The organism is Pseudoalteromonas sp. NSLLW24 (assembly GCF_015864725.1).
Taxonomy (GTDB): Bacteria; Pseudomonadota; Gammaproteobacteria; order Enterobacterales; family Alteromonadaceae; genus Pseudoalteromonas; species Pseudoalteromonas arctica.
In genome coordinates this window covers 115343-173013 of sequence record NZ_JADYWQ010000005.1, presented here as the reverse complement: position 1 = coordinate 173013, position 57671 = coordinate 115343, and the positions used below count along the sequence as shown (strand labels likewise).

The window sequence follows — 57671 nt, the reverse complement described above, 5'->3', positions numbered from 1 at the left end:
CACTTCAATACCCTGTGCAGTATATTCGCTGTTTCGAGTAATAATAATATTACGACGCCCAGGTAAAGGACGGCCTATTGACTCAAAAGTTTTACGACCCATGATCACAGGTTTACCCGTAGTTATTTTTTTAAAATGCTGAAGATCCGCAGGTAAATGCCATGGCATTTTATTATCTAGGCCAATTACACGGTTATTTGCCATTGCTGCAATCATTGAAATTATCATAATAAACACCTAGTACTTTATTCTTAAACAAAGAAAAAGGAGCATAAGCTCCTTTTTAATAAATTCTATTTAATTAACGCTCGTAGACAACTTCTACGTCGTAATCATCTTCATCCCAGTCGTCCCAATCATCATCATTGCCTTTACCTTTAGTGGCTTTTTCATGATAGGTATCCCACTTGAATTCAACTTCTTCATCTTCAACTTGTACAAACTTCTCTTTAGGCATGCTATCAAGTAGTGTCATTATGTTGTGGATTAAAGGTTGAGTATTAAGTTTATTAATTGCTGAAATGTGATAAATATTTTCAGTTTCGCCCAGCTCTTCTGCAATCGCTTCGCATAGCGCTTTTGCTTCATCTTCTGGTAATAAATCTATTTTATTAAACACTAACCAGCGTGGTTTTTCAGCTAATTTAGGACTGTATTGGTGTAGCTCGTTAATAATCGAGAATGCATTATCAACAGGGTTTGAACCATCTACCGGCATTACATCAATAATGTGCAATAACACACGACAACGCTCTAAATGCTTCAAGAAGCGAATACCTAGGCCTGCACCATCAGATGCACCTTCAATTAGACCCGGAATATCGGCTATAACAAATGATTTATTTGCTTCTGGACGTACCACACCTAAATTAGGAATAAGCGTCGTGAATGGGTAATCAGCTACTTTTGGTCTTGCTGCAGATACACTGCGGATAAACGTAGATTTACCTGCATTTGGTAATCCTAGTAAGCCTACATCAGCTAATAATAGTAACTCTAACTTTAAGTTACGTACTTCACCGGGTGTGCCCAATGTTTTTTGACGAGGTGCTCGGTTAGTACTTGATTTAAAACGTGCATTCCCCAAGCCGTGGAAACCACCTTTTGCAACCAAAATTCGTTGACCATCTTGAGTTAAGTCGCCAAGTCCCTCTTGGGTATCAACATCCATGATGCGCGTGCCTACAGGCACCATAACAAATAAGTCATCGGCTTTTCGGCCTGTACAGTTACGGCTACGACCGTTAGTACCACGTTCAGCTCTATGAAAGCGCTCAAACTGATAATCAATTAGGGTATTTAAGTTTTCATCAGCTTGTAGATAAACACTACCACCGTCTCCACCGTCACCGCCGTCTGGTCCACCATCTGGAACATATTTTTCACGACGGAAAGACACGATGCCGCTGCCACCGTCTCCAGCTTCTGCGCGAATTTCTACTTCATCTACAAACTTCATGATTACTCACTTTAGGGATTGGCTTGTTTAATAACTCTATTATATACCCAAGCCAACACAAATGCAGGCTTGGGTATATATTTTGACTGACTACAAAACAAAAAACCCCGCAAAGGCGGGGTTTTTAACTACCTTACTGATTACTCAGTTACGATAGTTACGTATTTACGGTTTAAAGGACCTTTTTGTTCAAACTGAACTTTACCATCTGCTTTTGCGAAGATAGTGTGGTCTTTACCGATACCTACGTTAGTACCAGGGTGGAAACGAGTTCCACGCTGACGAACAATGATGCTACCCGCTAGAACTGATTCGCCACCAAAACGCTTAACACCTAGGCGTTTGCTTTCTGAATCGCGACCGTTACGAGTACTACCAGCTGCTTTTTTATGTGCCATTTCTAAGTACCTCTAATTAAGCGCTAATGCTAGTGATTTTAACTTCAGTGAACCATTGACGATGGCCCATTTGCTTACGAGAATGCTTACGGCGTCTAAATTTAACAACCTTAATCTTCTCACCGCGACCATGTGAAACAACCTCAGCTGTTATCTTGCCACCGTTTACGAACGGTACACCGATCTCGATTTTCTCACCATCAGCAACTAAAAGTACTGAATCAAATTCTACTGCCGCACCAGTTTCAACGTCTAATTTTTCAAGACGAATCGTTTGACCTTCAGTCACACGATGCTGTTTACCACCACTTTGGAAAACCGCGTACATAATTAACTCCGTCTGTGCACCCTCAAATCGGCGCAACTAAAATATTCTTCGATAGGGCGCGAAGTTTACGCTAACGCGAAATAACTAGCAAGCCTATTTTGTAATTAAAATGAATAAAAAGTAGCTGCTTTGAGAGCAATTCAATATTTACCCCATTTTATATTAATTAGCCCTTTTGCCAAGCGCTTTTTAACTCTTAGTCGAAATAAATTAATGTACTCAAATATGACCCTCACAGCTTAATATCTAAGCACACCATAAACTGTATATTGATTATCAATTAATCAGTTATCTTGGCTAATTCAGTCTAAATTAAGTACTTTAATAGTGTTTTTTCAATCAATCGTCACAAAATATCGAGCTAGTGCATTTTTTGTTGTACAATCTGCGCCGTTCACACATAAAAATTGGCTCGGAGATCAATGGATATAAAAGCTATCCAGGCGTTAATCGAAAGCGATATGAATGACGTCAATCAACTTATACATGCGCAAATGCGCTCAGATGTGGCGTTAGTTAATCAGCTTGGTTTATATATAGTTAGCAGTGGCGGCAAACGCGTTCGTCCAATGCTCGCGATTTTAGCAGCCAAAGCGCTCGGTTATCAGGGTAAAGATCACATAACACTTGCAACAATTGTTGAGTTTATTCATACAGCAACGCTATTGCATGATGATGTTGTAGATGAATCAAACTTACGACGTGGCACGCCTACAGCAAATGCTGAATTTGGTAATGCTGCTAGCGTATTGGTTGGTGACTTTATTTACACTCGTTCATTTCAGCTTATGGTTGGTCTTGGAAAAATGCAGATTATGCAAATACTTGCCGATGCAACAAACATTATTGCTGAAGGTGAAGTATTGCAGTTAATGAACTGCAACGACCCAGATACGACCGAAGCCAGTTATATGCAGGTTATTTACTCTAAAACAGCTAAGTTGTTTGAAGCAGCGACAGGCCTTGCTGCCATTATTACTGAGCAAGACCAAACTACTCTCGATGCGCTAAACCTATATGGTATGCATTTAGGTACTGCGTTTCAGCTAGTAGACGATGTACTCGATTACAATGCAGATGCTGAGCAGTTGGGTAAAAACATTGGTGATGATTTAGCTGAAGGCAAACCAACGCTTCCACTTATTTATGCTATGCAACATGGTAGCGAGCAGCAAACGCAGCTTATTCGTGATGCAATAGAGCACAGTAATGGTATGGAGCATTTAGAAGAAATTTTATCGGCACTAAAGCAAACTAATGCGCTTGAATTTACAATGCAAAAAGCAGAGCTTGAAGCTGACAAAGCTATTGCCTGTTTAGACTTTTTAGCTGAGTCTGACTATAAGCAAGCACTCATAAGCCTTGCCCGTATTGCGGTTGACCGCGACCACTAGTTTTAACCAGTTACACAGTGTGAAATTAATTCTGAGCAATAAAAAAGCCTGCAAATGCAGGCTTTTTTGTTATTCTACTTTGGCTATTACGCCATGAAATCAACACCTTCTTTGATGTCTTTTTTCAGTGTTTCAAGCATGTCATTTTTTGCTTTTGTTTCAAATGCGCTTAGTTCGCCGTAAGAAAGAATTTCTTCTACGCCGTTTTTACCTAAACGTACTGGATGTGCAAAGTACTCTGCATCGCCATTTTCAACAGCAACGTAAGCGTAATCTACAACTTCCTCACCTTGTAGGCCTTTAACTAAAGACATACAAAAACGAGCTGCAGCAGCACCCATAGATAGCGTAGCTGAACCACCGCCTGCTTTAGCATTTACAACTTCAGTACCCGCATTTTGGATACGTGGAGTAAGTGCAGCAACTTCTTCATCTGTGAAAGAAACACCTTCAACTTGAGAAAGTAGAGGAAGAATAGTTGTGCCTGAGTGACCACCAATTACTGGTACTTTAACAGTTGCTACGTCTACGCCTTTAAGTTCAGCAACAAATGCTTCTGAACGAATAACGTCAAGCGTAGTAATACCGAATACACGTTTAGCGTCGTAAGTACCTGCTTTTTTGAATACTTCAGCAACGATTGGAACTGTGCCATTTACTGGGTTAGTAATAATACCTACTAACGCTTTAGGACAGCTGGCAACAATGCCTTCTGCTAAAGTTTTGATGATACCAGCATTTACATTAAATAAATCAGCACGATCCATACCTGGTTTACGTGGCATACCCGCTGGGATAAGAACGATGTCAGAGCCTTCAAGCGCTTTGTTTAATTCGTCTGCGCCAAAGCCTGCTACTTTAACATCTGTTGGGATGTGAGAAAGGTCAACCGCAACACCTGGTACTACTGGTGCAACATCATAAAGTGATAATTCAGAGCCAGCTGGTAAGCCTGTTTTTAATAATAAAGACAACGCTTGGCCGATACCGCCTGCAGCACCTAATACAGCAACTTTCATTGGAATTCTCCGTAATTTGAGGTAGGAAACATTTGTGGCTCTTAAGATAATGAAATTAGCGACTAAAAACAAATTTATCCTGTCTATTTCAAGTATATTTTCGACCATAGTCGTAAACTTTTGTGATTTAACGCATCAAACTGGCAAGTTAACTAAACAACTGCTGCATAATTATTCATTTTTGTGTAGAATTTGCGGCATAAATAACAAAAACGAATAAAGACTATGCAACCACAAGATAAACAAGAAGCACTGGTAAAAGCATTTAAATCACTATTAAAAGAAGAAAATTTTGGCTCTCAAGGCGAAATAGTTGATGCATTAAAAGATCAAGGCTTTGACAATATAAGCCAAAGTAAAGTATCGCGCATGCTAAGTAAATTTGGTGCTGTACGCACACGTAACGCTAAACAAGAAATGGTTTACTGCTTACCTGCTGAAATGGGTGTACCTACGGCTAAAAGTCCATTACGCCAATTAGTAATCGATATTATGCACAACGAAATGATGATCATTATTCGTACCAGTCCAGGCGCCGCTCAGCTTATCGCTCGTTTATTAGATTCATTAGGTAAAGCAGATGGCGTACTAGGAACAATTGCAGGCGACGATACTATTTTTATCGCTCCTGCTAAAATATCTGAAATAGATGTAACACTTGAACGTGTTCGCATTTTATTTGATACGGTTTAATAGCAAACTAAATTTGTTTTAAAAACCCGACTGAAGGCGCAAAGAAAGCAGAACCCATATCGGCTTGAGTAAAATCAAGCCAGTGGTCGTAACAATCCCCTTCCCCTAAACGACTATTAAGTACTTTTTCAAATGCGGTGCCCGTACAAGCGCATGTAATTGATAACATTCCCTGCTCATACACATCGCCATAAGGCATGCTCTGATTTAATAATAGCGGTTGTCCGTCTTCGTCTTTTAGTTCGCTACGTGAAGCATGGCTGGTTTCGATCGCAGGGGTAATTAGCGTGTTATCAAGGCGCGTACGTCCCATTATTTGTTCTTGCTCGCTCAATGATAAGTGCTGCCACATAGTTAAATCATGCTTATAACGCTGTACATGAATATAACTCCCCTGATCTTCAAAATTGCCAGGGTTACTAATTAAAGCCGTAGCGCGCTTTTTTCTTCCATGTGCGGTGTCGCCACCATAAATAAAACCATTAAAATCACGACCATCTAAAAAGCGAAAATTACGAATTTGCTCCACCAGCTCAACATCGGGGGCAAATAGTTTTAAAATTTGCAGCGCAAATAAATGGTTAACGTCTTCACGGTCAGAGCGAATTTGCACAAATAAATCGCACGGTTGTACGCTCATTTGATGATCGCTATGGTTTATATTAGGAAAGCTCTGTAATTCGCTTGGGATGTATTCAGGGAGGATATGCGGCCAATATTGCGCACCAATAGCAACCATACAAGAGAGCATTGATTCTGAAAATTGATCGCTAAATTCTTCTTCAATAGCGCTTACTTGTTTTAACTTTGCGCGAAGTGATTCATCTTGACCATCAAACACATTAAAAAATAAGTGCAAACCGTGTAAGTTTGCTTCAGCACAAATCCCTGATTGCGCTTGCGCCATTGTTATTCCTTAGTTTTATAGATAAAAACACAGCGAATAACAAATTAATTACGATTCGAAAAAATTCACCGTGTGAGGTTTTATTTTTATTATAACCTGCTCATTATTTTCAAATGACTGGCCATATTGTGCAGCAACTTCAATTTCTTGTTCATCAATAACAAGTGAATAAACATACGCCGAACCAATAAAGCGACGACTTATGATTGTAGCTCGCTTGCTGAGTTTGTCACTTTGGTTATCTGCCACTAATTCTATTTGATGAGGGCGCACATATATAAGCCCTACGCTTACGTTTTGCTTACTCTCAACATAGGACTCGACTAAACCAAATGGTGTTTTATATTCAGTTGCTGTTAATACTTCTGCGCTCAAGTATATGCCTTGACCCAGAAACTCTGCAACCTCCTTTGAACATGGAGCTGCAAAAAGCTGCTCAGGCGTGCCTTGTTGCTCAATTTTACCGCGATGCATAATGGCAAGTGTATCTGAAAAGGCAAACGCCTCTTCTTTTGAATGTGTAACAAACACAGCAGATACTTGGGTTGCCTTAATAATTCGACGTATATCGGCAATTAATTCAAAGCGTACTTGTGTGTCGATATTTGAAAAGGGCTCATCAAGTAGCAATAAACTAGGCTTATAAGCTAATGCACGAGCAATAGCTACACGCTGCTGTTGACCACCCGATAACTGATGCGGGAACCTGTCGGCACAGCCAATTAAATGTACCAGCTTAAGCATTTCATCAACGCGTTGCTGCTTTTGAGCTTTACTCATTTTACTAAGCCCAAATGCGATATTATTTGCTACAGTTAAATGCGGAAACAATGCATAATCTTGAAACATCATGCCGATGTTACGGTGCTCAGGCGAGACAAACGATTGCTCATCACTCACTAATTTACCGTCTATAAAAATAGACCCTTGCTTAGCTTCAATTAAACCTGCAATCGCTTTTAACGTGGTCGTTTTGCCGCACCCACTCGCTCCGAGTAGACAAACAATTTCATCTTTACCCACCGTTAAATCTAAATCGTGAATAACCTTTGTGCCGTTATAGTGATAGCTCACGCCTTGTAAAATTAAACTACTCATTTAACTACGCTGCTCCATAGAACGATTAATAAAATACAAAGGAATAAACCCAACAATAACAATAAATAATGCCGATATAGAAGCAAGCTCTAACTGCTCGTCACTCACATACTGAAATACATGAGTAGCTAAGCTTTCAAAATTAAACGGTCTGAGCAATAGCGCAGCCGGCAGTTCTTTCATGCACTCAATAAATACCAATAACGCAGCAGTAAGCAATCCTCTTCGCAGTAAAGGTAGGTGCACTAAACGCAGTGTTTGTCCTTGGCTTTTACCCATTGATTGGCTTGCCATATCAAGTGATGGGCTAATACGTAAAAAACTCGACTCAATTGCTCCGTGTGCAATGGCGTAAAACCTAACAATATAAGCAATAATAATAGTAAAAATGCTACCTGTAAGCAGCAAGCCAATATCTAAATTATACGGCTCGAGCGCTGTGTTAATGGTGTTCTCTAATAACGTAAGCGGTAATAAAACCGCAATAGCGAGTACAGTTCCTGGCAACGCATAACCTGTGCTTGCTAAACGCCCGGGAATAAGCGGATACGCTTGCTTTGCCACACGCTGATAAAAAACGACAAAAACACTCAACGTAATCGTTATTAGGCTCACAACCCCAGCCACTTTTAAACTTTGCCAAGCGTAACTAAAAAACTCTACATTCCATGCTTTATCAAAGTAGGTAATGGCGTAATTTATAAGTACTGCAATAGGGATTACAAACGCGATAAATAAAATAAAGCTGCAAAATGCCGTTGCGAGCCAAGCTGACTTTCCTTTTAATACATAGAGAGATTCACTATTTACACTTGATTGGCGCTCAAATACAGCTTGGTTACGACGACTAAAGCGCTCTGCCATTAATGCTAAAAATAACAGTAATAACATCACACCCGATATTTTAGCTGCCGCTGTAAGTGAGTAATAACCAAACCACGTATCGTATACGGCAGTCGTTAATGTACTTACGGCAAAATAACTCACTGTTGCAAAGTCAGCCATGGTTTCCATACTTATAAGCGCAAGAGCCGCCACAATAGCCCCACGAGAGAGTACTAAGCTTACTTTAAAGAAACTTTGCCAAGGAGATAATCCCATTAACTGGCTAGCTTGTACTAATTTGAATGACTGCTCGCGAAGAGCCGTTTTAAAAATCAAAAATAAATACGGATAAAGCACCAAGGCAATCATAACGATGGCGCCGGGTAATGTACGTATATCAAAAAACCAATAGTCATTAGGCGATTGCCAACCAAACCATTCTCTCAGCGCTATTTGCACCGGGCCCGCATAATCTAATAAATCAGTGTATACATAGGCAATAATATAGGTGGGCATAGCAAGGGGCAGCATAAGTGCCCATTCAAACTGTTTTTTACCCGGGAAACTACAGTAAGCCGTTAGCCATCCAAGTGGCAAAGCTATGGCGCAGCTAAGGACGCAAACACCTAAAACAAGCAATACGGTATTGGTTATGTAATCCCAAAGCACGGTATCCCACAGGTGAGAAAACACCTCAGAGCTACCTTGTAGAGATTCAAAAAGAAGAAAAAACAACGGGGCCGATAGAATTAAGCCAGTCGACCACGCAAAGAGCTGCCATTTAGACAGCTTAAATTTATTAGTCATTAAAGATCGAACTTCACCTCATCAATTAGCTTAAGCGCTAACGGACGATATTTACTAATCTCATCAAGTGGCAAGCTGTCTTCTTTAAAACTCCCCCAAGACGCAACCAAACTTGATAGTTCAACACCCGACTTAACTGGATACTCCATATTTAATGAGGCATACATGTTTTGTGCTTTGCTGTCGGTCATATATTCTATGAGCTTTAATGCATTTTCAGGGTTTTTAGCATATTTGGTAATAACCGCACCCGAAACATTTATGTGTGAGCCACGATTAGTTTGATTCGGAAAGTTAATATTTACGGCCTCAGCCCAACCTTTTTGTTCTTTATCTTCTAGCATTTTACCAAGGTAGTAACTATTACCTAATGCCAAGTTACATAAACCTTCTTTAACGGCTTTAACTTGAGCACGATCGTTACCTTGAGGTTTACGTGCTAAATTAGCCTTAACACCTTCAAGCCACTCTTTGGTTTGCGCTTCACCATGGTGTGCAATCATAGAAGCCACTAAACCTAAGTTATATGGATGTTTGCCAGAACGCGTACAAATTTGTCCTTTGTATTTAGGATCTGCTAAATCTTCATAAGTGAGCTTAGGTAACGCACCAATTCGCTCTTTTGATGAATACACATTACGCACTCGCTTAGTAAGCGCGACCCATTGGCCATCACCGTCACGAAAAGCTGCAGGCACGTTATTATTTACACTGTCACTTTTTATAGTTTGTGTTAATTTTAAATCTTCTAATTGAATAAGCGCACTAAAATTAGAGGTTAATACTAAATCGGCTTTACTATGTTTACCTTCACGTTTAACACGCTCAATTAACCCTTTTTTAGCAAAAACAACATTGGTTTTTATTCCCGTTTGTTTTGTAAAATCTTCTAAAATTGGCTGAATCAAAAACGGCTGACGAAAAGAATAGATATTAACAACGTCACTTGCAAAGGCTGGTGCCGATGCTGCTAATCCTAAAACAAGTGTAAATACTGTCTTCATTATTTCACCTAAATAATTGTTATTATCATCGAATTCTACCGCGCTCATTCAAAAAGTGCACACTTTAAATAAATGTAAATATGTAAATAACGCCCAAAAAGGAAATGCAGTGTAAGAGATGTCTCACGGATGTGACAGCTAATGAGTAATAATCAAGATAAAAAACACACAAAAACAACCTAAGCACCTGTATTAATTGAGCTTTCACATTATTACTATTGCGTAAATACTAATTGAATGTAGTTTTATCCCTATTTTAGTTGCTCTATTGCACTATAATTTACGCATCAACCAAGCAATGACGCTTATTGAGTAAAAGGAAATGGACTGCTTACTCAACCAACCAATGATTAGGTTACCAGGACAACACGGATTTTAGGACAGGCTCAGGATGAGTATCACAACGCAATGTTGTAAAAAGGACAGCGTCAGGAAGATGCGAAAAGGATAACAACACGGCTAAGTTGTTTAACAGGATGTTTAAGGAATAAATGGACAGGCCTTTAAGGCAACACAATGGATTGGTTAAAATAGGGATACACTAGGAAGTGTAATTAAGGATTTGGTAATAGTATTTACCCTACAGGATGTTTAGGAATTTAAGGATACAGGCCCGGATGGTCTACATTACATAGAACTAAAAAGTAATATAGTAATAAACATGGATTAGTAAAAATTGGAGTTGATTAAGTTCAATTGCAGGATGCAGAAAATTAGAAGATTCCGCAAGCGCGCCTAGAGATAGAGCGCGCTTTTCTTTGCCTAAAATTTGGGTTTAGTAAAGCTCTAAGCAACTACCACTAACTTTTGCAGGGTAATACTGCATCCCAGCTAATCAATATTAATACCTTCAAATACTTTATTAATATTTTAAATTTCGCTAAGTTTTTCATTAATTGCGCCGATAACTAAGTAACGCAAGGATCATAAATACTCAATGGATATGAATTTTAAAATGCCGCAAAGCAATACCTTTTTATGTAAAGTATCAGACGCAAGTACAGCAAAACCAATTGGTGTTTTTAGTGCCCAAACTCCCAACGAAAATCCGTATAAAGCTTTATTTAGCCCCAAAGGTTATAACTTTTTAAATATGCCAATGAGTGAGTTTAAAAACATACTTAACGTAATTATCCAGTTAGAAAGCGATATTTCTATTAGTAAATGGGGTGAGGGTTCTCGACCTGATGAATTTAGTTATCAGCTTAATAGAATAGCAAACGCTATTGCGACTACTCACTTTAAGGGAAAAACCGATATTAGCTGTTACTTTTTAAAGCGAGTCGAAGAGGCTAAGGATATGATTGGTGAGGACTGCACCTCGTTTATTCAGGCTCACAATAGCGTAAGCCAATTATATAATACGGTTTTACAATTAACATCTGAAGAAGGCTTCAGAGCAATTCAAAATAAAGCACTTGCTCACTTAAAAGAGCAGCAAGCTTTCGCTTAACTGCGTAAAACTACTCTTCTAGCGGTCGACCTTTATTGCGCTTACCAAGCAAATACGCATCACGAAACTTAATAAAATGCTGTTCTAATTTAGAAGATGCATCCATTTCTCCCGCAAGCGCTAGCACCATAATAGCCACTTCAGCAGTGCCTAGTTGATGCGCATGAGGGGCAACACGTAATCGGTAATCGGATAGTTTATCAGCAGTAACAGAAAGTATAGGCAAGTTATCTAAGTATGGGCTTTTGCGAATCATTTTTTTAGCTTCACGCCAGGTACCATCTAAAAATATAAATAGCGGTTTTTTACCCTCTTCAATACTTATTTCGGTAATGGCCCTGCCCTCTTCTACATCTTCAGCAGGGAATACTACCATTGGCTGATATTGTGAATCATTTATTAAAGCCAAAAGCGCTGGATTAGGGTCTGTTCTGTCCCACCTAAAGGCGTGGTTATCTGGCACTATTTCAGCAATTAAGCGCCCAGTATTAGAAGGTTTAAAACTTTCATTGTGATACATTAATAAGCACACAGCTGCTTTACAATCTGCATGCTCAACACCTTTACAAATACAGTAGTGCTTAGCTATTAAGCATTGCTCACAGCGATCTAATTTACCGCCTCGAGCATTAAACTCTCGACGGGATTCACTTATTTGTTGAGCGCGTAATGCTAAAACTGAATTTTTCACTGTATTTACCTTCAATTAATTAAGCGCGCATTGTAACGACTTATCGCTATTTAATCTTATATTTATAGTCATACCAACCTGCATAAATCTTTGATCAATTTAACGAATTAAATTGCACTATAACGTCGTTAAAAATTTTTTATTTAGAACAACTAGATACAAAAACTTTTGCCTAGTTCTAGCGTAATTTTCTTAACGTTAAATAGACCCCATATATAAGCAGATTGGTATCACTGAATTAATTCAACATCTCTTAAATTAAAAACCAGACATAAAAAAGCCCAACCGAAGCTGGGTTTTTCAAACAAATGCTAAAAAGTTAAATTACTTCTTTTTAACTGCTTTTTTGTTTGGTAAGTCAGTGATCGAACCTTCAAAAATTTCAGCTGCAAGGCCGATTGATTCATTCAATGTAGGGTGAGCATGAATAGTAAGCGCTAAGTCTTCACCATCAGCACCCATTTCAATACCTAAACCGATTTCGCCAAGCATTTCGCCCGCGTTAATACCGATCATAGCACCACCGATTATACGGCCACTTTCTTTATCAAAAATAAGTTTAGTAGAACCTTCAGTACGAGATGATGCAATAGCACGGCCAGATGCTGCCCACGGGAATACCGCAGTTTCAATTTTTAGGCCTTGCTCTTTTGCTTCTTTCTCAGTAACACCTACCCAAGCGATTTCTGGGTCAGTATACGCAATCGAAGGAATACATTTAGGGTCGAAGAAATGCTTCTGACCAGAAATAACTTCTGCAGCAACATGACCTTCATGAACCGCTTTATGCGCAAGCATAGGCTGGCCAACTAAGTCACCAATTGCAAAAATATGGCTTACGTTAGTACGTAATTGCTTATCAACATTAATAAAGCCACGCTCATCAACGTTTACGCCCGCTTTTTCAGCATCAAGTAAGTTACCGTTTGGAGTACGGCCAACTGCAACAAGCACTTTGTCGTAACGTACAGGTTCTGCTGGTGCGTTTTTACCTTCAAACGTTACGTATAAGCCATCTTTTTTAGCTTCAACACCAACAACTTTAGTTGAAAGCATTACGTTGAATTTTTTGCTTACGTATTTTTGGTAAATTTTGATAATGTCTTTATCAGCTGCTGGAACTAATTGGTCAGCAAATTCTACAACATCAATTGCAGAACCTAGTGCACGGTAAACCGTACCCATTTCAAGACCGATAATACCACCACCAAGTACAAGTAGTTTTTCTGGTACATCTTTAAGCTCTAGCGCGCCAGTTGAATCAATTACACGGTCATCTTGTGGGATGAAAGGTAAGTTAACTGGTTTAGAACCTGCTGCAATAATCGCGTTATCAAACGTGATAGTTGTAGAGTCTTTCTCGCCTTCAACTACTAAAGTATTGCTGCCAGTGAATTTGCCGTAACCAGATACAACTTTCACTTTACGCATTTTAGCCATGCCCTCTAGTCCACCAGTTAACTGGCCAACTACAGAATCTTTCCAAGTACGAACTTGGTCAAGATCGATCTTTGGTGCGCCAAAAGTAACACCATGAGATGACATTTCAGCTGCATCATCAATCACTTTAGCTACGTGTAAAAGTGCTTTTGAAGGAATACAACCAACATTAAGACATACGCCGCCTAATGTTTCACGAGATTCTACCAATGTAACTTCTAAGCCCAAGTCAGCAGCGCGGAATGCCGCAGAGTAACCACCAGGACCACCGCCTAGTACAACAACTTGAGTTTTTAATTCGTTGCTCATGCTATTACCTTAATTGTTTGAACGGGACACTGCCCTAAAGTTTAACTGCCATGTTTCTGCAAGGCAGAAAGTGAGAGCAGATCACAAATTTGTGCAAAGATTGTATCATTGCAAATGGTAAAAATCCCAGCTAAAAACAACTGGCTGGGATTTGATTCTATTTATTATCTAACGATTACATCACCAATTGGCGAATATCGCTCATGTAACTTGCAAGAGTCACAGTAAAGCGTGCAGCTAAGGCTCCGTCAATAACCCTATGGTCGTATGACATAGACAGCGGAACCATTAGTTTTGGTTCAAACTCTTTGCCATTCCATTTAGGTTTCATTTCAGATTTAGACACACCTAAAATAGCCACTTCTGGTGCATTAACAATCGGCGTAAATGCCGTACCGCCAATACCGCCAAGGCTAGAAATAGTAAAACAACCACCTTGCATATCAGACGATGTAAGCTTCCCGTCACGTGCTTTAACAGATACTTCCATTAATTCGCGTGATAGTTCAATAATGCCTTTTTTATCAACATCTTTAAACACTGGTACAACTAAACCGTTTGGCGTATCAACTGCAACACCAATGTTAATGTACTTTTTAAGGATTAAGCTTTCGCCGTCCTCAGAAAGCGATGAGTTGAATTTTGGAAATTCAGCAAGTGCTTTTGCAGCTGCTTTCATTACAAACACAAGTGGCGTAATTTTAACACCCAGCTTTTTCTTCTCGCTAAGCACATTTTGCTCTTTACGGAATACTTCAAGGCTTGTGATATCAGCTTCGTCAAACTGTGTAACATGTGGGATTTGTACCCAGTTACGGTGTAAGTTTTTGCCTGATAGCTTTTGAATACGAGACAGCTTTTGCTCTTCAATTTCGCCAAACTTAGCAAAATCAACTTTAGGCCATGGAATAAGACCAAGCTCGCTACCACCAGCGCTACTACCTGCAGATAATTGACCCGACTCAACTTGCTTAACTAAGTTTTTAACATAGTTTTGCACGTCTTCTTTAACTATACGGGCTTTGCGACCAGTGCCTTTTACGTTAGCTAGGTTAATACCAAACTCACGCGCTAAACGGCGAACAACAGGTGATGCATGAGCATACGCGCTGTTTTCTGTGAAGCTTTCATTACTTGCTTTTGCTGGTGCCGCTTGAGCCGGTGCCGACTCAGTTTTAGCTGCAGGTGCTGATTTTTCAGCTGGTGCAGGTGCTGCTACTGGCGCGCTGCCTGTAACTTCAAATACAAAAATTAATGAGCCTGTCGATACTTTATCGCCAGCGGCTACTTTAATTTCTTTAACTGTACCTGCAAATGGAGCGGGTACTTCCATTGCAGCTTTGTCGCCTTCAACGTTTAAGATTGATTGATCTTCTTCAACCGTATCGCCAACTGCAACCATAATTTCAGTTACTTCAACTTCATCGCCACCAATATCAGGTACATTCACTTCTTTAGTACTTGGTGCTGCGTTTGCTGTTGAGCTAGCTGCTGGCGCTTCTACAGGAGCCGACTCTTTAGCCGGTGCTGCAGATTCACTTCCTGCTACTTCAAAAACAAACACTAACGAGCCTGTTTTAACTGTATCGCCAGCGGCGACTTTAATTTCTTTAACTATACCGGCAAATGGAGCCGGTACTTCCATTGCTGCCTTGTCGCCTTCAACGTTTAAGATAGATTGCTCTTCTGAAACGGTGTCACCAACAGCAACCATGATTTCAGTTACTTCAACTTCATCATCGCCAATATCTGGTACGGTTACTTCTTTAGTTGAAGAACCTGTAGAAGCAGCAGGTGCTGCCTCTTCAGATTTAGCTGGAGCAGCGGCTGATGCTTTTTCTTCACCAGTGCTTTCACTCTCGCCTTCAAACAAAAATACTAAAGAGCCTGTTGTAACGGTGTCGCCAACGTTTACTTTAATTTCTTTGACTGTACCCGCTTGCGAAGCAGGTATTTCCATTGATGCTTTGTCGCCTTCAACATTTAATAATGATTGGTCCACATCTACTTTGTCGCCAACGCTTACTAATATTTCGGTTACTTCTACTTCATCGTCACCAATATCTGGTACTTTAATTTCAATACTCATTGCAAACCTCTTATGCGTACAGTGGGTTAAGTTTGTTAGTGTCGATGTTGAACTTTTTAAGTGCTTCAACAACTACTGACTTCTCAACTTCACCGCGTTTAGCAAGTTCAGATAACGTAGCAACAACAACGTAGCCCGCGTTAACTTCAAAGTGACGACGTAGGTTTTCACGGCTATCAGAACGACCGTAACCATCTGTACCTAACACTTTGTAGTTGCTGCTTGGAATGAATGAACGCGCTTGTTCTGCGTAGTTTTTCATGTAATCCGTTGCTGCAACAGTCACAGAGTCGTTTAATACGCTTGTGATGAATGCTGTTTTTTGCTCGCCTTCAGGATTAAGCATGTTGAAACGTTCAACATCTTGACCTTCACGCGTTAATTCGTTGAAAGACGTTACAGAGAACACGTCAGACGCAATGCCATACTCTTCGCTTAGAATCGTAGCGGCTTTACGCACTTCAGTCATAATAGTACCTGAGCTTAATAGCTGTACGTTGGCTTTTTTACCTTCGTAACTTTCAAGCTTGTAAATACCTTTACGGATACCTTCTTCAGCGCCTTCTGGCATAGCTGGCTGATGGTAGTTTTCGTTCATAAGCGTTAGGTAGTAGTAAATATTTTCTTGGTCATCACCGTACATACGACGAATACCGTCTTGTACAATAACAGCTACTTCAAACGCGTAAGTTGGGTCATAAGAAATACAGTTAGGAACCGTATTAGCAAGAATATGACTGTGACCATCTTCGTGTTGCAAGCCTTCACCATTTAACGTTGTACGACCCGCAGTAGCACCTAATAAGAAACCACGTGCTTGTTGATCGCCCGCCATCCATGCCATGTCACCAACGCGTTGGAAACCAAACATAGAGTAGTAAATGTAGAATGGGATCATTGGTAAATCGTTAGTGCTGTATGAAGTTGCAGCAGCAACCCATGACGACATTGCACCTAACTCATTAATACCTTCTTGAAGCACTTGCCCTGATACAGTTTCTTTGTAGTAAGAAACAATATCACGATCCTGTGGCGTATAGTTTTGGCCATGCGGGTTATAAATACCGATTTGACGGAATAAACCTTCCATACCAAATGTACGCGCTTCATCGGCAATAATTGGTACGATGTTTTTACCAATGCCTTTATCTTTTAATAAGATATTAAGTGCACGAACAAAACCCATAGTGGTTGAAATATCACGCTTTTGCTCTTCAAGTAGCGGCTTAAACGCGTCTACTTCTGGCAACGTAAGTTTTTCACTAAAACGTGGAATACGCTTAGGTGTATAACCTTTAAGTTCATCACGACGAGCATGTAGATATTTATACTCAGGTGAACCTTCTTCAAGCTCTAAATAAGGTAGTTCTGCAAGTTGCTCTTCAGATACTAAATCATCAAGACCAAGGCGTGAACGTAAATGCGCAACATGCGACATGTCCATTTTTTTCACTTGGTGCGCAATGTTTTTACCTTCAGCTGCTTCACCCATGCCGTAACCTTTTACAGTTTTAGCAAGAATTACAGTTGGACGGCCTTTAGTGTCTTCTGCTTTTTTAAATGCAGCAAATAATTTTGATGACTCATGACCACCACGCTTAAGCGCGAAAATTTCGTCATCTGTCATGTCAGCAACAAGTGCAGCTGTTTCTGGGTAACGACCAAAGAAGTTTTCGCGTACGTACGCGCCATCTTTAGCTTTATATGTTTGGTAATCGCCATCAACAGTTTCGTTCATTAACTGTAGTAATTTACCCGTTGTGTCTTTAGCTAGAAGAATATCCCAACCGCTGCCCCACACTAGTTTAATTACGTTCCAGCCAGCGCCTTTAAACAAGCCTTCTAGCTCTTGAATAATTTTACCGTTACCCATAACTGGGCCGTCTAAACGCTGTAAGTTACAGTTAACTAAGTAACAAAGGTTATCTAGTTTTTCACGTGCAGCAAAAGAGATTGCACCGCGTGATTCTGGCTCATCCATTTCACCGTCACCTAAAAACGCGTATACACGTTGGTTTTTAGTATCTTTTAAGCCACGACCATCTAAGTATTTTAAGAAACGTGCTTGGTAAATAGACGAAATAGGACCTAAGCCCATTGATACCGTAGGGAACTGCCAAAATTCAGGCATTAACTTAGGGTGTGGGTAAGATGGTAAGCCTTCGCCATCAACTTCTTGGCGGAAGTTATCTAGTTGTGCAGCCGATAAACGACCTTCAACAAATGCACGTGCATAAATACCAGGAGAAATATGACCTTGGTAATAAACTAAGTCACCACCGTCTACATCATTTGGCGCTTTAAAAAAGTGGTTAAAACACACTTCATAAAATGCAGCAGATGATTGGTAAGACGCCATATGGCCGCCTAAGTCGAGATCTTTTTTAGATGCACGTAGAACGATCATAATCGCGTTCCAACGTATAATTGAACGAATACGACGCTCAAGATTTACATCACCCGGGTAAGCAGGTTCTTGATCTACAGGAATAGTATTAACGTAGTTCGTGGTAATACCCGTTGGCATATCAACGCCGTCTAAACGGGCTTGCTCTAATACTTGCTCAAGTAAAAACTGAGCTCGTTCAACACCTTCTTCGCGCACAACTGATTCAAGAGCTTGTAACCACTCTTGTGTTTCTAGCGCGTCTACGTCAATTTTATTGACTTCAGACATATGGAGGTTTCCTTATGTTTAAAATACGAATATTGTTAATTTAATATCACAGCTACTTAATTTGTGTGTTCAAAGTAGTTATGTACTAACTTAATTTTGTTTAGTGCGTCTTAAACTACGTTCAATTCGCGAATGTTCTTTGCCTGCTTCAAGTAGTGCTTCTTCGATAAATGCTAAGTGCGCATTACTTGCTAAACGGGCTTGTTCTGGATTACCGTCAATAACGGCATCCATTAATAAACGCCTGTGTTGGGCTAATTGACTGCTAATATCTGACTTTTTTAATAAAACAGTTAAATTTTGCAATACATTTTGCTCAAGCAGCGCTTTCATGCCTCTTACTAAATGCAGTAACACCACATTATGCGAAGCTTCTGCCACGCTAAAGTGAAATGCATTAATTGCTTTTGCTTTTTGCTGTAAATCATCATTAACTAGGGCAATTTTATCAAAGCTTTCTTTCACTTTGCTAAAATCGTTGCTGGTCCCGCGCAGTGCCGCGTAGTAAGCAGCAATCCCTTCTAATGCATGACGAAATTCAAGTAAATCAAACTGCGACTCAGGGTGTTTACTAATCAAATCAAAAAGTGGATCAGTAAGCCCTTCTTCGAGCTGATTTTTTACAAACGTGCCGCCACCCTGGCGACGCGTAACTAAACCTTTCGCTTCTAATTTTTGAATTGCCTCACGCAGTGACGGGCGAGACACTTCAAATTGCTTTGCTAGTTCACGCTCTGGTGGCAACTTTTCACCTGGTGCTAACGAGCCTTCAAGAATCATGTTCTCGAGTTGCTGTAAAATAACATCAGATAACTTTGCTGCTTTGATCTTTAAAGACATGAATCAACGTCCGCGTTGTATAAATACCAAGAGCCCATAAAGCGGGGCTTTGAGTAGTATGATTTACCCAAAAGGTAAATTGGTCATACCAAAAATTTTCAATACGGTATCAAAAACCTTATTAGCTGTCAATTTACAGGTAACTTGAGCAATTAAAGTAGCGTAACGCATTTTGAACAAAGATTAAACAATGCGCAATTTACAAAAATTGTTATAACGTTAATAGGATGAAAACAATTGGTCTGACCAGAAAAATAGAGTGTTAACTCTAGTTGAATTTATTAAAGAAATTAATAATAGGATAAAAGTACCAAAGAAATAGCTGCAATTTACACACGATCAGTCCACTAAATATAAAACATAATACGCGCTATAAAATTTCGATCACGCAATATCGTAGCAGCGGGTTTATCCCGCGACTATTGTGCAAGCAATTACCTAAACGTAAAACACAATGCGCGATATAAAATCGCGACTACACAATATCGTAGCAGCGGGTTTACCCCGCGACTATTGTGCAAACAATTACCAAAACGTAAAACACAATGCGCGATGTAAAATCGCGACTACGCAATATCGTAGCAGCGGGTTTAACCCGCGACTATTGTGCAAGTAATTACCTAAACGTAAAACACAATGCGCGATATAAAATTGCGACTACGCAATATCGTAGCAGCGGGTTTACCCCGCGATTATTGTGCAAACAATCTCCCAACCGAAAAACACATGCGCGATATAAAATCGCGACTACGCAATATCGTAGCAGCGGGTTTACCCCGCGACTATTGTGCAAGTAATGACCTAAACGTAAAACACAATGCGCGATGTAAAATCGCGACTACGCAATATCGTAGCAGCGGGTTTATCCCGCGACTATTGTGCAAGCAATTACCTAAACGTAAGACACAATGCGCCATGTAAAATCGCGACTACACAATATCGTAGCAGCGGGTTCATCCCGCGACTATTGTGCAAGTAATTACCTAAACGTAAAACACAATGCGCGATGTAAAATCGCGACTACGCAAATTTATAAAAATTGCATATGCTTTAAATTCGTGGGTCTGTGATTGCTAAAATACGGGTATGTTATGCATCGTTCATATTTATTACGAAAGGGAAGAGTATCAAAAGCAAACCACTATTATGCTATTACACTGGTTTGTCATGAGCGAAATAACCTACTCACAAGCTTAATAATTAATAGAGCTATTATCAATGAAATGAGGGAATTAGAAAGAGAGCAACTGATTAAATCAAATACTTTCGTGATAATGCCAAACCATATTCATTGGTTACTACAATTATCCGATAGCGTAACATTAAGCGAGGTAATTAGAAGCTTCAAAGGACGCTCAGCCACGGTGTATAGAAAATTTGGCAGACAAAAGCTTTGGCAAAAAGGGTTTTATGATCACTTAATAAGAAATACCGAAGACTTAAATAGCTGCGCTAGATACATAGTCGCAAACCCTTTGCGTGCAAATTTAATAGAAAATATTGCAGACTACCCATATTGGGATAGTATTTATCTAAACTCGTAGCAGCGGTTTTACACCGTGACATTTGGCAACTAATCGCCTAACCAAAAAACACAATGCGCGATATAAAATTGCGACTATGCAATCGTAGCAACGGGTTTACCCCGCGACATTAGGCAACTAATCTCCAACCAAAAACACAATGCGCGATATCGTAGCAGCGGGTTTACCCCGCGACATTAGGCAACTAATCTCCAACCAAAAACACAATGCGCGATGTAAAATCGCGACTACGCAAATATCGTAGCAGCGGGTTTACCCCGCGACATTTGGCAACTAATCTCCCAACCAAAAACACAATGCGCGATGTAAAATCGCGACTACGCAAATATCGTAGCAGCGGGTTTACCCCGCGACATTTGGCAACTAATCTCCCAACCAAAAACACAATGCGCGATGTAAAATCGCGACTACGCAAATATCGTAGCAGCGGGTTTACCCCGCGACATTTGGCAACTAATCTCCCAACCAAAAACACAATGCGCGATATAAAATCGCGACTACGCAATATCGTAGCAGCGGGTTTACCCCGCGACATTTGGCAACTAACCTCCCAACCGAAAAACACAATGCGCGATGTAAAATCGCGACTACACAAATATCGTAGCAGCGGGTTTACCCCGCGACTATTGTGCAAGTAATTGCCTAAACGTAAAACACAATGCGCGATGTAAAATCGCGACTACGATAGTCCACCAAATAATGTAAGTAGTGCTATGAGTACTAAGTAAAATAATACATTGCGCTTAACAAGCTTAATCATACAAGTGGCTTCGTAGGTACAGCCGTAATAACGCTTTTCAACTTGCTCTGCAGCAAGTGCAGTACATGTTACTACTTCTCGGTTTGGAGATTTAAAGTTAAGTACGTAACGTAGCCAACAGCTTGTGCCTTTATTAAAGTTACCTATTACTAAATAACCAAAGCTGGTAATACGTGCAGGTAACCAGTCGAGCCAAAACAATAGTTTATGTATAAGTTTAAAACGCTTAGCAAATATTACTTTATGATCTTCTCGTACTAAATCAGCTAAAGTACGTACCAGTGCATATAAAACCGCACCTGGCGCGCCTAAAACAACAAACCAAAAAATAACCGCACAGTAAAATCTAAAGTTTACCCACGCCAATGTTTGCCCAAAGGTTTCGCCACCATCTTGATCATCAGTACGCTTTTGACCTATTTGCAACGCATATAAAGATGCAGCAGTACCGTCATCTCGCGTTAACGCATTTAAATACGACTTATATAAAGCACGCTGCTTAGCACAACCAAAGCAAACCAAAAGCACCGCGATATTAATGCCCAACTGCCACAAAACAAAATCAGATAAACAATAAATTAGTGCCATCGCAATCACTGGAAGTAAAAGCCAAATTAAAAAGCCCGGTGCTGAGCTAAATAAGCCCTTATCACCAAGTAATTTATTAGAGCGATTTAAATAACCATTTGCGTAATAACTTATCTGCCAGTAGTTAGACCGAGCGCCTAAGCGTTCTAGTATTAATGCAATTATTATAGAAACTAAAATCATGGGAATAACTCTCTTAACTTAGTTGTTCAAGCATATTAAAAAACAATGGCCAATTAAAGCTACTGCCAGGATCTGTTTTACGTCCTGGGGCAATATCGCAATGCCCAACAATACGCGAAGGGGTAATTTTTGGATAGCGTTGCATTATAGATTTACTAATAATAGTTAATGTTTTGTACTGCGCTAAAGAATATGGAGCGGTGTCGGTACCTTCAAGCTCAATACCAATGCTAAAGTTATTACAAGCAGGTACCCCCTCAAACTCAGATTGCCCAGCATGCCAAGCACGTTTTTCAAAAGGCACGTATTGTATAACCTCACTGGTGCGCTTCATAAAGCAATGGGCCGATACACGTAAATTCTTTAAGTCACTAAAACTCGGATGAGCATTGCAATCAATGCTACCCATAAATAACTCATCAACGAAAGGTGTACCAAACTGCCCTGCTGGCAATGATATATTGTGAATCACCAATAAAGAAATATCAGCCTCATCAGGTCGCTCATCAAAATGCGAACAAGGCCGCTGCGCTACAGTACTTAAAACACCGTTTAAATCTATTTTCATGATACGTTTATTATATAAATATCAAGATATACATATCGCTGATGCTAATTGATTTATTAAAAAAATGATAGTAACAAGCGAGGTATAAAACCTCACCTACAAATAATTCAAACCCACACGTAGGTGCGAATTTACTACAAGCGCTTATCTTTATATTAGCGAAAAGGCAATCGCTTCTCTTTCTTTTATAAACATAGTAAAATTTGCTTAATTTATTAACGCTTATGAGCTTTTATTATGTCTATCCCGCACTCTTTAGTTAGCCAACTTGTCACTCTTGCACTCGACGAAGATCTAAATTATCAAACAGCTCAAGAAGGCGATATTACCGCGCAGCTTATCCCTCAGAGCGAGCAAGCCAACGCAAAAGTAATCACCCGCGAAGACTGCATTTTTTGCGGAAAAGACATCATCCTTGAAGTATTCAAACAAGTAGACCCAAGCGTTAAAGTTAATGTACTAATAAACGACGGCGACGCAGTTAAAGCAAACAGCACATTATTTACCGCTATTGGCTCGGCTCGTTCAATATTAACTGCCGAACGTACTGCCCTTAACTTTGTGCAAACCTTATCGGGTACAGCCACTACTACAGCGCATTACGTAAAAGAGTTAAGTGGTACAACTACGCAACTACTCGATACACGCAAAACCATACCTGGTCTGCGTGCTCTTCAAAAATACGCAGTAAAATGTGGCGGGGGTGCAAACCATCGTATTGGATTATTTGACGCTTTTTTAATTAAAGAAAATCATATAGCGGCTTGTGGCACAATAAACAAAGCCGTAGCTCAAGCTAAACAAAACCACCCAAACAAACCTGTCGAAGTCGAAGTAGAATCACTCCCTGAACTTAAGCAAGCAATTGAAGCTGGCGCGGACATAATTATGCTAGACAATTTTAGCGTAGAGCAAATTAAACAAGCTGTAATTTTGACCAACAAACGTGCAAAACTAGAGGTTTCAGGCAATATGACCCTAGAAACGCTCAAAACTTATTCACAAGCCGGCGTCGATTTTATATCAAGCGGAGCGTTAACAAAAAACTTACAATCAATCGATTTATCGATGCGTTTTGAACAATTTTAAAGCAACAACTGCCAATTAATACCGCTAATCGATTGACAAGTTAAGTAAAAAAGCATTAAATAACCCGAAAGGCTTACTTTGTAACATTTTGTTAAATAAAATCGCTTTTTTATAAGAAGATACGTGCTAAATACTAAAATAAAATGGTAGACTAATTCTGTTGTACTATTTTATTTTAAAAGGTAGTCATAAATAACTAGTACCTTTAGTTTTTAAAGACATAATTAAAAACTAAAGCAACTAAACTACTTACTTTATGCCTATACTATTTATTGCTACAACATGTAGTGCTCTTAGTAAACTTTTATAGTTAGTACTAAACATAATGAATTCACATTCGGCTTTTGTGTTTCATACTCTAAAGCTAAAGTGTAATAAAATTAATTTTAAGTAAAACTGTAAAGTAAATCAGTTAAATTAAGTGAGGCATTTTGCCGCTTAAATGATTTAAGTTACAAAAATCTATCCTTTAGGAGAGGAAACATGAAAACAATGACTCAAAAACAACAGGGTTTCACCCTAATTGAATTAATGATTGTAGTAGCAATCATCGGTATTCTTGCAGCAATTGCATTACCTGCATATCAAAACTACACATCTAAATCACAAGTCACAGCTTGTTTAGCTGAAATATCTCCAGGTAAAACCGCTTTCGAAATAAAAATGAACGAAGGTTCAGCCTCTGCTACGATGACCGCAGAGCAAATGGGTATAAATAACAAAGCTTGTTCTGGAACTGTTATTGCTTCAGACCCTACTGATGGGTCAGGTTCAATAGTTGGTACAGTTGCAGGTGGTCCCGCTGTGTCAGGTAAAGAAGTAACTTTATCTCGTTCTGATGCAGGCGCATGGTCTTGTTCAACAGACGCTGATACTGAGCATAAGCCAACTGGCTGTAACTAACATAAAGAATAAGAGCGCACTTGCGCTCTTATTATTTGGTATCAAGTTTGAATAACATTTATAGAACAACATTTATTTTTTTCCCTCTTTTTATTATTAGTATTCTATTTTACATACCAAACATTGGTGGTTCAGGTTACTCTCTGCCGTTTAATGCTTTTACGTTGTTTAGCCTTGGTATTGTAACATTTACCTTAATACACATTGCCTGCCTAAAAAATAAATTCACACTTGATAAATTTTTTATAGCTTCATGTTTTTTTTTACTTGCAATTACAATCCCTTTTTTTTGGAGCGATAATGCTCAAGCCTTTAAAGCCATACCCCGCTTTTTTACTATAATCCTAGGTTTGATTTATTATTTTTCTTTATGTCAATATAATCCTTCAAAAGAGCAAATAACCCTTTTACTTTTTGTTATCTGTATTTCAACGTTCATATCATCTTGTTTTTCTCTATATCAAAATTACCTAATGACCAAGCATAGCTATTTTGCAATAAAAATTGAGTATGGCAGACCTACTGGTATATTTCAGCAAGTAAACGTATTAGCGAGTTATACATCAACAGGGTTGGCAATAGCACTATATTTATTAAAAATAGTTAAGAAGAGTAATTTCAAGGTATTATTGACAGTCATTGTTTTTGTAAATATTTGGGTTCTTTTCCTTACTCAATCAAGAACCGGCTTGTTGGCAGGCTCAATCATTGCTTTTTATTATTTGTTTACTTATTTAAAAGAGAAAAGCTATAAATCCATTGTTTTATTCACAACTCTTATTCTATTAGCTCATTTTTTAGCAAAAAACCTTCCATATAGTTCAGGAAATGAATACGTAGTAAAAAAAGATGTGATTAGCACACCACAAATTAGATTATATATATATAGTGATAGCTTAGGACTTTTTCTACAAAAACCGTTTACTGGCCATGGGTACGGCAGTTTCCATAATGAAATTTTGAAATACTCAGCAACAAAATCAGCTGTTCGAGAAAACATTAATTATGGAAAGAGGATCCCACACCCTCATAATGAACTGCTACTTTGGATAGTGGAAGGTGGGGTTTTAATAGCTGTAAGCTTTTTAGGACTATTTAGCTATTTTTTCTACCTTATCTATAATGGTATCAATTATTATAAAGTTTGCTTATTATTGATACTACTACCTATTTTTTTGCATACACAAACAGAACACCCTTTTTACCAATCAACATTACATTTCATCGTTTTTATTACTATAATCTACTCTATCATTCGATTATGTAACATTAAAAGCTTAGAAATTAAGCCCAATGTTAGCTTAATTAAAATTACTAGTTTACTATTTACGACTTTTCTTTTTATTTTTTCAATTACGGCATTACAGTCAACCATTAAACTTCGTAGGTATATTTATATTGAACTTAATAATCATATTTTACTCTCCGAGGCTTTAAACCCGCTTATAGAGTATAAGTTTAAAGAAATCCAAATTAACACATTAAAATTAGAAATAGCTATACGTAGCAATGATATAAATAGTATCCAACAATTTATAGATTGGACTGATACATTTTTATTAGCTTTCCCTAGTGACTATGTACATTTTGAAAAAATAAGGGCATTAAAAGCCTTAGATTATAAAAATAAAGCAGAACAAGAAACTAATATTGCAAAAACGTTATATCCTCAAAACAAATCTTGGGATAGCGCTATTTGGACTCCATCGAAATATTAATTTAAGAGTTATTTATGGCAAAAAAACAAAATAAGAAAGGGTCTGACATATTTCAATGGGTTGGAGTTAGTGCCAGAGGGAAAAAGTTAGAAGGTGAATTAAGTGGAGATAGTATTGCACTTGTTAAAGCACAGCTTCGTAAGCAAGGCATTACTCCCTCGAAGGTAAAACGCAAAGCAAAACCTTTATTTGGTTTGCAAAGTGTTCAAAAAATTACACCAAAAGATATTGCGCTTATTACTCGCCAAATCGCGACAATGCTGATGGCTGGAGTGCCACTAATACAATCAATAGAAATGATTGGATCAGGCTCTACCAATAAAAGTATTGGTAAATTAATGGAGACTATTGCTGATGAAGTAAAAGCAGGTCAGCCATTATCTTCAGCACTTAGAAAACACCCCCGTTATTTTGACGATTTATATTGTGATTTAGTTGCATCAGGCGAGCAGTCAGGTGCGCTTGATAGAATATTTGATCGTGTCGCTATTTATAAAGAAAAATCTGAAGCATTAAAATCAAAAATCAAAAAAGCGATGTTTTACCCTATAGCTGTACTTGTTATTGCTCTTATAGTTACTTCTATTTTATTAATATTTGTAGTTCCACAATTTCAAGATATTTTTAATGGCTTCGGCGCTGAACTCCCTGCTTTTACTCTATTTGTAATTGGCATATCTGAATTTATGCAAGCATATTGGTGGATGATACTAATCGCTATTGTTGCTTTCGGTTACGCTTTTAAAGAAGCAAAATTAAGAAGTTTAAAGCTCAGAGATGCGACCGACAGAGCCATACTAAAACTCCCTGTTATTGGCATGATTTTAAATAAAGCGGCTGTTGCTCGCTATGCACGAACTCTTTCGACCACTTTTGCTGCTGGTGTGCCGCTGGTTGATGCGCTTGACTCTGCCGCTGGGGCTTCCGGCAATGCAGTATATCGTTATGCCATTTTAGATATTAAAGTGGAAGTGAGCTCCGGTAATCAGATGAACTGGGCTATGCGTAATTCAAAAATATTCCCTGATATGGTAATACAAATGGTCGCTATTGGTGAGGAGTCTGGCTCACTAGATGGCATGCTCGCGAAAGTGGCTACTATTTACGAACAAGAAGTTGATGATGCAGTAGATGGGTTATCAAGCCTGCTTGAGCCACTTATTATGGCTGTACTAGGTGTACTTGTTGGTGGTTTGATTGTTGCAATGTACTTGCCTATTTTCCAACTAGGCGCTGTTGTTTAATTTTTATTTAACTTTTTTATTTTAATACGCTATTTAATTATTTGGTCGTTATATGCAAAGTATTATAGAAGTAATTCAAAGCCAATTGTGGTTTTATTTAACCACAGTTGGCTTAGTAAGTTTATGTATTGGTAGTTTTTTAAATGTGGTTATTTATCGCTTACCATTGATGATGCAGCGTGAGTGGCAAACCGAATGCAGACTACTGCTAGAAGATGAGCTTACAGCTAATAAATCTAAACAAGCCAATATCAATGAGCCTTTTAACTTAGTAAAACCCAACTCTACCTGCCCTAAATGTAAAACTGCCATTAAGCCTTGGCAAAATATTCCTATTATTAGTTGGTTAATACTTAAAGGTAAATGCGCAAGTTGCAGTAACCCTATTTCGGCTCGATACCCTGCTGTAGAGCTAATTACTGCCCTATTAAGTTTAATTGTTGCCTATAGCTTTGGTGCGACCGAGCAAGCCCTTTTATATATTTTTGTAACGTGGATTTTAGTTGCACTGACCTTTATTGATATTGACCACATGCTGCTGCCAGATCAACTTACACTTCCGCTTGTATGGCTTGCACTTATTGCCTCTGTAATGGGTTACACAATTACACCAACCGATGCCATTATTGGTGCGGCTTGTGGCTATTTAAGCTTGTGGAGCGTTTTTTGGCTATTTAAGTTATTAACCGGTAAAGAAGGCATGGGTTATGGCGACTTTAAACTACTCGCTGTATTTGGGGCATTACTTGGCTGGCAGTCATTACTCACTATTATTCTGCTTTCGAGCGTAGTGGGTGCCATTATAGGTATTGCGCTGTTGAGCATACAAGGTAAAGACAAAGCAACTCCTATCCCTTTTGGGCCTTATTTAGCGATAGCTGGCTGGATTGCAATGCTTTGGGGCAACCAAATTCAAGGCGCTTATTTTAATTTAATTGGTTATTAAAATGAGTGAGCAAATTACTAAAGTAAACAACTGGGTATTAGGTTTAACAGGCGGTATTGGCTGTGGTAAAACGGCCGTCAGTAACATGTTTGAAAAGCTTGGTATTACAATAGTTGATGCCGATATAATTGCGCGTGAAGTAGTACTCCCAAATAGCAAAGGGCTAAAAGCGATTACAGCCCACTTTGGTGAACATATTTTATTGCCTGATGGCACATTAAATAGAGCAGAGCTTCGCGAAAAAATATTTACTAACAACAATGATAAAGAATGGCTTAATGCGTTACTGCACCCTCTTATACGGATAAAAATACTAAACGATTTAAATAATGCAACTAGCCCTTATGTTGTTTTAGTAGCGCCTTTATTATTTGAAAACAACCTTGATAAATATTGCGACCATACCCTACTTATTGACGTACCAACCTCAGTACAAATAGCGCGTACGGCAAAACGTGACAACACAAGTAGTGAGCAAGTTAAAAGTATTATTGCCTCGCAAATGTCACGCGCCGATAAGCAGCAAAAAGCGGATGATATTTTAAATAATGACCGAAGTTTAAACCTAGTGCATATAGAACTTGTTGATCTTCATAAAAAGTACCTACAATATGCATTACACAACAAAACTAACTCACATTAACACTGTCCTAACTCACACAAACTCGTATTTTAGTTAGTAAAATCACAACAAAGAATGAAAGGTGATGTAATCACCTTCTTTTTTCTGATAAATTGCTTACTATTGAAGGAATAAAACAGGTGCGCAATGAATATTAACTCACCGTTATTGAGAAAATTTATAACCCTTGGCCGCATTGATGCCGACACGGTTAAAAACAAACAAAATGAATTTGCCTCAACAGCTGAGCTTATTTCTAAATGTGGAAAAATCGATAGTAAAGATTTAGCTGAACAATGTATTGATTTGTTTCGCGTACCTTATTTTGATTTAAAAGATTTTGACCCTACAAAAATCCCAGCCGATCTCGTAAAAGAAAAACTCATACGTAAACATCACATTTTGCCGCTTGTTCAAAAAGATCGAAAAGTTTATATAGCAGCATCAGATCCAACAGATTACGGCGCATTCGAAAACTTTGAGTTTAGTACCGGTCTTTCATGCGAAATTGTTGTTGTTGATTATATTCAACTCGATACCAAAATCGAGCAATTACTAGATGCCACTGGCAGCTTAAATCTAACTGATGACGAGTTTCAGGAATTTGCTGATTTAGACTCAGAAAGCCAAAGAGATACAGCACCACAAGATGACGATAAAGATGATGCGCCTATCATCGTATACATCAACAAAATTTTAATGGATGCCATTAAAAAAGGCGCCTCTGATTTACACTTTGAACCGTATGAGCACAAGTACCGTATTCGCTTTCGTATTGATGGCATTTTGCATGAAGTTGCAAGCCCACCTAATACATTAGCAACCAAGCTTTCTGCGCGTATTAAAGTAATGTCGAGACTCGATATTGCCGAAAAACGCAAACCACAAGATGGTCGTATAAAACTAAAAATCACTGAACGCAAAAGTATCGACTTTCGTGTAAGTACCATGCCTACCTTGTGGGGTGAAAAAATAGTAATGCGTATCCTTGATTCATCAAGCGCTATGTTAGGCATTGATGTATTAGGCTATGAGCCTGAGCAGAAAAAGCTCTATATGGATGCGCTTGCCCAGCCTCAAGGGATGATATTGGTAACAGGGCCAACGGGTTCTGGTAAAACCGTATCGCTATACACAGGTTTAAATATATTAAACCAGCCAGAGCGTAATATTAGTACTGCGGAAGATCCGGTTGAGATTAACCTTGAAGGTGTAAACCAAGTACAAATTAATATTAAAGCCGATATGACTTTTGCCAACGCATTGCGTGCATTTTTACGTCAAGATCCTGATGTAGTTATGGTAGGTGAAATACGTGACCTAGAAACCGCAGAAATATCAATAAAAGCGGCGCAAACAGGTCACTTGGTTTTATCAACATTGCATACAAACTCAGCACCAGAAACAATCACCCGTTTATTAAATATGGGTGTGCCGGCTTATAACGTAGCAAGTTCGATCAGCTTAATAATAGCCCAACGTTTAGCACGTCGTTTGTGCCCCAAGTGTAAAACGCCAGAACAACTTCCGAGTGAAGAACTGGCTCGCCAAGGATTTAGCGCCAAGCAAATTGAAGAAATGACGTTATATACGCCTAAAGGGTGTGATAGCTGTACCGATGGTTATAAAGGCCGAGTGGGTATTTACGAAGTAATGCAAATTACCCCTGAAATTGCCCAAATTATTATGCGCGGTGGTAACTCACTTGAAATAGCTGATGTTTCCCTTAAAGCTGGGTTTAATAATTTACGATTATCGGGTTTGCGCAAAGCCGCTGATGGTTTAACGTCGCTCGCTGAAATAAACCGCGTCACTAATATGTAAATATATGGCTCTGGGTTATTGTTCTTAGAGCTATAAAGCAAAATTGTAGAGAGTAAAGTATGCCAACTATTGTAAACTGCCCAACCTGTAAAACTAAAGTTGAGTGGTCAGAGCAAAGCCCATTTCGCCCTTTTTGCTCAAAGCGCTGTCAGCTAATTGATTTAGGTGAATGGTCGTTTGAAAATAACAGAATTTCTGCACCAATCACGTCCGCAGAAGAGTTTAGCCAAGACATGATTGAAGATATTGAAGCTATGCTGGCTAAAAATGAAGATGACTTTTTTAAGTAATTTATCTTCATTATGCCCTAAATACGAAAACCAGCATTAAGCTGGTTTTTTAGTATTTACAAAAAGTATAATTAACTTTTTTGTTTACTGTGCTTTTTATTCATACGCTTTTGCATTTTAGCAAATTTCTCTTTTTGCTCAGCGTTAAGAACTTGCATTACTTGGTGCTGCGTTTTTAGTTTAATTAAACCAAATTGATCACCTTTTTCGCGGCGTTCATTTAATAGCTCTTTTGCTGCATTTTCGTCAAATGTTGCCGCCGAAAGTAACGCATCCATTTTAGCTTTATGCGCTTCACGCATCGCTTTACGGGCTTCTTTATCGTCGCCACGCAACGCTTTCATCTGTGTTTTTTGCGCTTCAAAAATAGCTTTTAGCTTAGTTTGCTGCTCATCTGTTAAGCTTAATTTTTCAACGCCGCGCTCAGAAAGTAAAAAGCGAGCTTGAGAATGGCCTTGTTTATGTCCGTCGCCTTTAGCTAATACGCTACCAGCACCAAGCGTTGCTGTTGCTAAGCCACAGATAAGTACTAATTTTGAAAGTGTGTTTAATTTAGTCATAATCATTACCTTAATATTGAATTGGTTGGTTGAGCGATTGTGGCTGCTAAGCCAGTGAGTTAACTATACCTAACTCAATGCAAAGTAACGCAAAGCAGTGTAAAGGTTGTGTAAAGATTCACCTTTGCACTATTTAGCGGGTAAAATAACGCTATAAACAACTCTAAGGGTTTGTAAATGAAACTATTAATGATTGATGACGATACTGGTCTTTGCGAGCTATTAAGTGAATATTTAACTGCCCAAGGGTTTGAAATACAAAGCGTACACGACGGTGAGCAAGGCCTTAAACTAGCACAAGCAAATGACTACGCCCTTATATTGCTAGATGTAATGCTACCAACGCTTGATGGTTTTGAAGTGCTTAAACAACTTAGGCAAACAAAACTCACACCGGTCATAATGCTTACTGCAAAAGGTGAAGACTTTGACCGTATTTTTGGCCTAGAGCTAGGCGCTGATGATTACATTCCAAAGCCTTTTAATCATCGTGAATTACTAGCCCGCGTAAAAGCGATAACACGCCGTATAGAGCACATTAATAGCTTAAATGCAGCTACAACGAGTAAGTTACTCGTTAATGGTATTACTGTTAACCTTGCTGCGCGAGAGGCCTCAATCGACGGCTCTACACTGACCCTTACTGGTACAGAGTACGAAATACTCACGCTATTGTGTAAAAATGCAGGCGAAGTGGTTAGTAAAGAGCAAATTAGCGAAGAAGTACTAGGCAGGCGTTTAGCTTCTTTTGATCGCTCTATCGATATGCATGTAAGTAATATCCGTAAAAAAATAGCTGAGCATATTTCAGGTGAGCGAATTAAAACAATGCGAGGTACGGGTTATGTCTTTATCCAAGGCGAATAAAAGCACTTACTTTGCTTGGTTAAAACATCCTGGGCACTACCTGTTTTTTAAAGTATTTATTTGGTTTTGGTTAACTATAATCGGCACCGTAGCAGCGCTTATATTTTTAAGTAATATAACCGCTATTAATGCGGTATCTAACGAGCCACTTTATGGCCCTATGAAAAAAAACCTAATATACACCGCCAAAAGTATTGAGCGTACTGCCATTAAACATAAGCGCAGCCTAAGTGAAGTATTAGTACACCCTCGCCTATCAAAGCGTAAACTTTTATACTTAAGCGCAGCCCAAAGCGAGGACTCTCTTAGTAGTAAAGAGGTGCCAGAGAGCATCGATTTAAGTTTATTAAATTTCACTCAAAATATGTCACCGCAAATTATTTTCACTGAGAAATATCAAGCCTTTGGCCCTGTTAATATAAACGTGCCTGAAGGGAGTTTTTATCTTTATGAAATAGATATTAACCATCAACCACCGCTAATAATGCGCTTTAAGCTTATGCCTAATTGGATGAAAATAGTCATCGCAATTGTTGCCTCTCTTATTTTAAGCTTTGTATTTAGCCGTAACTTAATAGCCCCTATAAATAGCCTTAAAAAAGCGGCAATTAAACTATCAGCAGGTAACCTAAGCGCAAGAGCCGACATTTCTGTAAACCGAAAAGATGAGCTAGGAATACTAGGGCGAGATTTTAACAGCATGGCTAATCAGTTAGAGCTTTTAATCAGCTCACAAAAACGCTTATTAGCCGACATATCACATGAGTTACGATCGCCTCTTACACGTTTAAAAATGGCTACCGGGCTTGCACAAATGCAAGCTAACGACGCTAGCCAATCGTATTTATTACGCATAGAAAAAGAAGCAAACCAGCTCGATAAGATGATTGCCGACGTGCTGCAAGTTTCTCGCTTAGAAGCAAAAAGCCAAGCGCTTTCACTGCAAAAACAATCATTACAAATAATTGTAGATCACGTTATTAACGATGCGCAGTTTGAAGCAAAACAAAATAATAAGCAGCTAAATATAGTGGGCGCTGTAGACGTAAATATTAATTGCGACGAAGGCCTTATTGCCAGTGCGCTTGAAAACCTATTACGCAACGCTATTAAATACGCAAATAATACAATTAGCATTACTCTAAAGCATGCTGATGCCATTTATATAGAAATATGTGACGATGGCTCTGGTGTGCCAAATGAGCAACTGGGCAAGCTTTGCGAGCCCTTTTTTAGGCAATCAGATGCGCGCGACCGCGTAAGTGGTGGCACGGGTTTAGGTCTCGCGATTGCTAAAAATGCTATTACTGCGCATGGCGGCAGTTTAGTATTATCAAATAAAGAACTAGGTGGCTTGTGTGCTAATATAACCTTGCCATTAATAAAAGAGTAAAGCATGTTTTATAGTAGTGAGCGTGAGCTTAAGAGTAATCAAATAACAATTAATAACTTTTATAAAAACACGCTAATTAAAGCTTATTTAGATACACCTAACGGGCAATTATTTTATGCTTATGCCATACCAGATAAAGCCAAAAATGCCATTGTAATAAGCTCTGGGCGCCTTGAAGGGTTAGATAAATATAAAGAGTTGTTATGGGAGCTGTATAACAATAATTTTGCCATATTCATAGCCGATCACCAAGGACAAGGCCGCTCTTATCGCCACCTACTAAATAAGCACAAAGGCCATGTTAATCAATTTAAAGATTACAGCGCAGACCTAAACTTATTTAATACACAAATAGTGGATACTCATTGGCAAGGTAAAAAGGTGTTAGTGAGTCATTCAATGGGCGGCGCCATAGCATTTGACTATCTTGCGCATTTTGAACACAATTTTAGTGGCGCGTTTTTATCGGCGCCTATGCTTGATATTTATACAAAAAATACACCAAAGCCTTTAGCTAAATTAATAGCAAGTACTGCAACCCTTTTGGGTCAAAAAGACAATTACGCACTAGGGCAAACCGATTACATACCCGATGAGTTTGCTACAAATGTATTAACCAGCAGCCCAGTGCGTTACGAGCTATTTAGGCAAACATATCAAGAAGAGCCATTACTACAGCTCGGCGGTGTTACTTACGGCTGGCTAAATGCGACGTTTGCATTTATAACTTCTGTGGATAACTTAAGTGTGACTATTCCACTTTATATTGCCAGTGCACAAAACGACGAAGTGGTTGATAACAATGCCCAATATAAATTAGCAAACAGGCACGTAAGCACTGTACTTAAAAGCTTTGAAGGCGCTAAACACGAGCTGTTTTTTGAACGTGATGAAATACGCCAGCCATTGCTTAAAAGCTTGTATCAGTTTTGTGAGTCGGTGACGGCTTAACAAGTACCGACAAAGGGTCGAGGTGGATCAGTATATCTACCTCAGACTCAAAGCGTCCTTTAAGCATTGCCTCTACTTCATCAGCCACATTATGTGCGCGAATCAAACTTAAATGATCATCAAGCTCTAAGTGCATTTGGATAAACTTAACTTTTCCGCCTTGGCGCGTACGAATATCATGCACACCATGTACATCAGCATGGGCTCTAGCTATATCAAATATGCTTTGCTTTTCATCATCTGGCAGTTCTTTATCCATTAAATGATCGGCACTATCGCGAGCAATATCCCAGCTGTTATAAAGTAAGTAACCCGCTACACCTATCGCAAAAACAGGATCGGCATACAACACACCATAATAAGCTAACAAAATAGCTAATAGCACAGCGGCATTTAATATTAAATCACCTTTGTAATGTACTGAGTCGGCTTTTATAGCAATTGAATCGGTGTATTTGACCACCTTGTTTTGTACAAATACAATGACCAACGTACACGCAATAGCAAAAATACTTACCCACACACCTAATAAAGAATGGCTTAACTGTATAGGGTTAAATAATCGCTCAATACCATGAAAAGCAAGTAGGCAACCTGAGCCTGCAATAAACGCGGCTTGCCCAAGTCCAGCAAGTGCTTCGGCTTTACCGTGTCCAAATCTATGGTCATCATCCGCTGGGCGCAGTGCGTAACCTAACACTAAAAAACTCATGGCGGTGGCAGTAATATCCATTAACGAATCAGTTAACGAGCCAAGCATTGAAGCCGAGCCAGAAGCCAGCCATGCCCATGTTTTTGCGCCAATCATTAAACTAACCATTACCATGGTAACAATGCTTGAAGTTTTAACCCAAAATTCGTAGCTACGGTTATGCACGTTTTAATCCGATAATTAGGAGTATTCAATAGTGTGAGTATATCATTTTTTTAAAAGGTTTCGTGTATACTGCCCTTCGTCAAACTACAGATTATTTTATAAGGCTCATTATGCTGGATATTGTTTTATACCAACCTGAAATACCGCCTAACACTGGTAATATTATTCGCCTATGTGCCAATACCGGCTATGCATTACATTTAATTGAGCCGCTAGGTTTTGAGTGGGACGATAAGCGCGTGAAACGTGCAGGACTTGATTATCATGAATTTAGTCATGTTCAACGCCATGCCTCATTTGAAGATTACCTTGAAAAATGTAAACCAAAAAAAATATATGCATGTACAACCAAAGGTAGTCAGTTTCACCATGAAGCAAGTTACGAAGCGGGAGACTGCTTAGTATTTGGCCCAGAAACTCGCGGCTTGCCTGACGATATGATCCAAGCACTGCCAAAAGAGCAGCGTGTGCGTATTCCTATGCAAGCCAATAGCCGCAGCATGAACTTGTCAAACGCAGTAGCTGTGTTTGTCTACGAGTCGTGGCGCCAGTTGGGTTTTCCTAACGCGCAGTAAATAGCTTTGAGCTAAACAACAAAAAACCGACATAACGTCGGTTTTTTAGTTTTATAAACGCTTATAAAATTATTCAGAACGTTGCTCTCGGCCTAATAGCGCCATTGCAGCTTCTTTCATATCTTTATTTTCATAAAGCACTTTATAAATTTGCTCGGTAATCGGCATTTCTACACCGCTACGCTGCGCTAATAAATACACTTCTTTGGTATTTCTAAAGCCTTCAACTACTTGACCAATTGACTCAATAGCAGCATTGACGCTTTCGCCTTTACCTAACGCTAAACCAAATCGACGATTACGTGATTGGTTATCTGTACACGTTAGTATTAAATCGCCAAGGCCTGCCATTCCCATAAAGGTTTCTGGCTTAGCACCAAGAGCGCAACCTAAACGAGTAAGCTCTGCAAGGCCTCGGGTAATAAGTGCGGTACGCGCATTAGCGCCAAAACCAACACCGTCCGAAATACCGGCACCAATGGCAATTACATTCTTAACCGCACCACCGAGCTGTATACCAATAAAATCATCATTGTTATACACACGGAATGAGCGACCACAATGAAGTAAATCAGCGAGCTGCTGAGCAAATTCAGGTGACGTAGAAGACACTGAAATAGCTGTAGGTGAACCCATCGCCATCTCTTTTGCAAACGTAGGGCCCGACAGTACCGCAAGTGGAATGTCATCACCTAATTCTTGCAAAGCCACTTCTTGTAACAAACGTCCAGTATTAGGCTCAAGCCCTTTAGTTGCCCACGCTACTTTAGCACCGTCTTGCAATGCAGGTTTAATCTGCGCAAGTGTATCGCCAAAAGCATGGCTTGGCACAACAACAAGTACAATAGCGCTGCTAGCAACGGCATGTTGTAAGTTAGCTTCAAGAGTAAGGGTATCTGGAAAAGGAGCATCAGGTAAGTAACGTTGATTTTTCCGCTCAGCTGCAAGCGTGGCAACGTCGTCGCTATTTCTTCCCCAAAGTGTCACGTGGTGACCATTTCGGGCTAAACAAATAGCAAGGGCGGTGCCGTAAGACCCCGCCCCTAATACAGTAACAGCTGTAGTTGCTGTACTCATAAGTTATGCGTCTGCTGAAGCCTGGTCAGCTTGCGCAGTACGTTGTTGCATGTATTGTGCAAATAACGCATCAAAATTAACTGGCGCAAGGTTAAGCTGTGGGAAAGTACCACGGTTAACAAGGTTTGAAACAGCTTCACGTGCATATGGGAACAACACGTTAGGACAAAATGCACCTAGCATGTGCGCAAGTTGCACTTCTTCAACTTCAGCAATGGTGAAAATACCTGCTTGTTGAATTTCACATAAGAACGCAGTTTCTTCACCAAGAGAAGCGGTTACAGTTAGCGCTAAAACAACTTCAAATACACCTTCGTCTAGTTTATTAGAGCGTGTATCTAGGTCTAGCTTAACTTCTGGCGTCCATTCTTTTTGAAAAATGGCCGGAGAGTTTGGCGTTTCAAACGATACATCTTTAGTGTAAATACGTTGAATAGTAAATTGTGCGCCGGCTTCTGCAGCTGCTACGTTTTGATTTTCTTCGTTCATTGTTATTCCTAACTTGTTCGTTATTATAATTAAATTAAGCGTTTAGCTTAGCGTCAAGTTTACCTTGCGCTTCAATAGCCATCATGTCGTCGCAGCCACCGATATGTTCATCATTAATAAAAATTTGCGGTACTGTGCTTGCACCACCTGCTTTGGCAATCATTTCATCGCGTAGCTCAGGCTGTACACCAATATCATAATTTGTGTATTCAACGCCTTTGCTGTTTAAAAGCGAAAGAGCACGCTGACAAAATGGACAATACGCCTTGGTGTATAAAACAACATTACTCATAATAAATCCTCTATCGGCCTAGCTAAACTGATTAGCGACCTGTTGTAGTTGGTAAGCTGGCAGATTGCCACGCACCCATGCCACCTGCTAATAAATAAACTCGTTCAAAACCAGCTTTACTCATAGCGGCTGCAGTACCTTGGGCAGTCATACCTGTAGTACATACAACTATAATGGGTTTAGTCTTGTACTTTTCAAGGCTTGAAAAGTCAGATTTTTTCGCATTCTCTGGGCTTAAGTGCTCAGCACCAGAAATACGCCCTGCATTAAACTCTTTTTGCGCACGTATATCGATTACTTGACCGTCATCACGGTTAATAAGTAACGTAAGCTGCTGAGGATTTATTTGACGAACAGCTGAAAGCTTACTCTTTATCCAGCCACTAACAATAAGGAAAACAATACCAACCCAAGCAAGGCTTAAAATGGGATGATTTGTAATAAATTCAATATATTGATCCATTCTACTTCCACTATGAAATTATGTTTTAAAACGTGATGTTTTAAGGATTTTGTACTTTAGTCACGCAAGTATACCCAAACCAACCTAAAATGCGAGTTTAGGAGCACTTAGAGACGTTTAAAAAACGATAAAGCCCCCCATATATAGTTAACAAGAACTCTGGATAATAAATCTATCTCAAGCAGAGTTCAGGTTAGTCAATGAGGTATAAGTGAAAAAATTTAATATCTTGTTTTCAATGCTGATCCTAGCTTAAAAACACGGTATGCTAAAACCACGCTAATAAACCTTTTAGGTGCACAGTATCCATCAACAGATACTAATTTTCAGGAGCTATTATGACAGAGCATAAAAAACCACTGGTATTAATGATTTTAGACGGTTGGGGATACCGCGAAGATACGCAAAGTAATGCTATTCTTGCAGCTAACACACCGGTATTAGACAATTTATGGGCCACACGGCCACACACATTAATATCAGCTTCGGGTTTAGATGTTGGTCTTCCTGATGGTCAAATGGGTAACTCAGAAGTTGGCCATGTGAACTTAGGTGCTGGTCGCATTGTTTATCAAGATTTTACCCGTATCACTAAAGCAATTAACGATGGCGAATTTGATTCAACCCCAGCCTTAGTTGAAAACATAGATAAAGCGGTAAGTGCAGGAAAAGCAGTTCACATAATGGGTCTTTTAAGCCCAGGTGGTGTGCATAGCCATGAAGACCACATAGTTGCTAGCATAAAACTTGCTGCAAAACGTGGCGCTAAAGAAGTTTACTTTCATGGCTTTTTAGATGGCCGCGATACACCTCCACGTAGTGCTAAAGCGTCAATCGAACGTATTGAAGCGTTATTTAGCGAACTTAAATGCGGTCGTTTGGCGTCACTTATTGGCCGCTACTACGCAATGGACAGAGACAACCGTTGGAACCGCGTAGAAAAAGCGTACAACGTAATTGCATTAGCTGAAGGTGACTTTAATTTTGATAACGGCGTAGAGGCACTTAATGCAGCGTACGAGCGCGACGAAAACGACGAATTTGTGGCCGCTACAACCATTACACCAACAGGCGCCGCTCCTGCTTCAATAAACGATGGCGACACTCTAATTTTTGCCAACTTTAGAGCAGATAGAGCCCGCGAAATTACTCGCGCTTTTGTTGAGCCTGATTTTGATGGATTCGCAAGAAAAAGAACGCCAGAGCTTAGTGCATTTGTAATGATGACAGAGTATGCAGCCGATATAGATGCACCTATTGCCTTTGGTTCAACACCGTTAGTAAACGTACTTGGTGAGTGGTTTGAAAAAAATAACAAAACACAGCTTCGCATTTCAGAAACCGAAAAGTACGCACACGTTACGTTTTTCTTTAGTGGCGGGCGCGAAAGTGAATTTAAAGGCGAAACACGCGAGCTAATTCCTTCGCCGCAAGTTGCAACCTACGACTTACAACCTGAAATGAACTCAGAAATGCTAACCGACAAGCTAGTAGCAGCAATTAAAAACGGTAAATACGATGCTATTATTTGTAACTACCCTAACGGCGATATGGTTGGTCACTCTGGTGTATTTGAAGCTGCTGTTAAAGCTTGTGAAGCTGTAGATAGCTGTATAGGTCGTGTTGTTGATGCACTTGAAGAGTTTGGTGGTGAAGCACTAATAACAGCCGATCATGGTAATGCTGAGCAAATGGCTGATCTTAAAACAGGCCAAGCGCATACAGCTCACACTAGTGAACCGGTACATTTTATTTATGTTGGTCGCGATGCAGAGCCTATGCAAGGTAAAGCATTAAGTGATGTAGCCCCTACAATGCTTCACTTAATGGGCATGGAGCAACCAAACGAAATGACTGGTACGCCTATCATGATGTTGAAATAACACATGAATAGACGTATTAACCGGTTAATTAAGTGCGGTTTAATACTAACTTCATTAGTGACTGCATCTGCAGTTGCTAATGAAGATCGTACTAAAAAAGACTTATCAGAAGTTCAAAATGCACTTGAGCAAAGCCAAGCTGAGTATAACGCCCAAAGAAAAAAAATAGCGTCACTACAAAAAAACCTAAAAAGCCATGAACTCGATATAGCTAAAAATGCTAAAGCACTTAACATGGCAGAACAATCAGTAAAAGAAACTAAAACACAGCAAAAAGAGCTACAAAATAAAGCCGATGAGCTCGATAAAAAGCACACTCAATTTCAGAAAATTTTAGCCGCGCAGCTTAAAAGCGCCTATATGGCCGGTGGCGACGACTACTCTAAAATGCTGTTAAATCAAGAAGACACTGCAAAATTTGAGCGCACACTTAGTTATTACAACTACTTAAATAAAGCCCGTATTGAACAAATTGAAGATCTAAAAGACCTTCAAAAGCAAATAGTACAAAACCAAGAAGAGCTTGTTAAAACACAAGAAAAACTAGCGCTTTTATTTGATGAGCAAAAAAGACGTCAAACTGCATTGCTTAATGCACAAAGTGAACGCCAAGCTAATCTTAAAAATTTACAAGCTCAGCTCAACAGCACCAAAAGTTCAATAAACTATTTAAAAGAAAACCAACAAACTTTAGTAGCAACAATTGAAGAACTCGAAAAAGAAAAAACACAGAAAATTGAATTACTGGGCCTAAATAAAAACAAAGGCAAATTAGACTGGCCGAGCAAAGGCAAGTTAGAGCACACATTCGGCCAACGTAAACATGGTGGTATTGATTGGAAAGGCGTATTAATTGGTGCAAAAGAAGGCACTAATATTAATAGCGTACATAACGGCCAAGTTGTATTTGCCGATTGGCTAAAGGGCTATGGTTGGGTAATTGTTGTAGACCATGGTGAAGGTTTTATGAGCCTATATGGTCATGCCCAAACACTGCTAAGAGATGTAGGCGACATGGTACGCGAAGGCGAAACCCTTGCTTTAGTTGGCCAAAGCGGCGGACAAGCTAGTTCTGGTCTATACTTTGAAATACGCCACAAAGGACGCGCAGTAAATCCTGTAAAATGGTGCAAACGCATTTAATTAAATAAATCGCTGCACCGCTCTGGAGCAGCTGATGACAACTAAAAAAACTGCAGTAATTACCATTGATCAAAAAAATACAGGCTTTTATATAAGTCTGTATTTACTTGTATTACTAACCTTAATCGCTTTTTCTAGTAACGTACTAGCAAGCTCGATTAAAGATCTTAAAAGACAACAAATAGACGAAATACTCTTTAACATCCATGCCTACTACGTTGAAGATCTCACCTTACAAAATAGCCACCACATTAAATATAATAGCCAACAGTTTGAGCGCTTATATTCAAAGCTCGACTCTTACTCTAAGTACTTAAATGAGCACGAACTAACCTCATTATTTGATAACACAAACGGGCGCTATACAGGTATTGGTATTGAGGTTAAAAATATCGACGAGAATATGACTATTGTTAATGTGGTTAATAACTCCCCCGCAAAAGCAGCGGGTATTTTGCCAAGCGATATTATTGTAAGTGTAAACAACCAAGCAGCCCAAAACCGTACAATCGATGAAGTAGCAACACTAATAAGAGACAGTAAATTTTCAAATATAGAGCTAATTATAAATCGTGATAACAATAAAAACCCACTCACGTTTCATGTAGCACGCCGCCAAATAAACCTCGAAAGCGTAACAAGCGAACTTCTAGATTTTGGTACTGGTTATATAGCTATCAATAATTTTTCTAACCACACATTGCATGAGGTTGCTCTGCAAGTTGCTGCCCTGCAAAGCCACTTTGGTTACCCACTTAAAGGCTTAGTAATTGATTTACGTGATAACCCAGGGGGTACATTACAAAGCGCAGTAGCGGTATCAGACCTATTTTTACAAAGTGGCACTATAGTGACTACTAAAGGACGTTTTTACGATGCCAACCAAGCATTTTATGCAAAGCGTGGAGACATTCTAAAAAATGCCCCCATTGTTGTGCTTATAAATGAAAATTCAGCCTCTGCAGCCGAAATACTTGCAGCAGCACTTAAAGATAATAAACGAGCAACCGTTGTTGGCAGTCAATCTTTTGGGAAGGGTTCTGTACAATCGCTCATTCCTCTAGGTGACGGCAACACTGCATTAAAGCTCACCACAGCTAAATACTTTACGCCGCTAGGTAAATCGATTGATGGAATAGGAATAACCCCAGATGTGGCGGTTAATCAAACAAACCTTTCACAAAGTAATAAAGCCGTTATAATAAAAAATGAACACACTAACAGTAAAGCGCAATTACTTACTGGTAACTTAGCCGACTTACAGTTAGTTAAAGCAAAACAATTACTCAGCATGCAGTAGCTTGTATAAGCTGTATAAATAAAGCTAAAAAGATAATAAAAACTATAAACGTGAAAATAATAAAATGGCTAATATTAGCTATTTGTTTTAGCTCAGCAACAATTAGCGCCAAACAAATAGCAATAGTGATAGACGATATAGGCTATCATCAACGGGACTTAGAGTTCCTTTCCTTACCAGGGCAATTGTCGTATTCAATTTTGCCCCATACTCCTTATTCGCAAATTTTTGCAACGCTTGCTAGTCAATCAAATAAAGAGTTATTACTTCATGTACCTATGCAGGCACTTAACGGTAAAGAACTCGGACCTGGCGCGCTTACTTTAAATATGAATAAAGAGCAGCTTCAGCAAACTCTAGGAACCGCTCTCGCTAGTTTACCGCAAGTTAAAGGCGTTAATAACCACATGGGCTCAGCGCTTACGCAGCAAAGCCAAGCTATGAAGTGGACAATGGAAGTGCTTAAAAAGCGCCATTTATATTTTTTAGATAGCCGCACAACCGATTTAAGCCAAGCACAAAATGCTGCTAACTTTTTAGGTGTTGCCAATATTAGTCGCCAAGTGTTCTTAGACAATATAACTACACCAGAACAACTGCAGCTAAGGCTTGAAGAATTAAAACAACTAGCCATCACTCATAATTCTGCTATTGCAATTGCTCACCCCTACCCAGAAACAATCGAATTTTTACGTCATGCTTTACCCGAGCTAACTAAGCAAGGTTTTGAGCTCGTGCCGGTTTCGCAGCTGGTTGAACGTAAATACGTTCAGTTAGCGCAAGCTGAGGGTAAAGGGATTAGTGCTAGATGATATAAGCTTTAAATAATACTATATCCGAATGATAAACTAACCTTTCGATAATGCAGAGTATCGGTATTATACCAATCTGCTTATATATGGGGTCTATTTAACGTTAAGAAAATTACACTAGAACTAGGCAAAAATTCTTATATCTAGTTGTTCTAAATAATAAATTTTTAACGACGTTATAGTGCAATTTAATTCGTTAAATTGATCAAAGGTTTATGCAGGTTGGTATTACTTAATTGGATATTTTATCGTTGGGTTTCTCTTCGCTCAAACCAACCTACGCAAAAGCAAAAAGCCCCGCATTTTCATGCAGGGCTTTTTAAATTTTACTGCTAGAGGTGTGTTTAGCTCATAGCGCTTTGTAACTTTTTCATCGCTGTTTTTTCAAGCTGGCGAACACGTTCAGCAGAAACACTGTACTTTTGTGCAAGCTCTTGAAGAGTCGCCTTATCATCAGACAACCAACGTGCGCTAACAATATCTTGTGAACGTTCGTCTAGTGTTTTAAGTGCGCTAAATAAACGAGTATGCGCTTGCTCTTTCCACTGTTCTTGTTCAACGTCGTCAGCTAAATCAGCTGCGCCATCTGTTAAATATTGCACTGGAGAGTACGTACTTGTTGGTGCGTCGTCGTTATCGTCGCCCGTTAGGTCAAAGCCCATGTCTTGGCCGCTCATGCGCGATTCCATTTCACGTACTTCTTTTTCACTCACACCTAGCTCGCTAGCAACGGTACTAACCTCAGCTTGATTAAACCAACCTAAACGCTTTTTATTTTTACGAAGATTAAAAAACAATTTACGTTGCGCTTTAGTGGTTGCAACTTTAACTATGCGCCAATTTTTAAGCACAAACTCGTGAATTTCGGCTTTAATCCAATGCACTGCAAACGATACTAAACGCACACCCACAGTAGGGTCGAAACGCTTAACCGCTTTCATCAGGCCTATATTACCTTCTTGAATAAGGTCAGCTTGTGGTAAGCCGTATCCCGAGTAGCCTTTAGCAATATGCGCTACAAAGCGTAAATGCGACATAATGAGTTGCTTGGCAGCACTAAGATCGCCTTCTTCCTGAAGTTTTTTAGCAAGTTCTTGCTCTTGTTCAACTTTAAGCATAGGAATAGTGCTTACCGCTTGAAGGTAACCGTCCATGCTTGCGCTTTGTTGTCCGACTGTAAGTGCCATTGCGTATAAATCTTTACTCATTTTTCACCTCGGTGATAAACATTTGAAACTATCTTAGCACTCTTTCTTTAAGAGTGCTAACCCCAATTTAAAACTTTTTTAAAGTATAAATCAAGCAGTTTTTAGTATGTGTTTAGTCTACTACAAGCGACTGAATAAGTGATGAATTGAGGGGCTGCTGCAGGTTAACCTCGCTGCATCACCTTATTTACAACTCATTACTTCATGGGAGGATAGTACATAAATATGACAGTTTTAATAACAGGAGGTACAACCCAGTTCGGTACGATACGCATATCAAGCTGGGTTGGTTCACTTATAGTTTGCAGGATTTTTTATACTTTATCGGGTTCTATTTCTTTAATATATCGATTTACAGAAAGGTACGAGCCTACAAATCCTAAGCTTGTTGCAAGTAACACTAAAAAGCCGAGCTCATTAAGCGATAATCCAATTAACGAAAAGCTTGTTTGATACACCCCCGCTACACTGCTCACAGCGCTTGAAAGCCACCACATCATTAGTCCTACACATATAAAGGCAAATAAACCACCTATTACACCATACCAAATACCGGTCCACAAAAATGGGGCATGTATAAAGGTGTTAGTTGCGCCGACTAGCTTCATTACTTGTATTTCTTCTTTTTTATCCATGATCGACAAACGGATGGTGTTACCAATAATAAGCGTCACTGAGGTAAGCAGTAATAATGCGATGGTTATTACACTTTCTTTCAGTAAATCTAGTAATGCATTTAAACGCTCTAGCCACGCTATATCGAGCTTACCAAAATCAACTTCACGTTCACTTTCTAATTTAGTTAGCAGTACTTTAGCGGCATTTGGGTGTCTATGACGTTTTGTAGGAGTAACAAGTACCACATCAGGTAATGGGTTTTTATCTAAATACTCTAAAGCTTGCCCAAAGCCAGATACGTCTTTAAATTCTGTTAGTGCTTTTTGCTTTGAAATAAATTCAACGCTTTCCACTTCTGGATAAAGTGCTAAACGCTTTACTAATGTTTGCGTTTCTTGCTCGTTCATACTTTCTTTTACAAACAACGATATTTCACTCGCTTCTTCAAAACCACTACTTACTTGCTGTACGTTTTTAACAACGAGATAAAGTGTTGCAGGTAACGTTAGGCTCAAACCAAGTACAGCAATAGTCATCATAGATGCAAGCGGCGTACGCCACATTTCACCTAAGCTATGAACACCTTGGCGAAAAATATTAATAATGAAAAAGTAACCGCCAGCTAATACTGATTTTTTTTGCTTGTCGTTACTATTTTGACGACTTTTAAAAAGTAAACTCATAGTGCTCCCTCAGCGAGCGGATCTTGAAGCATGCGGCCATCTTTTAAGGTTAGACTGCGGTACTTCATACGTGCAACCAAACCTAAGTCATGCGTCGCTATAAGAACAGTGGTGCCGTGTTTATTAAAGTCCTCAAACAGCTTTAGGATTTCCATTGAAAGCTCAGGGTCTAGGTTACCTGTAGGCTCATCGGCTAACAGAATTGGCGGAGAGTTTACAATTGCTCTGGCAATACCAACACGTTGCTGCTCGCCTCCAGAGAGCATAGACGGATGACATTTTATTTTGTCTATCAGGCCTACTTTATCAAGCGCACCATGAACACGTTTAGCTATTTGCTTATGGTGAGTACCCTCAATAATAAGAGGCAGTGCCACATTATCAAAAATAGTATAGCGCTCTAGTAAACGGTGATTTTGAAAAATAATACCTATATCACGGCGAGCATAAGGAATTTGACGCGAGTTTACTTTATTTAAATCAACACCGTTGATAAATACACTACCTGCCGATGGACGTTCCATTAAGCTAATTAACTTAAGCAACGTACTTTTACCCGCACCACTGTGGCCGGTTAAAAAGGCAAGTTCACCCGGTTTAACATGAAAATTAACTTTTTCGAGGGCGCGGTGCCCTCCAGGATAAGTCTTACTTACTTGCTGAAAATTTATCATCTTTTTATTATGCCAATTCAATTAGTTTACTAATAAAATTGGTATTCCTCGCAATTAAAAAGGGAGCAAGCTCCCTCTTTTGGTAAATTAAACGTCGTCCTCATCTTGGCTAAATAACGCATCAATAAAGTCATCGCTTTTAAAAGCGCGTAAATCATCAATACCTTCACCAACACCAATGTAACGAATTGGAATATTAAACTTATCTGCAACCGCAAAAATAACACCACCCTTTGCAGTTCCATCAAGTTTTGAAAGCGTAATACCAGTTAAGCCAACGCATTGATTAAATAAGTTCACTTGGCTAATTGCATTTTGACCTGTGCCAGCATCAATGGTTAACATCACTTCGTGCGGCGCATCAGGATCAATTTTTTTCATAACACGAGCTATTTTTTCAAGCTCTTGCATTAAGTTATCTTTATTTTGCAAGCGACCCGCTGTATCTGCAATTAACACATCTATATTACGTGCTTTTGCAGCTTGGAATGCATCAAAAACAACCGATGCACTATCTGCACCCGTATGCTGTGCAATAACAGGAATGCTGTTACGTTCACCCCAAACCTGAAGTTGCTCAACAGCAGCCGCTCTAAACGTATCGCCAGCAGCCAGCATAACCGACTTACCTTCGCTTTGAAATTGCTTAGCCATCTTACCAATAGTCGTTGTTTTACCAACGCCATTTACGCCCACCATTAAAATAACAAATGGCTTTTTATCTTTGGTAATTACTAAAGGCTGTTCAGCCGTTTTTAGCATCGCCGCCATTTCTTGTTTCATTAACTCATAAAGCGCATCACCATCTTTTAACTGCTTACGGTTTGCAGCATCAGTTAAGCTATCAATCAACTTCATGGTGGTATCAACGCCTAAATCGGCGGTGAGCAGCTGTGTTTCAAGATCTTCAAATAATTCGTCATCTATTTTTTTACCACTAAAAATAGATGCAAAGCCAGAACCTATATTAACGCGAGTTTTTAACAAGCCCTTTTTAAGGCGAGAGAAAAACCCTTCTTTTTTCGGCTTTTCTGCTTTTTTAGATTCTTCAATTGCAAGTTCTGCTGTGATACGTTCTTGTTCTAAACGCTCATTTTCTGCTTTTTCAGCAGCAATGCGCTCTTGCTCTAAACGTTCATTTTCTGCTTTTTCTAAAGCAATGCGCTCTTGCTCTAAACGTTCGTTTTCTGCTTTTTCTAAAGCAATGCGTTCTTGCTCTAAACGTTCATTTTCTGCTTTTTCAGCTGCAATGCGCTCTTGCTCTAAACGTTCGCTTTCTGCTTTTTCAGCCGCAATACGTTCTTGCTCTAAACGCTCGTTTTCTGCTTTTTCAGCCGCAATGCGCTCTTGCTCTAAACGCTCGCTTTCTGCTTTTTCAGCAGCAATGCGCTCTTGCTCTAAACGCTCGTTTTCTGCTTTTTCAGCCGCAATACGTTCTTGCTCTAAACGCTCACTCTGAGTTTTTTCAGCCGCAATACGTTCTTGTTCTAAACGCTCGTTCTGAGCTTTTTCAGCCGCAATACGTTCTTGCTCTAAACGTTCACCCTGAGCTTTTTCAGCCGCAATGCGTTCTTGCTCTAAACGCATTTGTGCTTCAGCATCTGCTTGTTCTTTTGCTAATAACTCAGCATTCGCTTGCTCTATTGCAAGCTTTTCAGCCTTTACAGCTTCATCCTTTTTTTCAAGGCGTATTTGATCTAGTCGCTCAGCTTCTACTTTTTCTGCAGCCAATCGCTCTTGCTCTAACAGCATCTGCGTTTCTTGGTCGGCTAAACGTTGTGCATATTCTTGTCTTTGCGCTTCTGCATCAGCTTGTTGTTTTGCAAGTAATTCAGCATTGGCCTGCTCAATTGCAATCTTTTCTGCGTTTTCAGCACGCTCTTGCTCTAAACGTTTTGCTTCAATTTGTTCAGAAGCAATACGCTCCTGCTCTAAGCGCTCTGTTTCGGCCTCTGCTTTTAAACGTTCAGCTTCAGCTTGCTCCTGTGCTAGCTTTTCTTGCTCTAAACGTTTTGCTTCAATTTGTTCAGCAGCAATACGCTCCTGCTCTAAGCGCTCTGTTTCGGCCTCTGCTTTTAAGCGCTCAGCTTCAGCTTGCTCCTGTGCTAGCGTTTCTTGCTCTAAACGTTTAGCTTCAATTTGTTCAGCAGCAATACGCTCCTGCTCTAAGCGATCTGTTTCGGCCTCTGCTTTTAAGCGCTCAGCTTCAGCTTGCTCCTGTGCTAGCGTTTCTTGCTCTAAACGTTTAGCTTCAATTTGTTCAGCAGCAATACGCTCCTGCTCTAAGCGATCTGTTTCGGCCTCTGCTTTTAAGCGCTCAGCTTCAGCTTGCTCCTGTGCTAGCGTTTCTTGCTCTAAACGTTTAGCTTCAATTTGTTCAGCAGCAATACGCTCCTGCTCTAAGCGATCTGTTTCGGCTTCTGCTTCTGCTTGTAAACGTTCAGTTTCAGCCTGCTGTGCAAGCTTTTCTTGCTCTAGCTTCTGCGCTTCTTCTTGCGCTAATGCTTGTTGTTTATCAGCGGCTGCTTTTTGCTCTGCTTCTTTTTTATCTGACTTGCCAAAACCGAGCCACGACATGAATTTACTTTTTTTTGTCATACTTGCTAATAACCACTTATAAAAATCTGATAAACTAAAATTTGAAATAGCTTGGCAATGCCCAGCAATAGTTGCTAATAAATACAACCATTCAAAACGTAAGTGTTCAATAGTAACACTTTTAATACGGTTGAAAAATGAAGCTACACGTAATCACCCATAATATTATCTGAGCTAGATACCATATACCATTTTTTAGTGAGCTAAATGAAAAAAAAAACAACGCAAAATAAAGCTACTAACAAGCCCAGTGATGGCTTTATTAGAGTGATTAGTGGCCAATTTCGAGGCCGAAAACTCCCTGTTAAAAATGTAGAAGGCTTAAGACCTACTACCGATCGAATTAAAGAAACTGTATTTAATTGGCTAATGCAAGATACGCGTGACACAAATGTACTTGATTGTTTTGCAGGTTCTGGTGGGTTAGGATTTGAAGCGCTATCTCGGTTTGCAAAAAACGCCACATTTATCGAGCTCGACTCGTCAGCTGCCAAGCAATTAGAACAAAACATTAGCACTTTAAAGCTCGACAACGCATACGTTAAACATACTAATTCACTCTCCTTTTTAGAGCAAAAAAACACAAACGAAGCGTTTAATCTTGTATTTGTTGACCCACCATTTCGTAAAGATTTAGCGCAAACAACCTGCGATTTATTAGAAAAAAACCAATGGTTAAGCGATGATGCATTAATTTATGTTGAAGTAGAAACAGAGTTAACCACCTTCAAGAACCCGAGCAACTGGTTGTTAATTAAAGAAAAAAAGGCAGGCCAAGTGTTTTGCAAACTCTACCAGCGCCAAGCAAATTAATACTGTTTTACATGATGCGTTTCTGTTAATATTGTCCTTTACATGTGGTGTTGCTTCGGATTACAATACCGCACCATTTTTGAACCACTTGATCAATGTTTGATCAACTTGAGCAACGCTCATAATTTAGGTAGGTGAATTTTTAATGCCAGTAATTAAAGTAAGAGAGAACGAACCGTTTGACGTAGCACTTCGTCGCTTCAAGCGTTCATGTGAAAAAGCAGGAATCCTTTCAGAAGTTCGTCGTCGCGAGCACTATGAAAAACCAACAGCTGAGCGTAAGCGTAAAAAAGCTGCTGCAGTAAAACGTCACATGAAAAAACTTTCTCGTGATAACGCACGTCGCGTTAAATTATACTAATATATTAGGTCTTGTATAAATGAGCCTTTTAATAACGCTAAAAGATGCGCAAAAAGATGCGATGAGAGCCAAAGACAAACAACGTCTTAACCCTATTCGTATGGTACTTGCTGCAATCAAGCAACGTGAAATTGACGAGCGCATAGAACTAGACGACGCAGGTATTACCTCCGTTATAGTGAAGCTTGTTAAACAACGTCGTGACTCTTACACTCAGTACAAAGATGCTGGGCGTGATGATTTAGCTGATATTGAAGCCAATGAAATAGTAGCACTTGAAACTTTCTTACCTCAAAAATTGAGTGAAGAAGAAATCATTGCTCTCATTGATGCGGCTATTGCTGATACTAACGCAGCAGGTATGCAAGACATGGGTAAAGTAATGGGTATAATCAAAAGCAAAGCCGAAGGTCGTGCCGATATGGGCAAAATCTCTGGTTTAATTAAGCAACGATTAACTGCCTAATACTCCCACATACATTAAAGTATGATTGAAGTGAACCGAGCCTTGCGCTCGGTTTCTTTGTTTTTAACTTTAATAAAAAGTACACCTACTAGGTTACTTTAAAATGAAATTTTTTATAGCTTCCCTATTTATCTTGTTATCATTTTGGTAAGTTAAAGCACGCTATACTTTGCATCAAGCTAGTATAAAAAAGTAAATTTCATATTCGTTATTCTTCTTATTATTTCAGGACTGTATTTTACTAATGGCTGGAAAGATCCCACGTAACTTTATAGACGATTTACTTGCCAGAACCGATATTGTCGACCTGATAGACTCAAAAGTAGGTCTAAAAAAAGCAGGTAAGGATTATCAAGCTTGTTGCCCATTCCATAACGAAAAATCGCCCTCATTTACCGTATCGCAAGACAAACAGTTCTATCATTGCTTTGGTTGTGGCGCTAATGGTAATGCTATTTCGTTTGTAATGGAGTATGAAAAGCTTGAGTTTGTAGATGCTATTGAAGAAATAGCAAGCATGCTTAACTTAGAAGTACCTCGAGAACAAGGCACAAACTCAGCACCAGAACGTACTGCTGCGCAAAAGCGCTCTGATTACGATTTAATGCTTCATACTGCGCGCTTTTATCAGCACCAATTAAAACACCACAGTAATTCTGCCGCCGTTATTGAATATGTAAAAGGCCGTGGTTTAAGTGGTGAAACAGTTAAAAAGTTTATGATTGGCTACGCTCCCAGCGAATGGGATGGATTATGTCTTCAGCTTGGCCGTAATAAAGAACAAAAAGAGCAATTGGTTGAATTAAAGCTAGCTTCAGAAAAAACACCAGGTAGACAATTTGATTTTTTCCGCGACCGATTAATGTTCCCTATTCGCGATAAACGCGGGCGTGTTATTGCATTTGGTGGCCGTGTAATGCAAGCCGACCAAGGGCCAAAATATTTAAACTCGCCAGAGACCCGAATTTTTCATAAAGGCTTTGAGCTTTACGGACTTTATGAAGCAAAGCAAGCCCATAAAAAACTTGAGCATGTAATGGTTGTGGAGGGTTACATGGATGTTGTTGCCTTAGCCGAGCAAGGGATTGAATATGCCGTTGCATCACTAGGTACCGCAACAACAAGCGAGCACATGCATACGTTGTTTAGAACAACAGATAAAGTAATCTGTTGTTACGATGGCGACAGAGCTGGCCGTGATGCAGCTTGGAGGGCGCTTGAAAACGCACTTCCTTATTTAAATGACGGTAAAGCACTGCAATTTACTTTTTTACCCGATGGCGAAGATCCTGACTCTCTTGTACAAAAAGAAGGTAAGGAGCAATTCGAATTGCGCCTAAGCCAAGCAGATGACTTTACCAAAGTATTGTTTAATAAATTAAGCCAAGAAGTTGATTTAACACTCGACTCAGGAAAAGCTAAATTACTCAGTGCAGCACTTCCACTCATTGAAAAAATCCCAAGTGAATTTTATCAAGAAAACATTCTTGAACAATTAGGGCGTTTAATCGGAAGAACACGTGAGCAATTAAATAACCGTTTAAAAACCCCAAAGCAACAGCATTCGATTGAACGTAAGTTTAAAATAACACCAATGCGTCAAGCGATTGGTATTTTAATTCAACATCCTAACTTAGCTAAAAATGTGCCATATTTACCTGAACTCGCACAAATGAATATTGCTGGTATAGGGCTATTATTACGCTTACAAGAGCAAGCTTTAGAAAAAGAAAGCATTACCACAGCGCAACTACTCGAATTTTTTAGAGGAACTGAAGATTACGAGCCCTTAATCAAGCTTGCAACGTGGCAACACGACATAAATGAAGAGCGTTTAGAGACGGTTTTTAAAAATACTTTCAAGTTTATTGAAGATCAGTGTTTAAATTATCGACTCGAGACCCTATTAATAAAGGACAAGACTCAAGGCCTTAGTAGCGACGAAAGACTTGAGTGTCATTTGTTAATGACAGCGTTAAAAGCCACTAACAGCTAGTCAAAATTGATTTAAACTGTTATACTGTGCTATTCACTGCGTCACATTATTCTAGTTGGCTTTAATGCAAACTACATGATGGCGCCTGTTGTATCAACTTATCAGAGTGGAAGAAACAATCTCTATGGATCCAACTCCTCAGTCACAATTAAAACTTCTGATTCAAAAAGGTAAAGAGCAAGGCTACTTAACTTTTGCAGAAGTAAATGATCACCTTCCACAAGACATTATAGACTCAGATCAAGTAGAAGATATCATAAGCATGATTAATGATATGGGTATCAAGGTTAGCGAAAACGCGCCTGATGCTGATGAATTAATGATGCAAGAAACAACGACAGACGAAGACGCAGCTGAAGCTGCCGCTGCAGCCCTTGCGACTGTAGAAAAAGAAATCGGCCGTACAACGGATCCGGTTCGCATGTACATGCGTGAAATGGGTACTGTTGAACTTCTTACACGTGAAGGCGAAATTGTAATCGCTAAACGTATCGAAGAAGGCATTAACCAAGTACAGATTTCTGTTGCAGAGTACCCTGAAGCAATCACTTACCTGCTAGAGCAGTGGGATAAGTTTGAAGCTGAAGAAATGCGTTTAAGCGATATCATCGTTGGATTTATCGATCCTAATGAAGATACAGCGCCAATTTCAGCAACTAATATCGGTTCAGAATTAAGTGCTAAGCAACTTGATGACGATAAAGATGACAAAGATGATGCTGATAGCGATGACGAAGATGAAGAAGAAGTAGACACAGGGCCAGATCCTGAAGAAGCGCGCATTCATTTTGAAAATTTACGTGATTTATACAATAAAGCACGTGATACGTTTGAAGCTAAAGGTCGTTCGCATCCTGAATCACAAGCCGCCATTTTTGAAATTGGTGAGCTTTTCAGAACCTTTAAATTAATACCTAAACAGTTTGACCGCATGGTAAATAACATGCGTGAAATGATGGATCGTGTTCGCGTTCAAGAACGTCTAATCATGAAACAAGCTGTACAAATTGCTAAATTACCGAAGAAAACATTCGTTAAGCATTTTGCTAATAACGAAACTGACGCTTCGTGGGTTGATTTAGAAATTTCAGGTAACGAAAAATACTCAGCTAAACTTGAAGAAGTTAAGCCAGAAATCATTCGTAGCATTAATAAACTATCTGTTATTGAACAAACAACAGGTTTAAGCATTGAGCGTATTAAAGACATTAACCGTCGAATGAGCATTGGTGAAGCGAAAGCACGCCGTGCAAAAAAAGAAATGGTTGAAGCTAACTTACGTCTTGTAATCTCAATTGCTAAAAAATATACAAACCGTGGCTTACAATTCTTGGATTTAATTCAAGAAGGTAACATTGGTCTGATGAAAGCAGTTGATAAGTTTGAATATCGCCGTGGTTATAAGTTCTCTACTTATGCTACGTGGTGGATACGTCAAGCAATCACTCGCTCTATTGCTGACCAAGCAAGAACAATCCGTATTCCAGTACATATGATTGAAACGATTAATAAACTTAACCGTATTTCTCGTCAAATGTTACAAGAAATGGGTCGTGAGCCAAATCCAGAAGAATTAGCAGAACGCATGATGATGCCTGAGGATAAAATCCGTAAGGTACTTAAGATTGCTAAAGAGCCAATTTCAATGGAAACACCAATCGGTGATGATGAAGATTCTCACTTAGGTGACTTTATCGAAGATACAACTATTGATTCGCCAATCGATTCGGCAACAATGGAGTCTCTTCGTGGCGCAACTAACGATGTACTTGCAGGCCTAACAGCCCGTGAAGCTAAAGTACTACGTATGCGTTTTGGTATTGATATGAATACCGACCACACCTTAGAAGAAGTAGGTAAACAGTTTGACGTAACACGTGAACGTATTCGTCAAATAGAAGCGAAAGCGCTGCGTAAATTACGCCACCCTTCTCGCTCAGATTTACTGAAAAGCTTTTTAGACGCTAAATAATTTAGCGCTACTATATAAACTAAAAAGGCCGCTATAGCGGCCTTTTTTCTATTTGAAGGAAATAATCATGGCTTGGATCCAAATTCGTATTAACGCCAATGCTGCAACAGCAGATGCAGTAAGTGACCTATTAATGGAAGCGGGTAGTGCTTCAGTAACCTTTATTGACGCAAAAGACACCCCTATTTACGAACCCAAAATTGGCACCGTTGTATTTTGGGCTGATACAACAGTAATTGGCTTGTTTGAAGCTAATCACGATATGAATGAAGTCGTTGCGTTATTGAAACGCCATGATGAACTAAAAGACAATTTAGTATACAAAATAGAGCAGCTTGAGGATAAAGACTGGGAACGTGAATGGATGGATAACTTCCACCCTATTCAATTTGGTGAAAGGCTATGGATTTGTCCAAGCTGGCGCGACATTCCAGATCCTGATGCAGTAAATGTACTGCTTGACCCTGGCCTTGCCTTTGGTACGGGCACACATGCAACAACGGCCTTATGTCTTAAGTGGTTAGAAAGCCAAGATCTAACAGGTAAAACGGTTGTTGATTTTGGTTGTGGCTCAGGCATTTTAGGTATTGCAGCTATAAAACTAGGCGCAGAGCGCATGATTGGGATTGATATTGATCCTCAAGCGCTTGAGGCAAGCCTCGATAATGCTAACCGTAATGGCGTTGCAGACAAACTTGAAGTATACCTTCCAGAAAACCAACCTGAGTTTACCGCCGACATAGTAGTGGCAAATATATTAGCCCAGCCACTTCGCGAATTGCACAGTGTAATTTTAGGTTTATTAAAGCCTGGTGGAAAAATTGCCATGTCGGGTATTTTAGAAGAACAAGCACAATCAGTTGCTGATATTTATGCACCGTTTATTGAACTAGATGACATTGCCGTTGAAGGTGATTGGACTCGAGTAAGTGGCACTAAAAAAGCGTAATAAACTGCATAACCAAATTTAGAGCATTAACTCAAAACCTGCATGTAAAGCCTGTATTTAACAGGCTTTACTATTTTTTTACATATTAAAAGTTTTCTGATTATTGTGTAAAAAATAAAACTTGTATAAATTTCAAACAAATCAACCTACTTGTCATGTGGTTATCAAATGTCAATACGAAAAGGGCAAAAAAAAGTTACTTTTGTTCAATTTATAGCCTTTGATTTTTGTGAAAAAAACCGTAAACTTAGCGCCCCTTGAAAAGAGGCCTATTGAATATAGTGCGTATCGGTAAATACCAACTTGAGAATAATGTAATTGTCGCGCCAATGGCTGGCATTACAGACAGACCATTTAGACAACTTTGCCGTCGTTTAGGCGCAGGGCTAGCTGTTTCTGAAATGCTATCGTCTAATCCTAAGGTTTGGAAAACGGAAAAGTCGATGAACCGTATGGATCACAGCGGTGAGTCGGGTATACGCGCTGTGCAAATTGCAGGAGCAGATCCTGAGCTTATGGCGCAGGCCGCACAATTCAATGTTGCTAACGGTGCACAGATCATAGATATCAATATGGGGTGCCCAGCAAAAAAAGTGAACAAGAAACTCGCAGGCTCTGCCTTATTACAGTTTCCTGAACTTGTGGAAGAGATTATTGATGCAGTCGTTAATGCTGTTGATATACCTGTGACACTTAAAATCCGTACAGGATGGGATCCGGATAACCGTAATGGTGTAGAGATTGCGAGAATAGCTGAACGTTATGGCATTGCATCACTTGCTGTACATGGGCGTACGCGCGCATGTATGTACAAAGGTGATGCTGAGTACGCCACGATTAGGGATATAAAACGTTCAGTGTCGATTCCTGTTGTTGCCAATGGTGATATTACATCACCAGAAAAAGCAAAACAGGTTTTAGACTATACGGGTGCAGATGCC

General features: G+C 39.4%; 53 protein-coding genes (2 of these 53 running past the window's edge). 27 read left to right on the top strand and 26 right to left on the bottom strand.

Translation table 11 applies throughout. The features are described from left to right. The 4 genes from folA to rplU form a co-directional block, all read right to left on the bottom strand. Positions 1–228 carry the beginning of a type 3 dihydrofolate reductase gene (gene folA / locus I6E72_RS07140; RefSeq protein ID WP_024590638.1) on the bottom strand. 264 nt of this gene lie to the left of the window's left edge, so 228 of the gene's 492 nt are visible here — the first part of the coding sequence; it begins with the start codon at positions 226–228; its stop codon lies beyond the left edge, outside the window. Between the two features lie 73 nt (positions 229–301). After that, complete coding sequence (gene cgtA, locus I6E72_RS07135; protein WP_007586086.1) at positions 302–1459, bottom strand: Obg family GTPase CgtA; 1158 nt, start codon at positions 1457–1459, stop codon at positions 302–304. Positions 1460–1599: 140 nt separating this feature from the next. Then, the gene (gene rpmA, locus I6E72_RS07130) at positions 1600–1857 is read right to left on the bottom strand and encodes a 50S ribosomal protein L27 (RefSeq protein WP_002957747.1); all 258 of its coding nucleotides are present in this window, start codon (positions 1855–1857) and stop codon (positions 1600–1602) included. Positions 1858–1873: 16 nt separating this feature from the next. Continuing rightward, the gene (gene rplU, locus I6E72_RS07125; protein ID WP_002957748.1) at positions 1874–2185 is read right to left on the bottom strand and encodes a 50S ribosomal protein L21; all 312 of its coding nucleotides are present in this window, start codon (positions 2183–2185) and stop codon (positions 1874–1876) included. Positions 2186–2607: 422 nt separating this feature from the next. Here rplU and ispB point away from each other — a divergent pair, with 422 nt between their 5' ends. Next, on the top strand, positions 2608–3579 hold the full coding sequence (ispB, locus tag I6E72_RS07120) for an octaprenyl diphosphate synthase (RefSeq protein ID WP_197111617.1): 972 nt from the start codon (positions 2608–2610) through the stop codon (positions 3577–3579). Positions 3580–3665: 86 nt separating this feature from the next. Here ispB and mdh read toward each other — a convergent pair whose 3' ends face one another. Beyond that, entirely contained in the window at positions 3666–4598 is a 933-nt protein-coding gene (gene mdh, locus I6E72_RS07115) for a malate dehydrogenase (RefSeq protein WP_007586102.1), read from the bottom strand. A gap of 225 nt (positions 4599–4823) precedes the next feature. Here mdh and argR point away from each other — a divergent pair, with 225 nt between their 5' ends. Beyond that, positions 4824–5291: a transcriptional regulator ArgR gene (argR, locus tag I6E72_RS07110; RefSeq protein WP_002957753.1), complete on the top strand. Its 468-nt coding sequence runs from the start codon at positions 4824–4826 to the stop codon at positions 5289–5291. A gap of 7 nt (positions 5292–5298) precedes the next feature. Here argR and I6E72_RS07105 read toward each other — a convergent pair whose 3' ends face one another. From I6E72_RS07105 to I6E72_RS07090, 4 genes are read right to left on the bottom strand one after another with little or no spacing between them, the layout of a single operon-like run. Then, complete coding sequence (locus I6E72_RS07105; RefSeq protein WP_010553339.1) at positions 5299–6198, bottom strand: Dyp-type peroxidase; 900 nt, start codon at positions 6196–6198, stop codon at positions 5299–5301. Between the two features lie 48 nt (positions 6199–6246). Continuing rightward, positions 6247–7296: an ABC transporter ATP-binding protein gene (locus tag I6E72_RS07100; protein WP_024593609.1), complete on the bottom strand. Its 1050-nt coding sequence runs from the start codon at positions 7294–7296 to the stop codon at positions 6247–6249. Further along, positions 7297–8928: an ABC transporter permease gene (locus tag I6E72_RS07095; protein WP_033027100.1), complete on the bottom strand. Its 1632-nt coding sequence runs from the start codon at positions 8926–8928 to the stop codon at positions 7297–7299. Then, positions 8928–9932, bottom strand: a complete 1005-nt coding sequence (locus I6E72_RS07090; RefSeq protein ID WP_024590632.1) for a Fe(3+) ABC transporter substrate-binding protein — start codon at positions 9930–9932, stop codon at positions 8928–8930. The genes I6E72_RS07095 and I6E72_RS07090 overlap by 1 nt, the downstream gene beginning before the upstream one ends. Positions 9933–10869: 937 nt before the next feature. On the opposite strand from I6E72_RS07090, the gene I6E72_RS07085 reads away from it, so the two are divergent. Continuing rightward, a complete protein-coding gene (locus I6E72_RS07085) occupies positions 10870–11385 on the top strand; it encodes a hypothetical protein (RefSeq protein ID WP_007586114.1) in 516 nt (171 codons plus the stop codon). A 10-nt stretch (positions 11386–11395) separates the two neighbouring features. On the opposite strand, the gene I6E72_RS07080 is transcribed toward I6E72_RS07085, so the two are convergent. The 5 genes from I6E72_RS07080 to pdhR form a co-directional block, all read right to left on the bottom strand. Further along, positions 11396–12076, bottom strand: a complete 681-nt coding sequence (locus I6E72_RS07080) for a tRNA-uridine aminocarboxypropyltransferase (RefSeq protein ID WP_197111615.1) — start codon at positions 12074–12076, stop codon at positions 11396–11398. A 324-nt stretch (positions 12077–12400) separates the two neighbouring features. After that, positions 12401–13825 carry a dihydrolipoyl dehydrogenase gene (gene lpdA, locus I6E72_RS07075; protein ID WP_007586124.1) on the bottom strand — a complete coding sequence of 475 codons (1425 nt, stop codon included), beginning with the start codon at positions 13823–13825 and terminating at the stop codon, positions 12401–12403. A gap of 175 nt (positions 13826–14000) precedes the next feature. Beyond that, positions 14001–15914, bottom strand: a complete 1914-nt coding sequence (aceF, locus tag I6E72_RS07070) for a pyruvate dehydrogenase complex dihydrolipoyllysine-residue acetyltransferase (RefSeq protein ID WP_197111613.1) — start codon at positions 15912–15914, stop codon at positions 14001–14003. Between the two features lie 10 nt (positions 15915–15924). Continuing rightward, positions 15925–18591 carry a pyruvate dehydrogenase (acetyl-transferring), homodimeric type gene (gene aceE / locus I6E72_RS07065; RefSeq protein WP_010553346.1) on the bottom strand — a complete coding sequence of 889 codons (2667 nt, stop codon included), beginning with the start codon at positions 18589–18591 and terminating at the stop codon, positions 15925–15927. 90 nt (positions 18592–18681) lie between these two features. Further along, complete coding sequence (gene pdhR, locus I6E72_RS07060; RefSeq protein WP_007586129.1) at positions 18682–19431, bottom strand: pyruvate dehydrogenase complex transcriptional repressor PdhR; 750 nt, start codon at positions 19429–19431, stop codon at positions 18682–18684. 1091 nt (positions 19432–20522) lie between these two features. Here pdhR and I6E72_RS07055 point away from each other — a divergent pair. Further along, the gene (locus I6E72_RS07055) at positions 20523–20975 is read left to right on the top strand and encodes an REP-associated tyrosine transposase (protein WP_197111611.1); all 453 of its coding nucleotides are present in this window, start codon (positions 20523–20525) and stop codon (positions 20973–20975) included. Between the two features lie 679 nt (positions 20976–21654). Here I6E72_RS07055 and ampE read toward each other — a convergent pair. Continuing rightward, a complete protein-coding gene (ampE, locus tag I6E72_RS07050) occupies positions 21655–22506 on the bottom strand; it encodes a beta-lactamase regulator AmpE (protein WP_007586130.1) in 852 nt (283 codons plus the stop codon). Between the two features lie 13 nt (positions 22507–22519). After that, on the bottom strand, positions 22520–23074 hold the full coding sequence (ampD, locus tag I6E72_RS07045) for a 1,6-anhydro-N-acetylmuramyl-L-alanine amidase AmpD (RefSeq protein ID WP_197111609.1): 555 nt from the start codon (positions 23072–23074) through the stop codon (positions 22520–22522). A gap of 237 nt (positions 23075–23311) precedes the next feature. Here ampD and nadC point away from each other — a divergent pair, with 237 nt between their 5' ends. The 8 genes from nadC to yacG all read left to right on the top strand — a co-directional run bounded on the left by nadC (position 23312) and on the right by yacG (position 31710). Next, on the top strand, positions 23312–24163 hold the full coding sequence (gene nadC, locus I6E72_RS07040) for a carboxylating nicotinate-nucleotide diphosphorylase (RefSeq protein ID WP_101215989.1): 852 nt from the start codon (positions 23312–23314) through the stop codon (positions 24161–24163). Positions 24164–24646: 483 nt separating this feature from the next. Next, positions 24647–25066 (top strand): pilin, encoded by a 420-nt coding sequence (locus I6E72_RS07035; RefSeq protein WP_269435264.1) that lies wholly within the window; start codon positions 24647–24649, stop codon positions 25064–25066. A 47-nt stretch (positions 25067–25113) separates the two neighbouring features. Further along, positions 25114–26784 carry an O-antigen ligase family protein gene (locus tag I6E72_RS07030; protein WP_197111607.1) on the top strand — a complete coding sequence of 557 codons (1671 nt, stop codon included), beginning with the start codon at positions 25114–25116 and terminating at the stop codon, positions 26782–26784. A gap of 14 nt (positions 26785–26798) precedes the next feature. Beyond that, entirely contained in the window at positions 26799–28028 is a 1230-nt protein-coding gene (locus tag I6E72_RS07025) for a type II secretion system F family protein (RefSeq protein ID WP_197111605.1), read from the top strand. Positions 28029–28080: 52 nt separating this feature from the next. Then, positions 28081–28974 carry a prepilin peptidase gene (locus tag I6E72_RS07020; RefSeq protein WP_197111603.1) on the top strand — a complete coding sequence of 298 codons (894 nt, stop codon included), beginning with the start codon at positions 28081–28083 and terminating at the stop codon, positions 28972–28974. A 1-nt stretch (position 28975) separates the two neighbouring features. Then, on the top strand, positions 28976–29617 hold the full coding sequence (coaE, locus tag I6E72_RS07015) for a dephospho-CoA kinase (RefSeq protein ID WP_197111601.1): 642 nt from the start codon (positions 28976–28978) through the stop codon (positions 29615–29617). Between the two features lie 126 nt (positions 29618–29743). Then, positions 29744–31420, top strand: coding sequence for a type IV-A pilus assembly ATPase PilB (gene pilB / locus I6E72_RS07010; protein ID WP_197111599.1), 1677 nt, complete (start codon positions 29744–29746; stop codon positions 31418–31420). 59 nt (positions 31421–31479) lie between these two features. Next, positions 31480–31710, top strand: a complete 231-nt coding sequence (gene yacG, locus I6E72_RS07005) for a DNA gyrase inhibitor YacG (RefSeq protein ID WP_007586146.1) — start codon at positions 31480–31482, stop codon at positions 31708–31710. Positions 31711–31781: 71 nt separating this feature from the next. On the opposite strand, the gene I6E72_RS07000 is transcribed toward yacG, so the two are convergent. Beyond that, positions 31782–32270, bottom strand: coding sequence for a periplasmic heavy metal sensor (locus I6E72_RS07000; RefSeq protein WP_197111597.1), 489 nt, complete (start codon positions 32268–32270; stop codon positions 31782–31784). A 177-nt stretch (positions 32271–32447) separates the two neighbouring features. Between I6E72_RS07000 and I6E72_RS06995 the strand changes: the two genes are divergently transcribed. Genes I6E72_RS06995 through I6E72_RS06985 form a run of 3 tightly spaced genes read left to right on the top strand, consistent with a single transcriptional unit; the run spans position 32448 to position 35481 of the window. Next, a complete protein-coding gene (locus I6E72_RS06995; RefSeq protein WP_101163286.1) occupies positions 32448–33137 on the top strand; it encodes a response regulator in 690 nt (229 codons plus the stop codon). After that, entirely contained in the window at positions 33115–34530 is a 1416-nt protein-coding gene (locus I6E72_RS06990) for an ATP-binding protein (protein ID WP_197111595.1), read from the top strand. Before I6E72_RS06995 ends, I6E72_RS06990 begins: the two co-directional genes overlap by 23 nt. A 3-nt stretch (positions 34531–34533) precedes the next feature. After that, the gene (locus I6E72_RS06985) at positions 34534–35481 is read left to right on the top strand and encodes an alpha/beta fold hydrolase (RefSeq protein WP_197111593.1); all 948 of its coding nucleotides are present in this window, start codon (positions 34534–34536) and stop codon (positions 35479–35481) included. Here I6E72_RS06985 and I6E72_RS06980 read toward each other — a convergent pair. Beyond that, a complete protein-coding gene (locus I6E72_RS06980; RefSeq protein WP_197111707.1) occupies positions 35441–36307 on the bottom strand; it encodes a cation diffusion facilitator family transporter in 867 nt (288 codons plus the stop codon). The genes I6E72_RS06985 and I6E72_RS06980 overlap by 41 nt on opposite strands. Before the next feature lie 161 nt (positions 36308–36468). Here I6E72_RS06980 and trmL point away from each other — a divergent pair, with 161 nt between their 5' ends. Further along, positions 36469–36933, top strand: a complete 465-nt coding sequence (gene trmL, locus I6E72_RS06975) for a tRNA (uridine(34)/cytosine(34)/5-carboxymethylaminomethyluridine(34)-2'-O)-methyltransferase TrmL (protein ID WP_007582820.1) — start codon at positions 36469–36471, stop codon at positions 36931–36933. Between the two features lie 69 nt (positions 36934–37002). Here trmL and gpsA read toward each other — a convergent pair whose 3' ends face one another. The 4 genes from gpsA to I6E72_RS06955 are packed head-to-tail and all read right to left on the bottom strand — an operon-like array spanning position 37003 to position 39254. Continuing rightward, a complete protein-coding gene (gene gpsA / locus I6E72_RS06970) occupies positions 37003–38010 on the bottom strand; it encodes an NAD(P)H-dependent glycerol-3-phosphate dehydrogenase (protein WP_197111591.1) in 1008 nt (335 codons plus the stop codon). Between the two features lie 3 nt (positions 38011–38013). After that, a complete protein-coding gene (gene secB, locus I6E72_RS06965) occupies positions 38014–38499 on the bottom strand; it encodes a protein-export chaperone SecB (RefSeq protein WP_010553360.1) in 486 nt (161 codons plus the stop codon). Positions 38500–38533: 34 nt separating this feature from the next. Further along, positions 38534–38791 carry a glutaredoxin 3 gene (gene grxC, locus I6E72_RS06960; protein WP_002957783.1) on the bottom strand — a complete coding sequence of 86 codons (258 nt, stop codon included), beginning with the start codon at positions 38789–38791 and terminating at the stop codon, positions 38534–38536. A 31-nt stretch (positions 38792–38822) separates the two neighbouring features. After that, positions 38823–39254 (bottom strand): rhodanese-like domain-containing protein, encoded by a 432-nt coding sequence (locus I6E72_RS06955; protein WP_002957784.1) that lies wholly within the window; start codon positions 39252–39254, stop codon positions 38823–38825. A 338-nt stretch (positions 39255–39592) separates the two neighbouring features. Between I6E72_RS06955 and gpmM the strand changes: the two genes are divergently transcribed. The 4 genes from gpmM to I6E72_RS06935 are packed head-to-tail and all read left to right on the top strand — an operon-like array spanning position 39593 to position 44392. After that, positions 39593–41137, top strand: a complete 1545-nt coding sequence (gpmM, locus tag I6E72_RS06950; protein ID WP_197111589.1) for a 2,3-bisphosphoglycerate-independent phosphoglycerate mutase — start codon at positions 39593–39595, stop codon at positions 41135–41137. 3 nt (positions 41138–41140) lie between these two features. Beyond that, positions 41141–42280, top strand: a complete 1140-nt coding sequence (locus I6E72_RS06945) for a murein hydrolase activator EnvC family protein (protein ID WP_165722453.1) — start codon at positions 41141–41143, stop codon at positions 42278–42280. Between the two features lie 34 nt (positions 42281–42314). Further along, positions 42315–43580 (top strand): S41 family peptidase, encoded by a 1266-nt coding sequence (locus I6E72_RS06940; protein ID WP_165722451.1) that lies wholly within the window; start codon positions 42315–42317, stop codon positions 43578–43580. Positions 43581–43630: 50 nt separating this feature from the next. After that, a complete protein-coding gene (locus tag I6E72_RS06935) occupies positions 43631–44392 on the top strand; it encodes a divergent polysaccharide deacetylase family protein (RefSeq protein WP_197111586.1) in 762 nt (253 codons plus the stop codon). Positions 44393–44736: 344 nt separating this feature from the next. Here I6E72_RS06935 and rpoH read toward each other — a convergent pair whose 3' ends face one another. From rpoH to ftsY, 4 genes are all read right to left on the bottom strand, one after another. After that, on the bottom strand, positions 44737–45600 hold the full coding sequence (rpoH, locus tag I6E72_RS06930; protein WP_007582838.1) for an RNA polymerase sigma factor RpoH: 864 nt from the start codon (positions 45598–45600) through the stop codon (positions 44737–44739). A gap of 314 nt (positions 45601–45914) precedes the next feature. Beyond that, positions 45915–46901 (bottom strand): permease-like cell division protein FtsX, encoded by a 987-nt coding sequence (ftsX, locus tag I6E72_RS06925; RefSeq protein WP_007582840.1) that lies wholly within the window; start codon positions 46899–46901, stop codon positions 45915–45917. Continuing rightward, positions 46898–47575, bottom strand: a complete 678-nt coding sequence (gene ftsE, locus I6E72_RS06920; protein WP_007582842.1) for a cell division ATP-binding protein FtsE — start codon at positions 47573–47575, stop codon at positions 46898–46900. The genes ftsX and ftsE overlap by 4 nt, the downstream gene beginning before the upstream one ends. An 87-nt stretch (positions 47576–47662) precedes the next feature. Then, positions 47663–50152 (bottom strand): signal recognition particle-docking protein FtsY, encoded by a 2490-nt coding sequence (ftsY, locus tag I6E72_RS06915; RefSeq protein WP_442960305.1) that lies wholly within the window; start codon positions 50150–50152, stop codon positions 47663–47665. 228 nt (positions 50153–50380) lie between these two features. Here ftsY and rsmD point away from each other — a divergent pair, with 228 nt between their 5' ends. The 7 genes from rsmD to dusB all read left to right on the top strand — a co-directional run. Further along, on the top strand, positions 50381–50986 hold the full coding sequence (gene rsmD / locus I6E72_RS06910; protein WP_197111583.1) for a 16S rRNA (guanine(966)-N(2))-methyltransferase RsmD: 606 nt from the start codon (positions 50381–50383) through the stop codon (positions 50984–50986). A gap of 145 nt (positions 50987–51131) precedes the next feature. After that, positions 51132–51347: a 30S ribosomal protein S21 gene (gene rpsU / locus I6E72_RS06905; RefSeq protein ID WP_002957797.1), complete on the top strand. Its 216-nt coding sequence runs from the start codon at positions 51132–51134 to the stop codon at positions 51345–51347. Between the two features lie 19 nt (positions 51348–51366). Beyond that, positions 51367–51813, top strand: coding sequence for a GatB/YqeY domain-containing protein (locus tag I6E72_RS06900; protein WP_007586535.1), 447 nt, complete (start codon positions 51367–51369; stop codon positions 51811–51813). Positions 51814–52057: 244 nt separating this feature from the next. Continuing rightward, positions 52058–53809 (top strand): DNA primase, encoded by a 1752-nt coding sequence (gene dnaG, locus I6E72_RS06895; RefSeq protein WP_007586534.1) that lies wholly within the window; start codon positions 52058–52060, stop codon positions 53807–53809. 124 nt (positions 53810–53933) lie between these two features. Further along, positions 53934–55781, top strand: a complete 1848-nt coding sequence (rpoD, locus tag I6E72_RS06890) for an RNA polymerase sigma factor RpoD (RefSeq protein WP_007586533.1) — start codon at positions 53934–53936, stop codon at positions 55779–55781. Positions 55782–55848: 67 nt separating this feature from the next. Further along, on the top strand, positions 55849–56730 hold the full coding sequence (gene prmA, locus I6E72_RS06885; RefSeq protein ID WP_010553367.1) for a 50S ribosomal protein L11 methyltransferase: 882 nt from the start codon (positions 55849–55851) through the stop codon (positions 56728–56730). A 281-nt stretch (positions 56731–57011) separates the two neighbouring features. Then, positions 57012–57671, top strand: the 5' portion of a protein-coding gene (gene dusB / locus I6E72_RS06880) for a tRNA dihydrouridine synthase DusB (protein WP_010553368.1). It continues 312 nt past the right edge of the window; the window shows 660 of its 972 coding nt (coding positions 1–660); the start codon lies at positions 57012–57014; its stop codon lies beyond the right edge, outside the window.

Excerpts from the sequence above, each read along its gene's own strand:
- ftsY (WP_442960305.1), bottom strand. The coding sequence starts at position 50,152 with ATGTCGTGGCTCGGTTTTGGCAAGTCAGATAAAAAAGAAGCAGAGCAA.
- I6E72_RS07020 (WP_197111603.1), top strand. The coding sequence starts at position 28,081 with ATGCAAAGTATTATAGAAGTAATTCAAAGCCAATTGTGGTTTTATTTA.
- rpsU (WP_002957797.1), top strand. The coding sequence starts at position 51,132 with ATGCCAGTAATTAAAGTAAGAGAGAACGAACCGTTTGACGTAGCACTT.
- ftsX (WP_007582840.1), bottom strand. The coding sequence starts at position 46,901 with ATGAGTTTACTTTTTAAAAGTCGTCAAAATAGTAACGACAAGCAAAAA.
- I6E72_RS06940 (WP_165722451.1), top strand. The coding sequence starts at position 42,315 with ATGACAACTAAAAAAACTGCAGTAATTACCATTGATCAAAAAAATACA.
- I6E72_RS07100 (WP_024593609.1), bottom strand. The coding sequence starts at position 7,296 with ATGAGTAGTTTAATTTTACAAGGCGTGAGCTATCACTATAACGGCACA.
- secB (WP_010553360.1), bottom strand. The coding sequence starts at position 38,499 with ATGAACGAAGAAAATCAAAACGTAGCAGCTGCAGAAGCCGGCGCACAA.
- pdhR (WP_007586129.1), bottom strand. The coding sequence starts at position 19,431 with ATGTCTTTAAAGATCAAAGCAGCAAAGTTATCTGATGTTATTTTACAG.
- I6E72_RS06990 (WP_197111595.1), top strand. The coding sequence starts at position 33,115 with ATGTCTTTATCCAAGGCGAATAAAAGCACTTACTTTGCTTGGTTAAAA.
- rsmD (WP_197111583.1), top strand. The coding sequence starts at position 50,381 with ATGAAAAAAAAAACAACGCAAAATAAAGCTACTAACAAGCCCAGTGAT.
- yacG (WP_007586146.1), top strand. The coding sequence starts at position 31,480 with ATGCCAACTATTGTAAACTGCCCAACCTGTAAAACTAAAGTTGAGTGG.
- aceF (WP_197111613.1), bottom strand. The coding sequence starts at position 15,914 with ATGAGTATTGAAATTAAAGTACCAGATATTGGTGACGATGAAGTAGAA.
- gpsA (WP_197111591.1), bottom strand. The coding sequence starts at position 38,010 with ATGAGTACAGCAACTACAGCTGTTACTGTATTAGGGGCGGGGTCTTAC.
- I6E72_RS06995 (WP_101163286.1), top strand. The coding sequence starts at position 32,448 with ATGAAACTATTAATGATTGATGACGATACTGGTCTTTGCGAGCTATTA.
- I6E72_RS07000 (WP_197111597.1), bottom strand. The coding sequence starts at position 32,270 with ATGACTAAATTAAACACACTTTCAAAATTAGTACTTATCTGTGGCTTA.
- nadC (WP_101215989.1), top strand. The coding sequence starts at position 23,312 with ATGTCTATCCCGCACTCTTTAGTTAGCCAACTTGTCACTCTTGCACTC.
- ampD (WP_197111609.1), bottom strand. The coding sequence starts at position 23,074 with ATGAAAATAGATTTAAACGGTGTTTTAAGTACTGTAGCGCAGCGGCCT.
- I6E72_RS06945 (WP_165722453.1), top strand. The coding sequence starts at position 41,141 with ATGAATAGACGTATTAACCGGTTAATTAAGTGCGGTTTAATACTAACT.
- argR (WP_002957753.1), top strand. The coding sequence starts at position 4,824 with ATGCAACCACAAGATAAACAAGAAGCACTGGTAAAAGCATTTAAATCA.
- I6E72_RS06980 (WP_197111707.1), bottom strand. The coding sequence starts at position 36,307 with ATGGTAATGGTTAGTTTAATGATTGGCGCAAAAACATGGGCATGGCTG.
- I6E72_RS07055 (WP_197111611.1), top strand. The coding sequence starts at position 20,523 with ATGCATCGTTCATATTTATTACGAAAGGGAAGAGTATCAAAAGCAAAC.
- rplU (WP_002957748.1), bottom strand. The coding sequence starts at position 2,185 with ATGTACGCGGTTTTCCAAAGTGGTGGTAAACAGCATCGTGTGACTGAA.
- rpoH (WP_007582838.1), bottom strand. The coding sequence starts at position 45,600 with ATGAGTAAAGATTTATACGCAATGGCACTTACAGTCGGACAACAAAGC.
- mdh (WP_007586102.1), bottom strand. The coding sequence starts at position 4,598 with ATGAAAGTTGCTGTATTAGGTGCTGCAGGCGGTATCGGCCAAGCGTTG.
- I6E72_RS07085 (WP_007586114.1), top strand. The coding sequence starts at position 10,870 with ATGGATATGAATTTTAAAATGCCGCAAAGCAATACCTTTTTATGTAAA.
- pilB (WP_197111599.1), top strand. The coding sequence starts at position 29,744 with ATGAATATTAACTCACCGTTATTGAGAAAATTTATAACCCTTGGCCGC.
- aceE (WP_010553346.1), bottom strand. The coding sequence starts at position 18,591 with ATGTCTGAAGTCAATAAAATTGACGTAGACGCGCTAGAAACACAAGAG.
- trmL (WP_007582820.1), top strand. The coding sequence starts at position 36,469 with ATGCTGGATATTGTTTTATACCAACCTGAAATACCGCCTAACACTGGT.
- I6E72_RS07090 (WP_024590632.1), bottom strand. The coding sequence starts at position 9,932 with ATGAAGACAGTATTTACACTTGTTTTAGGATTAGCAGCATCGGCACCA.
- I6E72_RS07035 (WP_269435264.1), top strand. The coding sequence starts at position 24,647 with ATGAAAACAATGACTCAAAAACAACAGGGTTTCACCCTAATTGAATTA.
- I6E72_RS06900 (WP_007586535.1), top strand. The coding sequence starts at position 51,367 with ATGAGCCTTTTAATAACGCTAAAAGATGCGCAAAAAGATGCGATGAGA.
- I6E72_RS07095 (WP_033027100.1), bottom strand. The coding sequence starts at position 8,928 with ATGACTAATAAATTTAAGCTGTCTAAATGGCAGCTCTTTGCGTGGTCG.
- I6E72_RS07025 (WP_197111605.1), top strand. The coding sequence starts at position 26,799 with ATGGCAAAAAAACAAAATAAGAAAGGGTCTGACATATTTCAATGGGTT.
- lpdA (WP_007586124.1), bottom strand. The coding sequence starts at position 13,825 with ATGAGCAACGAATTAAAAACTCAAGTTGTTGTACTAGGCGGTGGTCCT.
- ampE (WP_007586130.1), bottom strand. The coding sequence starts at position 22,506 with ATGATTTTAGTTTCTATAATAATTGCATTAATACTAGAACGCTTAGGC.
- I6E72_RS07105 (WP_010553339.1), bottom strand. The coding sequence starts at position 6,198 with ATGGCGCAAGCGCAATCAGGGATTTGTGCTGAAGCAAACTTACACGGT.
- I6E72_RS06985 (WP_197111593.1), top strand. The coding sequence starts at position 34,534 with ATGTTTTATAGTAGTGAGCGTGAGCTTAAGAGTAATCAAATAACAATT.
- ispB (WP_197111617.1), top strand. The coding sequence starts at position 2,608 with ATGGATATAAAAGCTATCCAGGCGTTAATCGAAAGCGATATGAATGAC.
- prmA (WP_010553367.1), top strand. The coding sequence starts at position 55,849 with ATGGCTTGGATCCAAATTCGTATTAACGCCAATGCTGCAACAGCAGAT.
- cgtA (WP_007586086.1), bottom strand. The coding sequence starts at position 1,459 with ATGAAGTTTGTAGATGAAGTAGAAATTCGCGCAGAAGCTGGAGACGGT.
- dnaG (WP_007586534.1), top strand. The coding sequence starts at position 52,058 with ATGGCTGGAAAGATCCCACGTAACTTTATAGACGATTTACTTGCCAGA.
- ftsE (WP_007582842.1), bottom strand. The coding sequence starts at position 47,575 with ATGATAAATTTTCAGCAAGTAAGTAAGACTTATCCTGGAGGGCACCGC.
- rpmA (WP_002957747.1), bottom strand. The coding sequence starts at position 1,857 with ATGGCACATAAAAAAGCAGCTGGTAGTACTCGTAACGGTCGCGATTCA.
- I6E72_RS06955 (WP_002957784.1), bottom strand. The coding sequence starts at position 39,254 with ATGGATCAATATATTGAATTTATTACAAATCATCCCATTTTAAGCCTT.
- grxC (WP_002957783.1), bottom strand. The coding sequence starts at position 38,791 with ATGAGTAATGTTGTTTTATACACCAAGGCGTATTGTCCATTTTGTCAG.
- coaE (WP_197111601.1), top strand. The coding sequence starts at position 28,976 with ATGAGTGAGCAAATTACTAAAGTAAACAACTGGGTATTAGGTTTAACA.
- gpmM (WP_197111589.1), top strand. The coding sequence starts at position 39,593 with ATGACAGAGCATAAAAAACCACTGGTATTAATGATTTTAGACGGTTGG.
- rpoD (WP_007586533.1), top strand. The coding sequence starts at position 53,934 with ATGGATCCAACTCCTCAGTCACAATTAAAACTTCTGATTCAAAAAGGT.